The following is a 57,126-nucleotide window of genomic DNA, read 5'->3' on the forward strand; positions in this document are numbered from 1 at the left end:
AGTGACCAAAATGAATGACAAAATGAATTTTTTCCTGGACCCGAAACATCGCGCAGTGCAAAAATCATCGATTATGAATTATAAACAAGATCAGCAAGGACTTTACCTTGTAGCCAACAAGAAAGTCATCAACTGGATGGAAGTGCATACATACTGCCACCACTGTTTGTCGCCTTTGACATTCGATGACGAATTCGACGCAAGCTATTGTGCCAGCTGCAATGAATGGCGTGAGGAAGCTTGCAGCGATATCGATTGTGAATACTGTGAGAACCGACCGAAACGACCACTTGACCCCCGCCGATAAGCGGGGTTTTTTTACTTATCCATGGAAAAAATATTATGGTAGACTATAGCTAGAGCAAGGATTTGGAGGATGGATATGAAAAAGGAATTTGTAGTGATAGGGCTGGGAAGATTCGGAGGCAGCATCGTCCGCGAACTGATTGAACAGGATGCGGATGTAATGGCGATCGATAAGGATACCGAAAGAGTGGATGAGTTCGCAAGCATCGCGACGCAGGCAGTTGTGGCCGATACAACTGATGAATCTGTTCTGAAATCACTTGGCATACGCAATTTTGAGCATGTCATTGTTGCGATCGGTGAAAATATTCAAGCCAGTATTTTAACAACACTTATGCTGAAGGAAATCGGCGTCAAAAAAATAACCGTAAAAGCACAAAACGATTACCACGCGAAAGTGCTGGATAAGATAGGCGCCGATAAAGTGGTGCATCCGGAGCGGGATATGGGTATCCGTATTGCCCATAATATGCTTTCGAATAATGTGCTGGACTATCTGGAACTTTCAGATGAGCATTCGATCATGGAAGTGAAGGCCAATGAAAGATTGGCAGGCTTTACATTGATCGGACTGGATATCCGCGCAAATTACGGCATTAACATCGTGGCCATCAAACGGGGGAAAGATATCATCGTTTCTCCGCAGGCTGACATGGAGATCCAATTGCAGGATATTCTGATCATCATCGGATCGGATGCAGATATCAACCGTTTTGAGAAGAAGATGTTGAATTAGTATTTTTATATAAACGAGAAAAAAGGAGGTCCCGTAACGGGACCTCCTTTCAACTTTGTTTAAAAAGAAGTAAATATATTTAACCGATATTCCGCAAAACAGCTCCGCTTTCCTGGTGGCTCGTGCTGAGCTAACTCGGGCTCGTTCCACTTCGCCCGAGTGGATCTCAGCACTTCGCTCGAAACGGAGTTGGAAAGCCAACTCCGTTTCTGCTCACCTGGGAGTCTTCGCTGTTTTACTCCATATCTTAGAATCGCTTTCTAGAAATATACGGTCTAAATATTTTGTTTCGCTTAGAAAAAGGATACTCAGTTTCCACCAGACTAAAAATGGAGTAGCAGAAGGCGAAGTGCAAAGATGTGCTCCTGCATCGCTGCGCTGCTTCGACCAATGTCTTTCCTGCAGGAAGCAGTGACGGCGCTCACGCCGGAGCGAAGCGAGTCCTGAGACCCCGCAGGGAAGGTTTGACCGAACAGCATTCGGTCGAACCTTTGCGACGAAGCGTAGAACGCTGCAGGAGTACATGGTTTTCAAAGCGACCGAGGAGACTCAGGCAGCTCCCTGCGAAAAGCGTCCTGCTGTATCTGCATCGCTGCGCTAGCTTCGAGACATTAAAAGATATGCAACGGAATGATTGATGTAGTATATGTTTTTCGGCAACCAAAAAGGGGTCCCGTATCGGGCCCCCTTATTAATGTCTTCTTAGACTTCCATTATCACTGGAAGAATCATCGGACGGCGTTTTGTTTTTTCGTACAGGTATGGTCCAAGAACATCTGAAATATCATTTTTCAGTTCTGGCCAATCCGTATCTTTGCCGTGGATTTTCTTTTTCAGATGGCGGTTCAGCATTTGCTGGGCTTCGTAGATCATCGTTCCGGACTCGCGCATATACACGAAACCGCGGGAGATGATATCAGGGCCAGACACCATTTTATTGTTTTTCATATCCACGCTGACTACGACGATGACCAATCCTTCTTCAGAAAGGACACGGCGGTCGCGCAATACGATATTGCCGATGTCGCCAATTCCGCTGCCGTCGATGTAAACATCTCCGGATGGAATGCGGCCGGCAACCGAAGCTTCATCAGCGCCCAGCGCCAACACATCACCATTTTCCATGATGAACGTGTTTTTAGGTGGAACGTCGCAATCTATGGCAAGTTGCGCGTGCTGTTTCTGCATACGGTATTCACCATGGATCGGCATGAAGTATTTCGGTTTGATCAAACGGAGCATCAGCTTGTTCTCTTCCTGTGAACCGTGGCCGGATGTATGGATATTGTTCAGGGAACCATGGATGACATCGGCTCCTGCACGGAATAGCAAGTTGATGGTGCGGTTGACGCTGCTCGTATTCCCCGGAATTGGGGAAGAGGAGAAGACGACCGTATCATTCGGCTGAATCTGGATCTGGCGATGTGTACCATTGGCGATGCGTGACAACGCGGCCATTGGTTCACCTTGCGAGCCTGTGCAAAGAATCAAAGCTTCATTGGCGGGCAGGCGATTCAACGTTTGTGTATCGACAAAAGCATCTTCAGGAGCATTGATGTAGCCAAGCTCACGGCCGATTGTCATGGCATTTTCCATGCTTCGACCGAAAACAGCTATTTTACGGCCCTGCGCAACTGCTTCATCCGTTACTTGCTGAAGACGATAGATATTGGATGCGAAAGTGGCGAAAATAAGACGTCCGTCAACTTTACGCATGATATCTTTGATCGTATCTCCGACTTTGCGTTCGGACATGGTGAAGTTAGGGATTTCAGCATTTGTGCTGTCGGACAGCAGGCAAAGAACGCCTTCACTGCCGATTTGAGCCATTTTCAAAAGGTTAGCCGGTTCACCGACAGGAGTGAAATCGAATTTGAAATCTCCTGTATGGACGATATTGCCCGGTGGTGTTTTGACAACGATACCGAATGCATCCGGAATACTGTGAGTTACACTGAAGAAGCTCACGGAAGTTTTGCGGAATTTGATGACATCATCTTCGCCGACTTCGATAAGTTTTGTTTGGCGGAGCAGGCCATGCTCTTCCAATTTCTTGCGCAATAGACCAAGTGCCAGCTTGCCGGCATATACTGGGATATTGATTTTCTTTAATAGATAGGCAACACCGCCGATATGGTCTTCATGGCCGTGGGTGATGAAAAGGCCTTTGATCTTATCGGCATTTTTTACTAAATAAGTGTAATCCGGAATAACGTAATCGATTCCGAGCAAATCGTCTTCCGGGAATTTGATGCCGGCATCAATCAGGATGATTTCATCCTGGAATTGGACACCGTAAGTATTCTTTCCGATTTCGCCCAGTCCGCCGAGCGCGAAAACGGCTGTCTGATCATTTTTTACGAATTTCATGATCAGTCGATACTCTCAACTTCATAGTTTTGGCTGGCCTGTTCGTACTCAAGGTGGCTGCCTTCGAGCAATTGGACAAGCTCGATATTATAATTACGGTCTTTCAGATGAGTTCTCACTTCACGCTCGGATGAAGCTTCAACATAGAGGCTCTTAGTATTTTCGCGAACTGGCACCTCATGGCGGTTCTCTTGGTAATAAACTTTAAAAATCATAGTTTGCTCTCCTTTTTCCACGTTCAAAATAAATTCACTTTCTTTATATTATCATGTCATTGTTCTAAAATAAAGAATAGCCCTTCTTATTTTAGGAAGAAGGGCTATAATGGCTATGCAATTTTCTTTTTGTTCATGATACCGTTAAGCCTTCTGAGAAGTTTTCTTTTCAAACGTTTCAGCATGGCTGCTCACTCCTTATGTAAATAATACTGTATTTTCTGACAAAAGTAAAGAATTGAAATGGACGGCGTTCAACGCCAGGCAATGGATTGGAGACTGACATTATGGGAAAATTATTATTGTTGGATATTGATGGAACTTTGTTGAATTCTAAAAAGGAGCTGCCTGAATCTGCTTTTGAAGCATTGCAGAGCGCTCGGGCAAATGGCCATGATCTGGCAATCGCCACAGGCCGTGCACCATTCATGATCACCGATCTTTTGGAAAAGCTGGACATCCAAACGTTCATCACTTTTAATGGGCAATATGTAGTCCACAATGACGAGGTTGTACATACGGAGGCGCTGGATCCCGTTTTGCTTGAAAAAGTGGTCCATTTTGCAGAAGAAAGAGATCACCCGCTTGTTTTCATGAACAGCAAAAAGATGATTTCTTCCATTGATTATCATCCGGATATTGATGAAAGCTTGAAAAGCTTAAAATTTCCACACCCAGTGACTGAGCGGGATTTTCATCTTGACAATGAAATCTATCAATCGCTGGTATTTTGTACAAAAGAAGAAGAAGCGCAGTATCACGAGAATTTCAAGGATTTTCAATTCGTAAGATGGCATCGGGTCTCATGCGACATTCTGCCGAAGGGCGGATCGAAGGCAAGCGGCATCGAAAAACTGATTGCAGAGACCGGACATTCCATAGAAGATACCATCGCTTTCGGAGACGGCTTGAATGACCTTCAGATGATGAAGACGGCAGGCTTCAGTGTCGCGATGGACAACGGCCATCCTGAAACCAAGAAAGTTGCATCCTATATTACGGAACATGTGGATGACGATGGATTGGCAAAAGCATTCGTGCATCTTGGCTTAATATAATTTAAATATAAAAAGGCTGACGGATGAATTCCGCCAGCCTTTTTATTCTATTCTTCTATATCACGCGATATTGGCGTGGCATTTTCAATTTCCGCGAATGGATTGTCAGGATTGATATGATCAAAGAACATGACGCCGTTCAAATGATCCAGTTCATGCTGGAATGCTATGGCAGGCAGTCCTTTAAGGCGCAATTTGAATTCTTTGCCCTCAAGATCGAAAGCTTTGACGGTGATTCTCGCATACCGCGGAACATAGCCAGGTATCGAACGGTCAACCGATAAACAGCCTTCACCTGAAGCAAGATATGCTTTTTCGACGGAATGGCTGACGATTTTCGGATTGATTGCTATGATGCTCAAGTCTTCGCCTGAATCCTCATCAAAATGGATGGCAAAAATCCGTTTCGCCACATTGATCTGCGGCGCGGCGATGCCGACGCCGGGTCGAAGATCATATTTTTCGATCATTTCTTCGTTTTGGCTATTTACAACATATTCCATCAAATCTTCCGCCAGCTTTTTATCTTCAGCAGAAAGGGGAAGCTCAACGTCTTTCGCCCGTTCCCGAAGTGTCGGATGGCCTTCACGTATGATGTCTTTCATTAAAATCACTCTACTCAATCCTTTCAATCAACTTTCATATGCCTTTCAGTATAACGCAAGGCCGGCATTACGCGAAAGAAAAATTGCTTATATTGGCAGTTGTATTTTTTTGAGCATCATAATATAGTTAAATCATGTTATAAGGAGGGTTTCGATTGAAAAGATACATATTGGCAACAGGAATTTCAAGTGCGTTGCTTTTAAGCGCGTGTTCAGGTTCTTCGACAGAAGAGCAATTGGACTCGGTGCTGAAAGATACATTTGAAGCAGAGAGCGATTACCGCGATACTCAAAGTGAAATGGAAGAACTTGAAACTGCAGAACAGGAAAAGTTCGAATCCATCATGGCTTTGACGCAAGAGCAGCAAGAAGATGTTAAAGCGAATGCTGAAGAAGCCATTGCTTCAGTAGAGCAGCGCCTTGAACTGCTGGAAACTGAAAAAGCTTCAATGGATTCAGCTGAAGAAGCCTTCCAGGAAATCGATACTGTGATCGAAGAGACAGAAGACGAAGAATTGAAAAACGATTTGACTGCATTGAAAACAAAAATGCATGACCGTTTTGATGCTCATGAAAAATTTACAGCAGCATACGAAGAACTGGCGGCAGAACAAAAAGAACTTTATGAGATGCTTGTAAACGAAGAGACTGAATTACAGGTCCTTCAGGAAAAGACAGTGACAGTGAATGACAAGAACAAAGAAGTTCAAAATGCTGTTACAGAATTCAATGAACAAACTGAACAGTTCAATGAAATGAAAAATAGCCTGATTGAAAAAATGAATGCAGACAGCGAGTAAAGCGGCCTTAGGGTCGCTTTTTTCTGTGCTATAAAAGATGCTGAAGATTCGTCTGTTATATAGTACAGGTTGCTCCTTGTCAATGATACAGATTTTCTGTTTACGAATATTCTGCGTATTTTAGATGCTTGCTGTATAAAGGTTCGTCATGATTGACCGTCTAAATCAAGTAACGTATACTGAATAGGAATATGCGCTTGTATTACTAAAAATTGTTAAGAATTTTAATACAGATTAAAAGGAGAGTTGCTTTTATGGCTGCGAAAAAATCACAGCAGTTCGATCCAGTGAAAACACTGAGTGAAATCGAAGAGAAGTTTGAAATGTTCCAGATTTTGAATGAAGAAGGCGAAATCGTAAATGAAGAGGCAAATCCGAATCTCTCGGATGAAGATTTGCAGGAATTGATGAGAAGAATGGTTTATACCCGTATTCTTGATCAGCGCTCAATTTCACTTAACCGCCAGGGGCGCCTTGGATTCTATGCACCGACGGCAGGACAGGAAGCGTCACAGATCGCTTCTCATTTTGCATTGAAAAAAGACGATTTCATCTTGCCGGGATATCGTGATGTCCCTCAATTGATCTGGCACGGATGGCCGCTTGAACAGGCATTCCTTTTCTCCCGCGGACATTTCATGGGCAATCAGATGCCGGAAGGTTTGAATGTGCTTCCGCCTCAAATCATCATCGGAGCTCAATATATTCAAGCAACTGGAGTTGCTCTTGGTATCCAGAAACGCAAAAAAGAAGCGGTTGCAATCACATATACTGGAGAAGGCGGTTCTTCACAGGGAGATTTCTATGAAGGAATCAACTTTGCCGGATCTTTCCGCGCGCCTGCTATTTTTATTGTTCAAAATAACCAGTATGCAATCTCTACTCCGCGTGAAGTTCAGACTGCCGCTAAAACAGTAGCACAAAAAGCTGTAGCAGCAGGTATTCCTGGAATTTTCGTCGATGGAATGGATCCGCTTGCTGTTTATGCAGTGACTCACGATGCCCGTGAGCGCGCTATAAAAGGGGATGGACCGACATTGATCGAAACATTCTGCTACCGTTATGGCCCTCATACAATGGCAGGGGATGACCCGACACGCTACCGCACTTCGGATATTGACAGTGAGTGGGAAAAGAAAGATCCATTGGTTCGTTTCCGCAAATATCTTGAAGGCAAAGGCTTGTGGAGCGAAGAGAAAGAAAACGAAGTGATGGAGCAGGCAAAAGAAGAAATCAAAGCAGCGATTAAGAAAGCTGATGCAGCTCCGAAACAGAAAGTCACTGACTTGCTCGGTATCATGTATGAAGAAATGCCATTCAATGTTAAAGAGCAGATGGATATTTATAAAGCAAAGGAGTCGAAGTAAGCCATGGCACAGTTAACAATGATCCAAGCGATTACGGAAGCTCTGAAACTAGAGCTGAAAAATGATGAAAATGTCCTTGTTTTTGGTGAAGACGTCGGTAATAACGGCGGTGTATTCCGTGCGACTGAAGGTCTTCAGAAAGAATTTGGGGAAGATCGTGTTTTCGATACACCTTTAGCTGAATCAGGAATAGGTGGATTGGCGATCGGTTTGGCGTTGCAAGGGTATCGTCCTGTACCTGAAATCCAATTTTTCGGATTCGTTTTTGAAGTGATGGATTCAATCAGCGGCCAGATGGCGCGTATGCGCTACCGCAGCGGCGGCAGCCAGCATGCACCAATCACTATCCGTTCACCATTCGGCGGCGGCGTCCATACGCCTGAAATGCACGCTGATTCACTTGAAGGCCTGATGGCAGCGTCGCCAGGCTTGAAAGTGGTAATTCCATCCAATCCATATGATGCAAAAGGTTTGCTGTTATCTGCAATCCGCGATAACGATCCGGTTATTTTCCTTGAGCACATGAAATTGTATCGTTCATTCCGCATGGAAGTGCCTGAAGAAGAATATACGATTCCTTTAGGTAAAGCTGAAGTGAAGCGTGAAGGAAAAGACTTGACCATCATCGCTTATGGCGCAATGGTTCAGGAAAGCATGAAAGCTGCAGAAGAACTTGAAAAAGAAGAGTACTCTGTTGAAGTCATCGATTTGCGTACGGTACAGCCGCTTGATATCGAAACAATCATTGCGTCTGTCGAGAAAACTGGCCGTGCAATGGTGGTTCAGGAAGCTCAAAAACAAGCTGGAATTGCTGCAAACGTTGTTGCGGAAATCACAGATCGTGCAATATTGAGCCTGGATGCACCTGTATTGCGTGTAACAGCTCCAGATACTGTATTTGCATTCTCGCAAGCAGAGGAAGTTTGGCTTCCTAATGCGAAGGATATAGTAGAAACAGCGAAAAAAGTGCTTACTTTTTAAATAGATAGAGAAGAAAGGGTGAAACTGATGGCTTATGAATTTCGTTTGCCGGATATCGGAGAAGGTATCCACGAAGGTGAAATCGTAAAATGGTTCGTCAAAGCCGGCGATAAGATCGAAGAAGATGATGTACTGGTAGAAGTCCAAAACGATAAAGCAGTTGTTGAAATTCCATCACCGGTTTCCGGGACAGTTGAAGAAGTACTGGTGGAAGAAGGCACAGTGGCAGTAGTCGGTGACGTGCTTGTCCGCATTGATTCTCCGGATGAAGATGGCGGAGAAGCTGAAACTGATGCTGAAACCGAAAAAGAGGAACCAGCTCCTGAAGTGGAAGAAGAAACTGAAGAGCAAGTTCAGGCTGGTACTGCTGAATCCGGCCAGGATGTCGAGAAGGAACCTGCAAAAGAGCAGAAATCTGAAGGCGACACTGGTGCCGGCAAACAGCCGCAGGCAGATGAATCGGCGGAAACAGATCCGAATGCACGGATCATCGCCATGCCGTCTGTCCGCAAATTTGCGCGTGATAAAGATGTTGATATCAAGAAAGTCAAAGGTTCAGGAAATAATGGCCGCATCATGAAAGAAGATGTGGAAGCATTCCTGAACGGCGATCAAAAAGCTGATGAGCCTGCAAAAGAAGCAACGGCTGAAAAAGCGGCTGCATCACCTGAAGAATCAGCGCCTAAAGAAGAAACGGCTGCGGCAACGCCTGCAGTGCCTGAAGGCGAATTCGCGGAAACACGCGAGAAAATGTCTGGAATGCGCAAAGCGATTGCGAAAGCGATGGTTCATTCCAAACACACAGCTCCACATGTTGCTTTGATGGATGAAGTGGATGTGACAGAACTTGTTGCACACCGCAAAAAATTCAAGGACATCGCCGCTGAGAAAGAGATTAAATTGACTTACCTTCCATACGTAGTTAAAGCGCTGGTCAGCACATTGCGTGAATTCCCGGCACTTAATACGTCGTTTGATGATGAAACAAGCGAAGTGATCCAGAAGCATTATTATAATATCGGAATTGCGGCTGACACTGAAAAAGGTCTGCTGGTTCCAGTTATTAAAAATGCGGACCGTAAATCGGTATTCGCTATTTCCGATGAAATCAACACCCTTGCAACCAAAGCGCGCGAAGGTAAATTGACTTCAGCGGAAATGAAAGGCGCATCTTGCTCGATCACTAATATCGGTTCTGCAGGCGGGCAGTGGTTCACTCCGGTCATCAACCATCCGGAAGTGGCGATTCTTGGAATCGGCCGCATCGCTGAAAAGCCTGTAGTTAAAAATGGTGAAATTGTAGCCGCTCCTGTGTTAGCATTATCATTGAGCTTCGATCACCGTATGATCGACGGAGCGACAGCGCAGCATGCGTTGAATCACATCAAACGTTTGTTAAGTGAACCAGAATTACTATTAATGGAGGCGTAAAATTATGGTAGTAGGAGATTTTCCAATCGAAACAGATACGCTCGTCATCGGTTCAGGCCCTGGCGGATATGTAGCAGCAATCCGCGCAGCGCAGACTGGCCAAAAAGTTACAATCGTTGAAAAAGAATATATCGGAGGCGTTTGTCTGAACGTCGGATGTATCCCTTCGAAAGCGATGATTTCCGTAGGTCACCGTTTTGAAGAAGCACAGCATTCCGAAGACATGGGTGTTGTAGCTAAAGAAGTAGAGCTGAACTTTGAAAAAGCCCAGGCTTTCAAAGACGGTGTTGTTAAAAAATTGACTGGCGGCGTCGAGTCTTTATTGAAAGGCAATAAAGTCGAGATTGTCCGTGGTGAAGCTTATTTCGTCGATGAGAACACTGTAAAAGTGATGGATGACAAATCATCGCAAACTTATAAATTCAAGAATGCGATCATTGCTACAGGATCTCGTCCGGTAGAAATCCCATCTTTCAAATTCACAAAACGCGTTATCAATTCAACTGGCGCTTTGGCGCTTCAGGAACTTCCAGGAAAACTTGTCGTGATCGGCGGCGGTTATATCGGAACGGAACTTGGAACTGCTTTTGCGAATATGGGATCTGAAGTGACGATTCTTGAAGGTGCACCAGATATCCTTGCTGGATTTGAAAAACAGATGACAGCCATCGTCAAAAAAGGATTGAAGAAAAAAGGTGTTGAAGTCATCACGAAGGCTTCCGCTAAAGGCGTAGAAGAAACGGACTCAGGAGTCAGCGTTACTTATGAAGCAGGCGGAGAAGAGAAAACCGTTGATGCCGATTACGTATTGGTGACTGTTGGACGCCGTCCGAATACTGATGAAATGGGTCTTGAAGAATTGAACATCAAGATGAGCGAGCGCGGTCTTGTCGAAGTCGACAAACAATGCCGTACAAGCATCCCTAACATCTATGCAATCGGTGACGTGGTAGCTGGACTTCAATTGGCGCATAAAGCATCTTACGAAGGTAAAGTAGCTGCTGAAGCAATTGCAGGCGAGAAGTCTGAAGTTGATTATATGGCTATCCCGGCTGTCTGCTTTACAGATCCGGAACTTGCGAGCGTCGGTCTGTCTGAAGAACAGGCTAAAGAGGAAGGTTTCGAAGCTTCAGCTGCGAAATTCCCATTCGCTGCTAACGGCCGTGCTTTGTCGCTTAACGCAACTGACGGTTTTGTGAAATTGGTTTCACGTAAATCCGACGGTTTATTGCTTGGCGCTCAAATCGTTGGCGTTGGCGCTTCTGATATGATCGCTGAACTCGGATTAGCAATCGAAGCAGGAATGACTGTGGAAGATATCGCCATGACGATTCACGCTCACCCTACATTGGCTGAAATTTCAATGGAAGCAGCAGAAGTTGCCCTTGGAACGCCGATCCATATTATCAAATAAGAGTTCTTGCTATAATTTAGATACTCCTCAACCACAGTTTTGCTGCGGGATGAGGAGTATTTTTTTTGATTTGTTTTGATAAGAGTTGTAGAAATGTGGTAATATTATGTGCGAAAGGGCTAAGGTGATTCTACAGATGATACAGGCAAAATGGATATTGATGGCAGCAGGATTGGCTCTTTTGACCGCTTGTTCAAGCGGCGAAGATAACTCAGCTGCAACTGATGCAACTGATGCAACTAATGAAACTGAAGAAACAACTTCTGAAACGAAGGAAGAATCGGTGGAGGATTCCGCTGATGCAGACGTAGCTGAGGAAGAATTGAATGAAGAAGAGACGACTGAAGAGAACGCAGATGAAGAAGGGGAGACGGCGCAGGCTGAACCGCTTTATCGTGTAAATCCTGCCAACTCGTCAGTAGAGCCGATTTCGGATGCGAATCCGCAAGCGGTCTTGATTACGATTGATGATGCCCCGGACAAGCAAGGTGTAGCTATGGCTGAAACGTTAAAGGAATTGAATGTACCAGCAATCTTTTTTGTAAATGGCCACTTCATTGATACAGACGAAGAAGAAGAAAACTTGAAGAAAATTCATGATATGGGATTTGCCATTGGCAATCATACATATTCACATCCAAACTTGAAAACAATTCCTGAAGACCAGCAGCGTGAAGAAATAGTTTCGTTGAATGATCGTATTGAAGAGATTATCGGTGAACGTCCAGAATTCTTCCGTGCACCTCATGGCGTCAACACCGATTTCAGCAGAGCTTTGGTGGAAGAAGAAGGAATGGTGCTGATGAACTGGACATTCGGCTATGACTGGGAGCAGCAGTACATGGAAGCTGAAGCTTTAGCTGATATCATGGTGAACACGGAATACCTGCGTGACGGAGCGAACCTTCTGATGCATGACCGCGCCTGGACTGCCGAAGCATTGCCGGCAATTGTCCAAGGGCTGGGAGAAAAAGGCTATGAATTTATTGATCCAGCTGCAATTGAAGGCGTCGAATAACAAAAACCGGAAGCGCAAATTCTGCACTTCCGGTTTTTTTAATGGACAAGAAAGTATAACTTTTTAAGTATGATGATTCTTAGAAAAAAGTGTTTTCGTGTCCAGACTCCAGCGCCCAGCCACTCGAGTCGCTTTTCTTTACCTGATTGCGAGCTGTTCTTTAATGACGCGCAACATTTTTAAGGTATCGTCTTCGGGTCCCTGAACCGGCAATCCCGCTTCCACGTTCATGTGGATATATTCGATATTTTCCTGCGTGATGATTTCACCTGGAATGAAGATAGGGATGCCGGGTGGATACACCATGATGAACTCAGCTGAAATGCGTCCGACGGCATCGTCAATCGCTACAACTTCAGTAGTCGCATAAAAAGCGTCCCGCGGAGTCATCGCCAATCTCGGGATATCGGGAAGCAGAACAGTCGGCTCTATAATTGCAGCCTCATGATCAAAAGCTTCGCTCATCCGCTGCAGCGCGTTTACCAGCAAGTTCAATTCTTTTCGAGTATCTCCAATGGTAACCAGGCACAGTATATTGTAAAGGTCGGAAAGCTCAATTTCGATATTGGCGTTCTCCCGCAGCCATTCTTCAGCCTGATGGCCTGTGATGCCGAGATTTTTTACGCTGATCAGTAATTTCGTCGGATCCATGTCATAGGTGGCAGAAGTCTTGAGCAATTCTTTGCCTACACAATTCAAATGCGCGATTTTATTGATTCGTTTGCGGGCATCGTTCGCCAGGCGGATGGCCTGATCGATCAGGTCCGCTCCGTGGATGGCCAATTGCCTTCTGGCTGTATCCAGAGACGCCAGGATAGGATAGGAAGTTGAGGTTGTCGTCAGCATCGACAAGGTCGACTGGACACGTTTCGCTGAAACGAGACCTTCACGGACATTCAGCACAGAACTCTGGGTCATGGAACCACCCAATTTGTGGACGGAAGTGGCAGCCATATCAGCCCCTGCAGCCATTGCCGAAACAGGGAGGCCTTTATGGAAATGGATATGGACACCGTGCGCTTCATCGACCAGCACAGGAATATCCCGGCCATGTGCGATGTCGACAATGCGTTTCAAATCAGCCGCTATCCCAAAGTAGGTAGGGTTGATGACCAGAACGGCTTTGGCATCCGGGTATTCATTCAATGCTTTTTCTACAGCTTCTGCAGAGATGCCGTGTGAAATCCCGAGTTCGGGATCCACTTCAGGATGAATGAAAATCGGAACAGCGCCTGCAAAAACGATGGCCGACATAATGGATTTATGGACGTTGCGGGGAACGAGAATTTTATCGTTCGGACCGACCACACTCAGGATCATCGTCATGATGGCGCCGCTCGTTCCTTGGACCGAGAAGAAAGTTTGGTCAGCGCCAAAAGCCTGAGCCGCCAATTCCTGTGCTTTTTTAATGGCTCCTTTTGGTGAATGCAAGTCATCGAGCGGTGCAATATTGATCAAATCTATGGATAGAATATTATCGCCGACAAATTCGCGGAAAGCGGGATCGACGCCCTGGCCCTTTTTATGGCCGGGAATATGGAATTGTATCGGATGCCGATTGCGGTGCTTCAGTAAAGCATCGAATAATGGAGTTTCTAATTGTGACAATGGATTACCACCTCGCTTATAAAAATGAAAACAAAATGAATTATAGCATGTAGATGCAAGCTATTCTATAAAAATAAAAGGATTTTACATATCAATATCGAATACAGGATAAGCAGAAAGAAAGGAGTGGCACTATGCATTTTAAAACTCGCATAACTGAATTGCTGGGAATTCAAATACCCATTATACAAGGCGGCCTCGCTTATCTGGCCTATGCAGAGCTTGCTGCTGCAGTGTCCAATGCTGGGGGACTCGGACAAATTACAGCAATGAGCTTGTCTTCGCCCGATGAACTGAGAGATGAAATCCGCAAAGTGAGATCAATGACTGATAAACCTTTCGGAGTCAATTTCGCAATCGGAGAACACGGCCGCCAGTTTTCGCACATGCTGGAAGTGGCAATTGAAGAAAAAGTTCCCGTCGTTTCCATGACAGGAGGAAACCCGACTCCGATATTCGAACAGCTGGAAGGGACATCTATTCAAAAACTGGTTCTGGTGGCAGCGCGTAAACAGGCCATCAAGGCAGAAAAACTCGGTGCGGATGCTGTAATGGTTGTCGGTCATGAAGGCGGGGGCCATTTGGGCCGCGACGATATCGGCACGATGGTTTTGATTCCTCAGGTGGTTGATGCCGTATCGATTCCTGTCATTGCATCGGGAGGCATCGGTGATGGCCGTGGCTTGATGGCTGCGCTGGCGTTAGGCGCAGAAGGAGTGGAAATGGGAACCCGGTTCATTGCGACGAAAGAATGTGTTCATGCGTCTGAAGCTTATAAGGATGCGTTGGTCAACAGTACCGAAAACGATACGGTTATCATTAAGCGCAGTATCGGGGCGCCTGCGCGAACTCTTAAAAACAGCTGGACCGATAGGATCCTTGAAATCGAACATGAAACCCCTATGTACGATTCGCTGAAGGATTACGTCAGCGGTGAAGCGAATAAACGCTTTATATATGACGGACAAGTTGAGAGGGGGTTTGGCTGGGCAGGCCAGGTGACAGGGATGATCCAGGATGTGCCCACTGTTCAGGAATTATTTGATAGAATGGTGGAAGAAGCGGTGGGCATCTCCAGGAAATGGGGAAGCTTTGAGTAAGGAGGGAATAAATGATGGACTATTCATATCCTTTTTCAATGGATTGGAATACTGAAGAGATTGTGGATGTAGTTTCATTTTTTGAAGGAATCGAGATGGCTTATGAAAAAGGGATCAGCCGGGACGATATGATGGCCAGATACCGTAAATTCAAACAAGTGGTACCTGCAATTTCCGAAGAAAAAACTTATTTCAGGGAATTTGAAGAGGAAAGCGGCTATGCCAGTTTTCCTGTCGTCAAAGAATTGAAGGCATCGCCGACCGGTCCAAATATTAAAATGAAGAAATAAATGAAAACCGCAGCGGAAAAATTTCCGCTGCGGTTTTTTGCATCTACTGATTATTATTGCCGAGCATCGTGTTGTAAATCGGAAGCAATTCATCGAACGTCTTTTCAGCAAGCTGATCGAATTGCTCCTTGCTTAACCGATCGGCTTCTTCCCGTTCGAGGTGGCGGCCGATAACAAACTCGCCTTTTTTGACATCCCGCAGGCGCTCCAATAATTTCTTAAGCCCTTCCTCGCCCAGTTCGTCGACTGAAGAAGCTTCAGGTTTCATATGGTCGCCGGACAGCACCATGTCTCCAGGGAGATTATGGATCAGCTCTGAATCCAAAAGACGTTCAGCCATGCCGGCTTTCCCGTTCGCTTCGTAAATTACAGCAAGAATGATGAATACATGGCTCTCCCAAAGTCCGATTTGAAAATGCGGAACCGCCTTATATCCACGTTTATTCGGAGCAAAGGCCACCCAGCTGTCATTTGGCGGATTTACCGTACGGCGCATGTGTTTCGCTACGTGCGGATGGAATTCTTCACCGGTTTTACCCGAGAAATAAGCTGAATACTGTTCACCCAGTTCTTCGAATTTCGGCCGCACTTTTTCGGCCAAAGCCGCCATTCTGGCTTCCAGTCCGGGTGTTTCAAATACTTTGAAATGTTTCTCGTTCCAATAAGACATAAAATGATTTCCTCCTTACAAGATGCACATGAAATACATATTACAGGACTTCAATAAAAAATTATAGAAAGACGTTTTTGATTTGATGCATTCGGGTAATTGATTGATAACAACCTTAATTTTTCGGAATTATTGGAATCAAAAAGGGGAAGGGGTGCTAAAGATGAAACAGATGATCCAAATAATCCGTAAAGCAGACGTCGAAAAAGAATATATCCACGTATTGAAGCTTGAATTAGATTATGAGCTTGCTTCCCTCTTTGATGCAATGCAGCAAGAAGATAATCACGAAATAGAGAAAAGCAAAAAACGGCTTCAGGAAATACACGTGGAACTGGAGGCACTTCATGCGCTTTAATAACCTACATTTATAAAGGCACCTGCTGGAGTATGACAGCGGGTGCCTTTTGACGTTATACTAATGGAAACAGAGGAGGCTTTTTTATGGATTTGCACGCTATGGACAAATATATAAAATCAATGATCAAAGAAGCGGGACATAAAATCCGGAACTCTTTCCTGTCGGATATATCCATCGAATCGAAATCCGACGCGAATGACCTGGTTACAAATATTGATAAAGAAATAGAACAGTTTTTCATATCCAATATCAACCGGGATTTTCCTGAACACCGGATTTTCGGGGAGGAAGGTTTTGGGGATGACATTCGCGACCATCATGGAGTCATCTGGTTGCTCGATCCCATTGATGGAACGATGAATTTTGTGCATCAAAAACGCAACTTCGCAATTTCCCTGGGCATCTATGAAGAAGGCGTCGGAAAATTGGGATACATATATGATGTTGTGAATGACGATCTTTATCACGGGGTGCAGGATGGCGGCGCTTATTATAATGATGAACGCCTGAAAAACCTGAACGACACCAGTATAGAAGAATCCATCCTGGCAATGAATGCTACCTGGGCAGTTCCGAATCGCTATTTCGACCATAACGCAACGTTGAAGCTTATTCAGGACGTGCGCGGCATCCGTTCCTATGGTTCAGCTGCACTGGAATTGGCTTATCTCGCCAGCGGCAGAATAGATGCCTATATTTCCATGAGGCTGTCTCCATGGGATATAGCAGGTGGAATGGTGATTGCCAGGGAAGTGGGGGCGATTGCCACCAACTTTAAGGGCGAACCTGGTAACCTGTTGAAGCAGGACACATTTCTCGCGGCCAATCCTTCCATCCATTCACGGATACTGGAAAATTATATTCAAGCAAAATAAAAAGGATGCGTAAAAGCATCCTTTTTATTTTTGCCCGCAAACTGGAGTGTTGAAATTGCAGTTGTGAGATGGTATTTTTTTATCAAATAAGATAATTAAACGTTTATTACAGTAACCCTGCTTCGATCATCGAGCGTTTTTTCTTGAAGCCCATAACCATGACGACACCCAATAAGATTATTGCCAAAAAAATCATTGGAAAGCTGCGGAATGCTACAGCGAGACCGATTCCGACCATGGCCAATAATGCCGCTAATGAGTATAGAACGAAAATCCATTTAATGTTTTTCATTTATTTTCCTCCTGCTGATGGAACCTGAAATAAAATCTTAGGGTTTTTTCCCTATATGTGCTATACTAACACAGTTATAGACATGAAAAAAGAATATTGGAGTGAAATTATGACTAACTTACGAAATGATTTAAGAAACATTGCGATTATTGCCCACGTTGACCATGGTAAAACGACGCTTGTGGATCAGCTGCTGCAGCAATCAGGTATCTTCCGTTCTAACGAACACGTGGAAGAACGTGCAATGGACTCTAACGATATTGAAAGAGAACGCGGAATCACTATTCTGGCGAAAAATACTGCGATTCAATATAAAGAAGCTAAAATCAACATTTTGGATACACCTGGACACGCCGATTTCGGCGGAGAAGTGGAACGTATCATGAAAATGGTTGATGGAGTCCTTTTAGTTGTCGATGCTTATGAAGGCTGTATGCCACAAACACGCTTTGTATTGAAGAAAGCTTTGGAACAGAACTTGAAGCCTATCGTTGTAGTAAACAAAATTGACCGTGATTTCGCACGCCCTGAAGAAGTGGTTGACGAAGTCATCGAATTGTTCATCGAACTTGAAGCAAATGACGAACAACTGGAATTCCCGGTGGTTTTCGCATCAGGTATGAACGGTACTGCAAGTCTTTCATCAGATCCTGCAGATCAGGAAGAAAACATGCAGGTTATTTATGATGCAATCATGGAACATGTACCAGCGCCAGTCGATAACAGAGATGAGCCACTACAATTCCAGGTCGCCTTACTTGATTACAACGACTATGTCGGCCGTATCGGTATCGGCCGCGTATTCCGCGGAACAATTGAAGTCGGACAATCTGTTGCTTTAATGAAGCTCGACGGTTCAGTCAAGAATTTCAGGGTTACGAAAATCCATGGTTTCATGGGTCTTAAACGGATTGAAATTCAAAAAGCTGAAGCGGGCGACCTGATTGCCATTTCTGGTATGGAAGATATCAACGTCGGCGAAACTGTGTGTCCACAGGACCACCAGGAAGCTTTACCGATTCTGCGTATTGATGAACCTACCCTACAAATGACATTCCTGGTCAACAACAGTCCGTTTGCAGGTAAAGAAGGTAAATTCATTACTTCAAGAAAAATCCAGGAACGTTTGGATGCTCAATTGGAGACTGACGTTTCGTTGCGTGTAGAACCAACAGACTCTCCGGATGCATGGATTGTCTCTGGACGCGGAGAACTGCATTTGTCGATCCTTATCGAGAACATGCGCCGTGAAGGATTCGAACTTCAGGTTTCGAAACCTGAAGTAATTGTACGCATGGTTGATGGCGTACGCTGTGAGCCGGTTGAACGTGTACAAGTTGATGTACCGGAAGAATATACGGGTGCAATCATTGAATCACTTGGTGAACGTAAAGGCGAAATGCTGGATATGATCAACAATGGTAATGGACAAGTCCGTTTGGTATTTAACGTACCTGCTCGCGGGTTGATCGGTTATACAACAGAATTCCTTACGCAGACTCGCGGATACGGAATCATCAACCATACATTCGACAGCTATCAGCCAGTGGCTTCAGGCCGTGTAGGCGGACGCCGTCAGGGTGTATTGGTATCCATGGAGCGCGGTAAAGTTTCGACTTACGGCTTAATGGGGATCGAAGACCGCGGAACTGCATTTGTTGAAGTCGGTGCTGAGATCTACGAAGGCATGATCGTCGGCGAACATAACCGCGACAGCGATTTGACTGTAAACATCGTTAAGATCAAAGCTGCAACTAACATCCGTTCAGCGAATAAAGATCAGACAACGACTATGAAGAAAGCCCGCTTGTTGAGCCTTGAAGAAGCACTTGAGTACTTGAATGATGATGAGTACTGTGAAATCACGCCTCAAACAATCCGTTTGCGCAAGAAGATTCTTGATAAAAACGAACGTGAGCGTATGGCTAAGAAGAAAAAAGTTGCCATCGAAGAATAAAGTATGGAAGGATGTATAATCCGTGGATGAACGATCCTTTGTCTATGACAGTATGTATCCGGTAGCTCGAGTTCTTTATCAGAACCTGCCAATCGAAGTGGCAGGATATGCATTATTTGCAATTATCCTGTTGCTTTCAGCTTTGGTATATAAATTGGGTTTTGCTAAAAAGCTGCCGCTCGGAAAAAACATCGTAATAGGTCTTTTCCTTGCAGCTGGAGGTTTAGGGTTAACATTTCTTGCCTTTTTCCTGCCGGTTGTCGAGGGACTGGTCATTGCCGCGCTGATCCTGATTCTTTATAAAATCCGCTTATGGCGCGAAAAACGCGAAAACGCTGCATCTCATTGAGATGCAGCGTTTTTTCTTTCGAACGTTTTATACAGGATAGGAAGCAGCAGGGAATAGGCGAGGTGGCCGAAAATCCAATACGTGATCGCTTCCCAGTCGGTAAGGCCTGGCACCTTGTCGGTGATCGCCAACGATGATAATACGAAATAGAGTATATATGTCGGTGAGCAAAGGATCAGGCTGAGAACAGTCAATTGACCGAATGTGTAGGGACGGCGTTTCGCGAAGTAGACGTAAACGATGCCGATTACGACGGAAACCGCGGTATGAAATAAAAACTCTGTCATTTCAGACCATTCTATTTCACCGATAACAGGGATGAAATCCACATTCAATAGAAGCAAATACACATTTACGCCTGTTACAGCCTGTATCCATTTAAATAATAGACCCAGGATCAGCCCGCTCCAAAATCCGATCCAGACCCCTTTCAGGAACTTCATCAAAAGTCTTCCTCGATCTTGCGTGAGCTGCGGTAAAAGTGGAAATTACCGGTTGCCAGCCGTTCTTTGGTCCGCTGCTCGATCCGCTGGTGGCAATTATTGCACATATGGGTGTGGATGGGGCGGTTTCTGAGGCGCTTAGCCTCAAGCGTATCATCCACCAGTTCTTCGATGGTGTCACATATTACACATTTAACACGCATTTTGTTTCACTCCTATTCTACGCGGATGGCTGATACATTAGTGATCGGATTGCCAAGATTGCTTCCATCAGGCAACAGTACATGCACAGGGCCGTCCTCGCGGAGCGGCTTGCCTTCATGGCTGAATTTCAGCACCAGTTCTTTTGAAGCTTCGAGTGGGAAGCTGAAGTCGCCATCAGCCGTTTCAAAAACAACGGTTTCCGCAGTCTTATATGGTTCGGCATTTTCGATGAAAGGCTTGAAGAGGATGCCGAAAGTGCCGGTAAGCATCTCCTGCTTCTCTTGCTTTTTATACTTTTTCTCTGAATTCAAAGTAGGGGGCACTGTTGCGCCTTCCATAATTTCACGTGACCAATGTTCACCCATGCCACGTTTATATTCTTCCATTTCATCACGTTCGATGCGATCTTCAGTAAAATACTTCTCAAGGTCCAGTTTACGGTCGTCAAAAATCCACACTGTTGGATCCAGAGTCAGTTTAAATCCCACGTCGCCTTTGAATTGAATAATATATTCCATTAGTAAAACCCTCCATCTAGATAATCTCTCTTCTATCAGTATACCTGTCTTTGTCAAGTTCCTAAAGTGATTGCTTCCGGAGAAGAGGAGGCTTGCAATTTGGCTGTGTAAAAGATACACTTTAAACAGGTCGAATAGAAGAAATTTCAGTAAATGGGGGAGTCCTCATGGAACATACAGAAGAACAAACTTATCAGCATAAAGCGTTGGATCTCCTCAAAGCCGATGCGCTGAAAATAGAGCAATTGATAAAAGTCCAAATGGACAATCTGACTTTGCCGTCCTGCCCATTATATGAAGAAGTCCTTGATACGCAAATGTTCGGTCTATCGCGTGAAATCGATTTTGCAGTGAAGCTTGGCCTGATTGAAAAGGAAGACGGTAAAAACTTAATGGATACGCTGGAAAAGAAATTATCCATCCTTCATGAAGCGTATACGAATAAATAAAGCAAACTCAAACGATTTTTGTTTGAGTTTTTTTACTAAGAAAAATTATAAATGAGGTTTGAATATATGAAACAGTATATAAAGCGCTATGCCGCTAATTTTGATTACCCCCTTCTTTTCGTTTATCTCGCATTAACCCTCTTTGGCCTGGTCATGATATACAGTGCAAGCATGGCCTGGTCCGTCTACAGATATGGCTGGGAACCCAATCACTTCTTCAACCAGCAAATAGTGAACTTAGCCTTGGCGTTGCCGGCGTTTGTGCTTGGCGCTATTTTCCCTTATAAGCATTTCAGCAAGAAGTGGATGATGATGTCGATTCTTTTCGTCGTTTTCAGCGGCCTGATACTGGTGCACTTTATCGGATATGCCGGAGGCGGGGCGCAAAGCTGGATCTACATCGGTTTTGCCAGTATCCAGCCTTCTGAAATTGCGAAAGTGGGATTGATCTTCTATCTGTCTGGCGTTTTCTCGAATAAATACAAAAAAGGTACGATCAATCAACTGAACGAATCGATCATCCCTCCGGTAATCGTCTTGGCTTTCGCATTGTTCCTGGTGTTCAGGGAACCTGACATCGGGTCAATGGGGATCATCGCATTGGTGGGCTTGAGTGTCATGGCAGCCAGCGGGATCCGTTTCAGCATGTTCCTGAAACTTGCCGGGATCGTGGCAGCGGCAGCCGCTATTTTCATCGTTCCTTTCCTTATTTTTGCGCAGGATATGATTCTTACGGAGAAACGGCTTGGACGTCTTGAAGCCTTCCTGAATCCTTTCGTTGATGAATTGGGCTTTGGCATGCAGATTGTAAACGGCTATCTCGCAATCGGTTCTGGCGGAATCAGCGGTTTAGGACTGGGACAGTCCATTCAGAAGCTGGGCTATTTGCCGGAACCGCACACGGATTTCATTATGTCCATCGTAGCTGAAGAACTTGGAGTCCTGGGTGTGGTATTCGTAATCGGAGGACTTGGATTTATTGTGCTGAAGGGCCTGTCGATCGCCATGACCACGAAAGATCCTTTGGCGCGAATGCTGTCAGCGGGTATCGCCAGCATGATCGGCATACAGACTTTCGTCAATCTGGGCGGATTATCAGGGCTGATTCCACTGACAGGTGTTACCCTGCCATTTATAAGTTATGGCGGAACTTCCGTAATTTTGTTATCGTTAGCTATGGGAGTCTTAATGAATGTCTCCATGTTCCACAAATATGAAAAAACAAAAAAATAAAGGGTGTGCTGCATTGTGAAAAAGATCAATAAGATTTTGGTGGCAAACCGCGGAGAAATCGCTATCAGGGTTTTCCGCGCCTGTACAGAACTGAAAATTCCAACAGTTGCAATTTATTCACAAGAAGACAGCGGTTCATATCATCGTTATAAAGCAGACGAATCGTATTTGGTAGGAAAGGGTAAAAAGCCGATTGATGCATATCTGGATATAGAAGATATCATCCGTATCGCAAAAGACACGGATACTGATGCAATCCATCCGGGTTACGGCTTTTTATCCGAGAATGTTCATTTTGCACGCAGATGTGAAGAAGAAGGAATCCTGTTCATCGGACCTACTTCCGCGCACCTGGACATGTTCGGCGATAAAGTGAAAGCGCGTTCACAGGCGATTGCTGCCGGAATTCCTGTAATACCTGGAACTGACGGACCGGTGGAATCACTCCAGGAAGTGGAAGAATTCGCTAAGACAGCCGGTTTTCCTTTGATGATCAAAGCTTCTTTAGGCGGCGGTGGCCGCGGCATGCGGATTGTCCGCAATGAGGAAGAACTGGCATCATCTTATGAAAGAGCGAAATCGGAAGCGAAAGCTGCTTTTGGTTCTGATGAAATGTATGTAGAGAAATTTGTTGAGAAACCGAAGCATATCGAAGTCCAGATTCTGGGTGACCAATATGGCAATATCGTCCACCTCTATGAACGCGATTGCTCGATTCAGCGCCGCCATCAGAAAGTCGTGGAAATAGCGCCTTCAAATTCAATCAGCAATGACCTGCGCAATGAAATCTGTGATGCTGCAGTAAAGCTGATGAAAAATATTGATTACATAAATGCAGGGACAGTCGAATTCCTTGTATCGAATGATGAATTCTACTTTATAGAAGTAAATCCCCGTATCCAGGTAGAGCACACGATAACGGAAATGATTACTGGAATAGACATAGTCCATTCCCAAATCCATATCGCCAGAGGCCATGAACTTCACGGTGATGTGATTTCCATTCCTTCACAGGATAAAATTCCGTTATTCGGTTTTGCGATTCAATCCCGTGTGACTACTGAAGATCCTGTTAATGACTTTATGCCGGATGCGGGTAAACTGATGGTCTATCGTTCCGGTGGCGGATTCGGTGTCCGTCTCGACACAGGCAACGCTTTCCAAGGCGCAGTAATTTCACCGTATTATGATTCACTGCTTGTGAAATTATCCACTTGGGCGCTTACATTCAAGGAAGCGGCAGGCAAAATGGACCGGAATTTACAGGAGTTCCGTATCCGTGGAATAAAGACAAATATTCCTTTTTTGGAAAATGTAGTTAAACACCCTAGTTTCATCAAAGGGGATTTTGATACAAGCTTCATCGATTCTACACCTGAATTATTCCTGTTCCCGGTAAGGCAAGACCGCGGGACCAAACTGTTAAGCTATATCGGCAATGTCACCGTCAACGGTTTCCCGGGAATCGAAAAGAAAAAGAAACCGATTCACGCGGCGCCAAGAAAACCGGAAATCGATCTCAGCACAACATTGCCGCCAGGCACGAAGCAGATTTTCGAGGAAAGAGGAGCGGAAGGACTGGCTAAGTGGATCCATGAACAGGAAGATGTCCTCCTGACAGATACGACGTTCCGTGATGCGCACCAATCTCTTCTGGCCACGAGACTCCGTTCATATGACATGTTTGCTGTTGCAAAAGAAACGGCGCATTTGCAGAAAGACCTGTTTTCAATGGAGATGTGGGGAGGGGCGACTTTTGATGTTTCTTACCGATTCCTCAAAGAAGATCCTTGGCAGCGTTTGATCAAATTGCGGGAGCAGATGCCGAATGTACTGTTCCAGATGCTATTCCGAGGAGCGAATGCGGTAGGCTATAAAAACTACCCGGATAATGTCATCCGTGATTTCGTGCGTAAATCAGGTGAAGCAGGAATCGATGTATTCCGTATCTTTGACAGTCTCAACTGGATCAAAGGGATGGAAGTGGCTATCGATGAAGTGAGGCAGAGCGGCAAAATTGCTGAAGCGGCAATATGCTACACCGGCGATATTCTGGATCCAAGCCGTGATAAATATACTGTACAGTACTACAAAGATATGGCGAAAGAGCTCGAAGCGTCCGGCGCGCACATTTTAGCCATCAAAGATATGGCGGGCCTTCTCAAGCCAGAAGCTGCTTACCGTTTAGTTTCCGAGTTGAAGGATACGGTATCCATGCCGATCCATCTCCATACACATGACACGAGCGGAAACGGCATTTATATGTATTCGAAAGCCATCCAGGCTGGGGTCGATATCGTCGATACAGCACTTGGTTCCATGGCAGGGCTTACTTCACAGCCAAGCTCGAATTCATTGTATTACGCAATGAACGGCAGCGGCCGTGAAGTCCGGATGGATATTCAGGCACAAGAAAAACTTTCGCATTACTGGGAAGATGTCCGTAAATACTACAGTGATTTCGAAAGCGGCATGAACAGCCCGCATTCGGAAATCTACGTCCACGAAATGCCAGGCGGCCAATACAGCAACCTGCAGCAGCAGGCCAAAGCTGTCGGTCTGGGGATGCGCTGGGAAAATGTGAAGGAAATGTATTCCCGTGTCAATATGCTGTTCGGTGATGTGGTGAAAGTTACGCCTTCATCGAAAGTAGTGGGAGACATGGCGCTCTTTATGGTGCAGAATGATCTGGATGAAGAAACGGTCATCTCCAGAGGCGAAACGATCGATTTCCCGGAATCGGTCATCGAATTCTTCGAAGGATATATCGGTCAGCCACACGGCGGTTTCCCTGAAGAATTGCAGAAAGTGGTTCTGAAGGAGCGGAAGCCGATCACGGTTCGTCCAGGTGAACTTCTGGAACCTGCGGATTTTGATGACATCGGCAAAAAGCTCTTTGAGAAACTGGATCGTCCTGTAACCAGCCATGAAGTGCTTGCTTATGCTCTATATCCGAAAGTTTTTGATGAATATTCGTTGACGAATAAAACATTCGGTGATGTTTCCGTACTGGATACGCTGACGTTCTTGTATGGCATGAGGCTCGGAGAAGAAATCGAAGTTGAAATCCAAAAAGGGAAAACGCTGATCGTTAAATTGGTATCTATCGGCGAACCGCAAAAAGACGGTACCCGTTCCATTTATTTTGAATTGAACGGCCAGCCGCGTGAAGTGAGCATCAAAGATATGACGGTAGAAACTGACAGTGCCGCCAAACCGAAAGCGGACCCAACTCAGGAAAGCCATATCGCAGCTACGATGCCTGGCACTGTTTTGAAAGTTGTTGCAGAGAAAGGCGCCAAAGTAAAACGCGGCGACCATCTGCTTGTGACGGAAGCCATGAAAATGGAAACGACGGTGCAGGCTCCTTTCGACGGAACAATTACGGAAATCCATGTGAATGCCGCAGATGGTATTTCAACTGGAGACCTGCTGATAGAAATGGAAAGAAATTAAAAAAACGCGGGCGCATTTGCGTCCGCGTTTTTTATGATTTTGTATAACTCCGTGAAACCAGAAGTACCATATAACACAACAGCCCGAATAATAAACTGATGAAGAGGGAATGCAATAATGCAACAGCAAGATTTAACTTTGTCAGCACCACCAGCATGCCTGTCGTCGCCTGCATCATAACGATCGTGAAGGCGATGATCCAGCCCCAGTAAATTGCTCGCTGGTCTTTATAATGCTTGATGGCGTGCCACATGATGACACCTATCCAGATGATGATCAAACCGGCTGCAGCACGGTGTCCCATTTGAACCCATTCATACATATTGGAAGGGAGGGCAAATGAATCGTTGCGGCATAGCGGCCAGTCAGAACAGATCAGACTGGAGTTGGTATGTCGGACAAGCGCCCCTGTATAAATGACGATATAAGAATATAACGTAACACCGATCGTGTGGAATTTCAGTGTTCTGCCGATCTTCAGTTTCTCTGTATCGAATTTACGATCCACTTCAAAAACGAGAAGCGTCAGCAATAGGACAGATGCAAAAGAGATAAGGGAGATTCCGAAATGGAGAGCGAGTATAAAATCACCCTGGCCCCATAATACTTGCGCTGCACCGATCAAAGCTTGCAGAACAAGGAAGAAAACGGAAGTGACAGCTAAAAATTTGGTCTCACGCACGTGGCCGAATTTTCGCCAAGCCCAGACAGCCAGAATCAGGATCAGAATACTGACAGCTCCTGTAACCAATCTGTGGGAAAACTCAATCAGCACTTCCGCTGTTATGACCTCAGGGATCAGTTGGCCATTACAGCCGGGCCAGTGCCGTCCGCAGCCCATTCCGCTTTCAGTCTTGGTGACAAGAGCGCCTCCCAGCAGAATAAAAAGCATGCCGATTGAAGCTGCTACTGCGAACCATTTTATATATTTGTTTTGCTGCAAGAATGCCACCTACTTTTTCTATATGAAAATACATTTATCCGTCCATAACCTGCATACTCGATAATAGCGAAACTCTGCTTAAAACACAACGGAAAATCAGCAATACCGGAAACTTTCGATATTTGGACATATTAAGGCGAGCCTTCACAAACTGTTCAAAAACTATTATTTTTCATTATTAAAAATGGAGGTGCAGTGATGTATGATAGGGTGAGTGCAATTTGAGGCTAACTTCCCATATTCATAGCTTTTATCGTTAAATTTCAGTTATATGTAGAAAAACGGCTGGATTTTAGATATAGTTATGGTTAGCGGACTATGCTTACAACTTTGAAAGGAGGAGGTTGAATGTCGAACGGCCGGTCTATGTCTGCGGAAGCACATGATGCGCCGGAAACTACCACCTTTGTCCAGGATTTTTTGGCACTTATAAAAATCGGGATTGTTAATTCGAACCTGATTACAGTATTCACTGGACTGTGGCTTGCGTTTCAGTTCTCTGGCAGACATTTTTTGCAGCATTTGGACATCCTCGTCTACACCTTGGTCGGATCAGCTTTGATCATTGCAGGTTCTGCTGCCATGAATAATTACATTGATACAGATATCGATCCATTGATGGCGAGCAAAAAATCGCGGCCAACGGTAACTGGAAGATTCAAACCATCTGCTGTTTTGGCCCTCGCTGTTTCTTTCATTGTTCTAGGCGAAATCTTCTTGTTCTCCGCGTCTGTTTCGGCAGGGGTATTGGGAATTGCAGGAATTTTAGCTTATGTGGTCCTGTATTCCATGTGGTCCAAGAGAAGGCATGTCAGCAATACGATTGTCGGCAGCATCTCGGGTGCCATCCCGCCGCTTATCGGCTGGGCCGCAGTTGAACCCGCTTTGGGTGCAGGTGCCTGGGCATTGTTCCTTATTATGTTCATTTGGCAGCCGCCGCATTTTTATGCGCTGGCTATGAAACGGACAGAGGAGTACCGGGCTGCTAATATCCCGATGCTGCCGGTGGTGAAAGGTTTCCACCGGACGAAAAAATCCATGCTGGCATGGGTTGTATTCCTTTTTCCACTGCCATTCCTTTTGCCGGAACTGGGAACAGGCTTCTTCATCTTAGCGACGCTTTTGAATCTGGGCTGGCTCATTTTGGCTGTCCGCGGCTTTGGAGCGAAAGATGATTTGAAATGGGCGAAGAATATGTTTATCTATTCATTGAATTACATGACGATTCTTTTCGTTTCAATGATCATATTCGCTGTTTTCGTCTGATTTTCAATACTTAAAAACTTTTAAATGAGAGAGGGGTAAGAAAAGCTATGATGAAAGGACTTACTAACTGGCGTCTTTTCGCTTTGATGACAGCATTGCTCGTCGTTCTTTCGGGCTGTGGGCGTGAAGAGATTTCAACTTTAATCCCTGCTGGTAAAGTGGCACAGGATCAATTCAATCTCCTGCAGCTGTCTACTGCTGTTATGACTTTTGTAATTATTGTCGTAACCATCATCTTCATATTGGCTATCGTTAAGTTCCGCCGTTCTAAACTCGGAGACGACATGATTCCTGAACAAGTGGAAGGCAGCGCGAAACTCGAGTTTATCTGGACTGCAGTGCCGATCGTGCTATTGCTCATCCTTGCTGTTCCAACTGTTTATTCTACTTTTGATTTGGCTGATGTAACGGCTATGGATTCTGTAGACGAAGAAGGAAATAAAACCAATCTTACTGTCAACGTTACAGCTAAGCTTTACTGGTGGGAATTTGAATATCCTGAACAGGGCATTGTGACTGCACAGGAATTAGTTGTTCCAACTGATGAACGCGTTTATTTCAACTTAATCTCTGCAGATATCAAGCACTCCTTCTGGATTCCTTCAATTGGCGGAAAACTTGATGTAAACCCTGAGAACGTCAACAAATTCTATCTTGAGTTCGATAATGAATCTGAAACTCTGGATGATGGCGTTTACTATGGTAAATGTGCTGAACTTTGCGGACCTTCCCACGCTTTGATGGATTTTAAAGTGAAATCTGTTGATCGTGAAGAATTCGATCAATGGGTTGCTGCAATGCAGGAAGAACCTGAACCTGCATCTGAAACTCTGGCAACGGAAGGTGAAGAAATCTTCGCTAACAGCTGTATCAGCTGCCACGCTGTTTCTGGAGCTGGTTCTACAGGAATGACAGGACCGAACCTTGCGACTTTCGGTGACCGTAACCGCATCGCCGGCTTTTTGGAACACAACGAAGAAAATTTGAAAAAATGGATTGTTGATCCACAGGATTACAAACCAGGAAACTTGATGCCTGACGGTAAAACTAACAATGGCGGAGAACCATTCTCCGAACAGGAATTGGATGCGCTTGCTGCGTACCTGATGAGCCTGTCTGTTGAAGAATAAACGCGTCAGAGTGTAAAAAAGGAGGTATACAGTGTGAGTTCTTTAGCACAAAAAAAGGGTGTCGGCGCAGTTATATGGGATTATCTTACAACAGTAGACCATAAGAAAATTGCGATCCTCTATTTGATCTCAGGCGGCTTTTTCTTCCTTGTAGGTGGAGCGGAAGCGATGCTGATCCGGGTCCAACTGATGAAAGCTGGAAATGATTTCCTGAGTGCCGGACTATATAACCAAATTTTGACAATGCACGGTACTACCATGATTTTCCTGGCTGCAATGCCAATACTGCTGGCGTTTATGAACGCCGTAATGCCACTTCAGATTGGTGCACGCGACGTCGCGTTTCCATTCTTGAACTCATTGGGCTTCTGGCTGTTCTTCTTCGGAGGGATTTTCCTGAATTTGTCCTGGTTCATGGGCGGCGCACCTGACGCGGGCTGGACAAACTATGCTTCATTGGCTCTGGCTTCTGAAGGGCAGGGAATTGATTTCTATTCACTTGGCTTGACCATTTCTGGTTTCGGTACATTGATCGCTGGGATTAACTTCCTTGTAACGATTATCAATATGCGTGCACCAGGTATGACGTATATGAGAATGCCATTGTTCACTTGGACGACATTTGTCGCTTCCGCTTTGATTCTTTTGGCTTTCCCTCCATTGACTATCGGATTATTCTTCATGATATTTGACCGTTTGTTCGGCGCCAATTTCTTTGCTGTCGAAATGGGCGGCAACACGATTATCTGGGAGCACCTGTTCTGGATATTCGGCCACCCGGAAGTTTATATACTTATTTTGCCGGCATTCGGTATTTTCTCTGAAATCTTTGCGATTTTCTCGAGAAAACGACTTTTCGGTTACACAGCATTAGTATTTGCAACAATCTTAATCGGTTTCTACGGATTCATGGTATGGGCCCACCACATGTTCACTGTCGGCCTTGGACCAACTGCCAACGCGGTTTTCGCTCTGGCAACAATGATTATCGCGGTTCCTACGGGGATTAAGATCTTCAATTGGCTGCTGACAATCTGGGGAGGAAGCATCAAATTCACCGTACCGATGATATATGCGATTGCTTTCATTCCGTCATTCACTGCCGGTGGGGTTACCGGAGTTATGCAAGCCATAGCCCCGCTTGACTATCAATTGCACGATTCTTACTTTATCGTTGCCCACTTCCATTATGTAATCGTTGGTGGGGTAGTATTGGCGATTCTCGCGGGTACGCATTTGTATTGGCCTAAGATGTTCGGAACCATGTTAAGTGAAAAACTTGGCTTTGTAACGTTCTGGTTCTTCCTCATCGGTTTTCACCTGACATTCTTTGTCCAGCATTTCCTCGGGCTGCTTGGAATGCCACGCCGTGTTTATACGTTCGGTGCTGATCAGGGGTGGGATCTGTTCAACGCAATCAGCTCAGCTGGGGCTGTATTGATGGCGATCGGTATTATCGTCCTGCTGGTAAATGTAGTAATTACCACTGTTAAAAATGTCCGTGTCGGCAACGACCCTTGGGAAGACGGGCGTACACTTGAATGGGCAATTCCTTCACCGCCGCCATTCTATAACTTTGCTCAAACTCCATTGGTACGTGGTCTCGATACGTACTGGATCGAAAAAATGGAAGGCAATAAAGAAGGCATGGTCTACGCCGAGCCGCTTGGCGATGTCCACATGCCGAATGGGTCGATTATTCCGTTGATCATGTCATTCGGGCTGTTCGTTGCATCATTTGGCGCCCTTTACTTCCAGGACGAAACAAAACCATGGGCCTTGGCAGTATTGATTATCGGTCTTGCAATCACTTTCGGTTCGATGCTCTTCCGATCGTTGAAAGACGATCTAGGATTCCACATCACGAAAGAAGAACTGATTGAAGACGCTAAGAAAGGAGGCAACACCGATGGACCTAAATAAGAGATACACCGCTCAATCCTGGCCGGATCATCCCGAGACGGCAACAATGGAAGGGAAAAATAAGTTTGTCGGCTTCTGGTTGCTTCTGGCTGCTGAAACTGTAACATTCGCTACTCTTTTCGCCACTTACCTGGCTTTGAAAGATAGAGGGCCAAGTGGAATGGAATATACAGCAGCTGGCTTATTCGAACTTCCTCTGGTGTTTGCGATGACAATGATTCTTTTGACTTCGTCCTTGACGAGTGTCTACGCAATGCACCATATGAAAAACCATAACTTTAAAGCAATGCAGGCGTGGCTGGGCATAACTGTTTTGCTGGGACTTACATTCCTAGGATTTGAGTTTTATGAGTTTTATCACTATGTTAATGATGGTTTCGGCTTTACACAAAGTGCTTTCAGTTCCTCATTCTTTGTTCTTGTCGGAACTCATGGTGCCCACGTGATATTCGGTCTTAGCTGGTTTATCGCGTTAATGCTCCGCAACGCAAAACGCGGATTGAATATGTATAACGCTCCTAAGTTTTATCTTGCATCACTATATTGGCATTTCATCGACGTAGTATGGGTATTCATCTTTACTGCAGTCTATTTGATGGGAGTGGTCGGTTAATATGGCACACGATACTACTGAAAAAATCAGATCACATGCAGAGCACGAATTCCTGAAGAAAAAAAGATCAACTGAGATGCGCCATCAATTGACGTCGTTTGCAATCATGATTTTCCTGACGCTGATTGCATTCACGGCGGTCGCTGCTGGATTCTCTACTTACTTGATTGTTCCGATTATCCTCTTATTGGCTGCGGTTCAGGTCGTTCTTCAGCTTTATCATTTCATGCACTTGAACAATAAAGGCCATGGAACAGTTGCGTTCTTTATGTTCTGTGGAATGTTTGTCGCTTTTATCACGGTTTTGACTCTTGTTACAATTGTTTGGTGGTAAATTAAACAAAAATCCTCTTCACTTAATGTGAAGGGGATTTTTTCTGTCCGAAATGAATCTTCATGATGGTTCAGCTTAGAAATATGATGAAGCGTTCTGGAAATGTCATGATTCGTTCATTGATATGCAGGTGCTTCCGCTATATAATGAGGGTACTTGAGGAAAAGGAGGTATGTTAGGCATGCCAATCAGTATTTTTGGATTTCAGGCTTTATGGAGTCCGTATTACTTAGGAGCCCTAGTCTTGATCACTCTCTTATATTTTTTAATCACTACCAAGTGGAGAGGTAAATTTAAGGACAGTGAACCTTTAAAGCAAAAAGAAGCGCTGCTGTTCGTTTCCGGAATGGCCTTGTTATATATTATTAAAGGGTCGCCTGTCGACCTATTGGGACATATTACATTTACGATGCATATGGTGCAGATGGCGTTCCTCTTGTTGTTGGCGCCCCCGCTGATTATTATGGGGATTCCTTCATGGCTTTGGAGATGGTTCATCGACCTTCCTGTCATCAGACCCTTGTTCATGTTCTTCACTAAACCGATGCTTGCGCTGATTCTGTTCGGATTGTTTTTCTCAGTCTATCATTTGCCGCTTGTATTCGATTTCGTAAAACAGGATATGCTGCTTCACGCTGTTGTCAGCAGTTTATTGTTCGTTTTCGCGATCTTCTACTGGTGGCCGGTAGTCAATAATCTGGAAGGGGTGCATAAATTCCACGGTTTGAAAAAACTCGGATTCCTTTTGGGACTGAGTGTCCTGATGACGCCAGCATGTGCACTGATCATTTTCAGCAGTTCACCGTTCTATGCGACATATACAGATGCGGATGCCTGGCTTCAGGCAATGGCACTTTGTGTGCCGGTCGGAACTTTATCACAATTGAATCTCTCCGGTCCCGAGTTGTTTACGTCCATGAGTTTGATTGAAGATCAGCGTACCGGTGGAATCACGATGAAAGTGCTTCAGGAATTAGTATTTACTGTATTCATTTGGCTGGTATTCTATGAATGGCTGCGCAATGAAAATGACAATGCAGATGAAATTACTGCGAAAGTGTTGCAGGATCGAAAAGAGATGGCTTATCACCGACATAATGGGTAAAGCATAAAAGGGGATTAAAAGAGATGGATTTACCGCTATTGCCAACTATCAGTACATTTTTTATCGTATTAAGCGCTATTTTTGTAGCGATCGGCTGGAATCTAATCCGGCAGCGCAAGATCGAAGCCCATAAAAAGGTGATGCTTGCAGCAGGGGCTTCAGCTCTGACTTTCTTCATCATTTATGCGTCGCGTACGATCTTTATTGGAAACACTGCATTCGGCGGACCGGAAGAGTATAAAATCTTCTATACGATTTTTCTTGTCTTCCATATCACCCTGGCGACAACAGGCGGGATCATGGGATTGATCACTATTTGGTGGGGCTTGAAGAACCGTTTGGATAAACACCGCAAAATCGGTCCTTATACCAGTGTCATCTGGTTCTTTACAGCAATTACGGGTGTGATGGTTTATCTGCTATTATATGTAATCTATAAAGGCGGACCGACAACTTCAGTGATCAAAGCGATTCTTGGCGGAGAATAAGTAAAGGAGAACCTCAAGGGGTTCTCCTTTTGCAGTATATTGAAAAAAGATAACTATAAGCAATTGACAGATATTGCGCAAAACAGCTTCGCTTTCCTGGGGGCTTGTACTGAGCTAACTCGTGCTCGGTACCCTTCGCCCGAGTGGATCTCAGCACTTCGCGCGAAACGGAGTTGGAAAGCCAACTCCGTTTCTAATCTCCTGGGAGTCTCGCTGGTTTGCTCCATATCTCAGTATGGCTTTCTATAGAAGTGGTCTAGAAAAGGAGAACCTCAAGGGGTTCTCCTTTTTGTATTGAATGATTTATTAGTTATATCTTAAAGTCGATTTTGATGATCCCGGCTTCACGTGCTGATGTGAAAAGGATGACGATCAGTGGGCCGATAAAGAATCCAAGGAAGCCGATCAGCTGCAATCCGATGAACATCGCGATTAACGTCGCAAGCGGTGACAAGCCGATATGGGAACCCATGACTTTCGGTTCGACGGTTCTGCGGATGATCAGCAGGACAAGCGCCAGAACAGCCAATTGCGTGCCTTGTACGACGTCGCCAGTGATGAACTCATAGATGAACCAAGGTGTCAGGACGATGATTGAACCAAGGATCGGAATGAAATCGATGACCCAAATTATAAGGGACATGACAATGGCAACTTCAGGAGCAATGAACAGCAATGCCACCAGCGATACAAGGAAGATGATGACGCTGACGAGAAATTGGGCTTTCAGGAAGCCGAAGATGACATTGTTCAACCGGGCAGCCATAAAGCGGACTTTCTCTGCTGTAGTGTCTTTCAATCTGCTGAAAAGAATGCGTTTCAAATCGTCCAGGTCCAACATGAAAAGGAACAAAGCGATAAGGAAAACGATAAAGCTTACCAGGAAAGAAGGGATGCCTGTCAGGAGGTTAGTGACAGTATCATAATTGACGATTGTTAATAGCCAATCCCTGATGCCTTCCAAAAAAAGTGCCAGTTCTGTTTCGAATGAATTGACGACTTCAACTGGCAATTCTTCAGAAGAACGCAGGAAGAAATCCTGCATTTCCTCCCATATGGAGGAGAGGCTATTGATGTATACCGGCATATTTTGGGAAACCATGATCAGTCTGCCGATCAGGTACGTCACTGTCCAATAGAGAAAGGATGAGACGAGCAGCAGAAACACGATGAATGCAGTGATTACAGCTGATTTCCGCTGCCATTTTAAACGCTTCTGTAAAAATACGACGAATGGCTCAAGAAAAATAGCCGTCAGCAGAGCCAATATTAACGGTATGGCAATTGGAATTATGTATATTGAAATTAATATTAATAACGAAATAATAAGTATTATTGTCAAAATCTTTTTATTCCACCACTTTGCCACGATAAACCTCCCAAAAACATTATATTATGATTATATCAATACCCATTTGTAAAGAAAACTTTTTAAAAAAAACCGCAGTTCAATGTTGAACTGCGGTTTTTTTTCAAGTGTCGATTCTGGCCATTAAATGGACCTGAACACTTTTTTACACTTGGATTTCAAATGCTTTTAATTCGGATTTAATTGTCGCCAGAATATCGGCGCAAGTTTTCAGCAGATGCTCTGGGAAGTGCTCATCTTCACCATATTCAACGCCGAATGGATAATAGTATTTACCGATTACCGGCTTCATAACTTTTACGGTTGCGTCGCCTGCATCAATATCGCCATCTACCGCATAAGCGAATACGCGCAGATAATAGCGGCCTTCACGGACATCGAATTTACGGTCGAACGTAACCCGCTCGTAATCCCATTGTCCTTCTTTAGTCATACCGTGTTTGCCCATAATATGCTGGAGCAAATTGAAGTCTACCAGAATGTCCTCAAGTCCTGTATTTTCAAAATACATAGGATCTCCTCCTCTATCTCAAAACTGACTCAATGCTCCTTTAATAATAGATGAAATTTGCGCTTGTTGCAATGGCTAGATTGTGTCAGTATAGAGGCGGCTGTTATAATTGATGAAAATAGCTTGGGAGGGTGGAAGACGATTGAAGAATTTATTGCGTATCATGATATTTCTGTCAATCATCCTCATTACATTTTTTTACTTTGATTCGTCGATAAATGAGAATGACATTCTGGAAGCTCCTCGAAAAGTGGACCCGCTGCCTGCGCAGGAGATCATAGAAAATCCTTTGGCGGTTGAACGACCTGATGAAGGGATATCCGTTTATATCGGGAAACCTTCGGAGGAGTGGATTGATGATTACGGTCAGCCTTCACGGATTGAACCTTCAGCATTCGGTTATGAATGGTGGATTTATAATCAGTCGTATTCCAATTATAAAATGGTAGGGGTCAAAGACCAGAAAGTCGTGCAGGTCTATACTGCCGGCACAGCAACCGATGCGGCTCCTTACAGCATCGGGCAGAGTATAGAAGATCTGTACCGGTTTACGATCATTGAAGACGAAGTGACGGTGAAATACGGAACGAATATCTATACATTCAGTTTGGACGCTGAAGACCGCGAAACCAGATTACTGGTCAGTTTCGATGATATCTATGCACAGCTTTATATTGATCAAGAAGATGGAATGCTTGAAGCGGTCAGGTTCATGAACGCCGAAACACTTATCCGACATCAGCCATATGACATGATGTATGTAGGAAATCTGCTGGTTCCGATCAATCCTTCTTCAGCCTTGCAGGCGTCCATCGACAAAGCGAACGCTAAACAGGTAGTCGATCTGACGAATGTATACCGCCTGCATCATCAGCAAAAACCGTTGGCTGTCAACGCAGCGGTAAGCATGCTGGCTGAGCGGCATAGCCGCAATGTGGCCCGCCAGGATTTCTCGTCGGAGGATATTGAAGTGGAAGGCTTGGAAGACAGACTGAAAAATTCCCGTATCATATATGACGAAGCGGCTGAAAATACCGCTTCGCAATATTATGACGCCGCTGAAGCGGTCCATGGCTGGATAAATTCGGAAGACCACCGGGATACTTTGTATTCGAGCCGGTTCAATCAAATCGGGGTCGGTGTATTCGGAAAATATTACACACAGAGCTTCTTGCGACAGGAACCGACCAAAGCTGAAAAACAATAAAACCATTCAAGTTTTTGGAACGATGAAAAAGGAACCGGTGGAGGTGGCGATATGCTTTCCGCCGGTTTCGTATATATTGCCTTCGATGACCATCGTATGACGGCCTTGGCGTATGATATTAGCCTCTGCAGTGATGGTTTCTTCTGTCGCGACAGTCAGGTAATGGATGGCCAGATTCGTTGTCACGGCCCCGTAGCCTTCGGGGCATTTACTGTTGGCCAGAGTGCCCATTGCAGTGTCGAGAAGAACAGCCAGAATTCCGCCGTGGGGAATGTCGATATTATTATGGATGAATGGCGTATTGGGGATGCTGACAGTCCAGCTGTCATTCTTCCGTTCTCTTTCCATGCCGAGCGCAGCGCTTAAATAGGTAGTAAAGCCGCCGGCCTGCTTCTTTTCCAGATTATCGAGAAACTGTGAGAGGATTTGAATATCCTCCTGAGAGCCGTTGTCCACGGTTCTTTTAAATTGCGCCATTAAATCCTTCATGATGACAACCCTTTCTTAATGTATTAAAATATTTGTATGTTTGATATAATTGAACCGTAGAGGAGGTAATACTTGTGATCATGACCTACGAATGGGTTCAAATTGCTGACTCTGCTGAAGAGTTAAGTAGAATGATACTACAATCAGAGCAGGCTGAGCAATATCGACAAGCTTACCGTGCTGTTTACGATAATAAAGAGCTGGCGGCTGAAATAACCGCTTTTGCCCGTTTAAAAGATTTATATGAAGAGGTGCAGCGTTTCGGGAAATATCATCCTGATTATAAGGATGTCATGAAGCGCATCCGGGTCGATAAACGGAAATTGGACCTCAATGAGAAAGTCGCCGAATTGCGGCTGGCTGAAAATGAGTTGCAGGATCTGATTGATCAGGTGAGCTTCATTATCGGCCGTTCCGTTTCGGAGGCGGTCAAAATCCCTTCGAGCAACCCTTTCTTTTCATCAGATTCCTCATGTGGAGGAAGCTGTGGAACGGGCGGCGGATGTTCCTGTTCAGCTTAAGAAAAGCCGGTGGAGAAAAAAGCATTGCTTTTTTCTCCACCGGCTTTTTGTGTGCGCCAATATTATTCGGTTTCTTTCAATGCTTTCACTGCCACATCGGGACGGTCAGTGATGATGCCTTTTGCACCGGCATCAATCAGCGAACGGATGATTTCCGGATCGTCGATTGTCCAGTAGTGGACGGGCACATTCAGGTTTTCTAGAAACGCGATGAAGCGAGGCGACACCAGATTGAATCCGTTTGAACGGATTGGAATCTGGAACATATCCGCACGCGGCTTATAAAGATGGCCGAATTGGCTGTTGAATGCCGCGAAGGCTTTTCTCACTTCATTTTCTCCTGCTCCGATGGCCACCCGGTTTTGGGCATAGAGATTGAACCGGTCGATTTGTTCGTCGAAGAAGCTGGTGACGCCAACACGTTCTTCCACGCCCGCAGATTCGATCAGGCGCCAAAGTTTGGAAGGCAACAGACTGCCTTCGTATGTTTCCGGCGAATCCTTCATATCGATATTGATATACATATCAGGGAATTCATCCAATAATTCGCGCAAGGTGATGATTTTTTCATCTCCGCCACGGTAGGAATTATTGCCTTCAAGATCTTCGAAATGGTAGCCAAGATCAAGTGTGCGAAGTTCATCGAGTGTCAGATCTGCTACTTTGCCAGCGCCGTCCGTAGTCCGGTCGACGAACTCATCATGAAATACGATCAGTTCCTCATCGCTGGTAAGGCGTATATCTATTTCGAAACCGTCTATACCGTACGACGCAGCTTTTTTAAATGCGGCCATTGAATTCTCAGGCGCAAGAGCGGAACCCCCGCGATGTGCGAGAATCATCGGACGGTCATATTCCAGTGCATCTTTTTTAGGGCGTGGCTGTGCAGTAACCAAAGCTTTTGAACCTGCCCAGGCCGCTGCTCCGACTGCAACCGCAGCTATGCCTATTTTCGTTTTTTTACCCATGGCTATGTAATACCCCCTCGTATAGTGACGCTAAATCCATTATATCCAATAATGAAAAGCAATGTCAGTTAATATGCTGTATCGGCCCAAACTTCCCTGAATGGCGGTTGCGGCTTTTTTCTTTCCTATGGTATTCTAGAAGCTAAGAAAAGAGGGATGGCTATGCATGATCGCCAGGGACTGATTGTCTATGTGCATCATTTGAAACAGGCAAAATCATTGCGCAAGTTTGGACATGTTCATTTCATTTCACGGAAATTGAAATATGTCGTTCTATATATGGATCAGGATGTCATTGAAACTACAAAAGCGAAACTGTTGAAGTTGCCGTATGTCAAGCAAGTGCTTGAATCCCAACGGCCATTCATCAAGACTGAATACGAAAATGCGAAACCCGATAAAGCTAAGGAATACGATTATAAAATCGGCCTTTGATCATTGCATCGGCGGGATATAATGGTTCAGGCGCAAGACGGATATCAGATGGCTGAAGTAAAACTTGCGGTCTGCATAGACGGTGGAATGCTTAACATCCATGAAAATCGGCAACCCGCCAAGTTCTTTGACAGCTTCCTCGAATAATTCAAGCCGTTTCGAGTTTTCAGGAATTCCTTCACGGCAAATGTAAATGGGCATGAAATTACCCTGTTCTGCTGGTTTGAATGCAGCTGCCACTGATAGAACGGTTTTTCCGTACATGTCTTTTGAGACGAATGCAAAACCGTGCATAAAACGGCTGCGGTTGGTCATCATCAATTCACGGAGTTCGTAAATATCTCCGTAACCTTCTCCAAGCTCGATAAAACGCTGGATCATTTTAACACGTCCTTTCCAGTACCCATTCTACCATCTATAAGGTGGATTGCATCAATAATTTCATCAAAACTGGGAGGCAGAAACATGCGCGTAGTTGCAGGCAAGGCAAAAGGGCTGCCTTTAAAGGCGGTACCGGGAAATTCCACCAGGCCGACGACGGATAAAGTAAAAGAGTCGGTTTTCAATATGATCGGCCCATTCTTCGATGGCGGCAATGCACTTGATCTTTTTGCAGGAAGCGGTGGGCTTGGCATTGAAGCCTTAAGCCGCGGGATAGATAAAACCGTTTTTATTGATAAGGACAGCAAAGCCATCGAAACAATCCGGGCAAATCTGGAAAAAACCCGTCTTAACGGACAAGCGGAAGTTTACCGCAACGACGCGAAGCGGGCGATCAAAATCCTGAAGAAAAATGATTTCAAGGCCAGGCTGCTGTTCCTGGATCCACCGTACCATATCACGGAGGCGTATGACTTGATGGATTATGCAGCTGAAAATGGAATCCTCACGACGGACACGATAGTAGTCTGCGAGCACGAAAAAGGGGTCCAGCTGGCTGATCGCACTAAATATTTCGAACGGTTTAAAAATGAAAATTACGGCGGTATCGCCATTTCAATTTATCGCTATACAGGGGAAGAGGGAGAAATCATTGAGTAAGGTTGCCGTAGTACCGGGAAGTTTTGATCCAATTACGATGGGGCATTTGGATATCATCAAGAGAGCTTCAAAGATTTTTGATGAAGTGAAAGTCGTTGTCATGAATAATTCTTCAAAAAATCCACTGTTCAATGTGGAAGAGCGCATTGCGCTAATTGCGGAAGTGACCAGTCCGATTCCGAATGCAACAGTGGATTCGTTTGGCGGCTTGCTGATTGATTACGCGGTGGAAGTCAAAGCGAATGCGATCATCAGGGGACTGCGGGCAGTATCGGATTTCGAATACGAAATGCAGATCACTTCGATGAACCGTTTCCTGAATGAAGACATAGAAACATTATTTATGGTTTCAAATAATCAATATTCGTTCCTCAGTTCGAGCATCGTTAAAGAAGTGGCGAAATACAACGGCAATATTTCCGGTCTGGTGCCGGAAGCTGTTGAAAAAGCCTTGAAGAAAAAATTCGATTAAGTCACGATTCCGTGGCTTTTTTGTTATTCTTTTTTGAATAGAGAGGGTAATCTCATGAAAAATAAACGTATGATCCTTTATCTGATATTAATGGCGGTGGTTGTCTTTATTTCCTTTTACCGCATGGACAGTTATATTACACGTCCGGGCAGCGCGTACGAACTGTCGCCGCTCGTGGAAGTCCAAAATGGCGATGAGGACGACGAAGGAAGCTTCAGTCTGATGACCGTGTCGATGCTGAATGCAACTCCGGCGCTTTATGTGTATGCCATGTTCCAGGACGGCTATAAGGTGCTGCAGCCTGATCAGGTCCGCAGTCCGCACGAAACGGAAGAAGAGTATAATGTACGCCAATTGAAATTGATGTCGGATTCACAGGTCAATGCCTTAAAAGCGGCGTTTGAAACCGCCGATATGCCGTACGAAGTGGAAACTGCGGGAGTGTTTGTCCTGAATGTTCTGGAAGGCGGAGCTGCGGATGACATTCTGAAGGCCGGCGACCGGGTGCTGTCCATAGACGGCAATGAATTTGACAATCAGCAGGACTTCATCGATTACCTGGCTGAAAAGCAGGTCGGGGATGCTGTGGAACTTGTAATAGAACGAAATGAGCGGGAACTGGTTGAGACGGTTACATTGGAACCTCTTCCGACTGATGATGAGCGGGCGGGCCTCGGAATTTCCTTTGTGGAAGATAAAACGATTACGACTGATCCGGAAGTTTCGATCGATTCCGAAGAAATCGGAGGGCCTTCCGCCGGTTTGATGTTCACTTTGGAAATCATCAACCAGCTGATGGAAGAAGATATCACCAAAGGCTACGACGTAGCTGGCACTGGTACGATGGAAAGTGAAGGCGAAGTTGGGCGCATCGGTGGAATTGATCAAAAAGTGATGGCGGCTGACAGTGATGATATGGAAATATTCTTTGCGCCGGATGACGAAGTGTCTGCTGACAACGAAAGCAATTATGACGTGGCAGTGGAAACTGCAGAAAAAATCGGCACGGATATGGAAATCGTGCCGGTTAAAACGCTGCAGGATGCGCTCGACTATTTAGAACAGCTTCAACCGAAATAAATCGGCGGTGTTGTAAATTCTTTTTTCAGATGACTGCTTCCAAGGCCAAGCTGATATAGGCTGCTGGCATGAATATCGAGTTTGCCCATACTGTTGTCCGCCAAGTCGGCGGCGCGGCTGATGATGGGCAGCTTGATATTCTTTTTTTGTGCGTTGAGATACTGGCGGCCGTTTTGCGTCATTCCCAATAAGCGCAAATAGGACGGCTGCCTGAAAGATTTCAGCATCTCCCACGTAAAGCCCGTGAAAATATGCGTCAGCATCCGCTGAATCCGGGTCCGGGTGAACCGTTTCGACTTGATCCTGCCAATAAATCCTTCAAAATCCTGTTCTTTACTGGCGGCTTCATAAATGAGATTCTCAATGCCTTCAGTCACCTCAGCATATCGGCGGAGATTTTCAGGCTTTTCTCTAAGGATAGTAAATCGGAGCATCGGATAAAAAGTTTCCCAGCTGCCGAAACGGCCGTATTCATTTGCGAAGCTTTGAAGTGCTTCGATTGAATAAGCAGGCAGGTAAGCGGAAAGCTCTTCAAGCGAGCCGCCTTCAAAAAAGGCTTTCCGGATTCCTGTCGCACTGGCGATGGATAATCCTTCCTGGATTGGATCATGGTAATTTGCGCCGATCCGCTGGATGGTCAACGGCTGTATTGAAGAAGAGATCCGTTCAGCAGCTTCCATGTAATGATAGCCCAGAATATTATTCGGTTTCGTCAGGTCGGCAAAGCCTTCCTGTCCGTCGGTCACAGCCTGATAAGCTTCATTCATCGCTTTCGGATAGCTGATGCCTGACTGGACGGCTTCATGAATCTTTTGCTGATACTCCTGGTTTTTCCGGTTCAGCAATTGACGGGATTTAAGGAAAGGTTCGATGGCACCTTGTTCGCTGCCGAAGCAAAATGCTCCACAGCCGATGGCATCGAGCAGGGTGATGGCACCTCTTGCGAAATCAGATGCTTGTGCAGTCGCATAAACATATGGCAGTTCAATGACCAAATCGACGCCATTCGCAAGTGCCATCTCTGTCCGTTTCCATTTATCGGCGAAGGCCGGTTCGCCGCGCTGCAGAAACTGGCCGCTCATGACTGCAATCAGGATATCGGCTCCTGAACTCTCTCTGGCACTTCTGGCATGATGCAGATGGCCGTTATGGAATGGGTTATATTCAACAATGATGCCTGCAGCTTTCATTCGTCCAACTCCTTTGGTAAACTTAAGTCTAAGTATAACGATGCCTGGAATAGTGTGACAAGATTTTTTCTTGACATCTTTTTCTGCTCATTATATAATCAACTTTGTTGTCTTGAGGTGATTACTTATGAAAATAGCGATTCAACAGCTTCAAAAGCATCGCAAAGACGGGATGAAGATCGACCAGATGGTCAATCTCGAAGAAGTGAAAAAACGCAATAGCGATATTCGTGATATTTCACCCATCCACGTCACAGGACATTGCACAATTGGTTCGCAACAACTCACGTGCCAGCTTCAGCTCAAAGGCATGCTAATCCTGCCTTGCGCACGAACTTGGGAAGATGTCGAATTTCCTGTAGATATTGAATCGGTTGAAATTTTCACCTGGTCGGAACATGGCCTGGGTGATACAGATGATAATGTTCACGCGGTCACAACGGAAACGATAGATTTCCAGCCGGTCCTCGAAGAACTTATCCTTCTTGAAATTCCGATGCAGGTCTTTAAGGAAGACGCCGATCAAGCCGTTATCAAAGGCGGCGAAGAATGGTCATATTCGACAGACGAAGAAGTTCAGGCGGAGAAAGAAGAAGCACAACCAAAACCGGATCCAAGACTTGCTGATTTAGCAAAGTATTTCGATCAGTCAGATGAATAGAATCACTGTAAGGAGGTGTCACCAATGGCTGTACCGTTCAGAAGAACGTCCAAAACCGTTAAAAGAAAACGCCGTACGCATTTCAAATTGTCCGTGCCGGGCATGGTAACTTGCCCAAGCTGTGGCGAATCGAAATTGGCTCACCACGTCTGCAAAGCATGTGGATCATACAAAGGGAAAGAAGTTGTAGCAAGCAAATAAAACAGTATTTGCTGCTAAAAGGCTATTGAGAGGCCATGGCTCTCGATAGCCTTTTTCTCTGTACATAAAATGATATGAATAACTATAAAACAGATATTCCGCAAAACAGCTGCGAAGGTATTAGCCGTGTCTTCAACGGCTAATACCTTTGCGACGAAGTGCGGAGCACTGCAGGAGCACGTAAATTTAATTTGTGGTTGCTCGGGCTGAACCAATTAAAAACGGTGCTCCTGCATCGCTTCGCTAGCTTCGTCGCAAAGCGCTGGCCGAAATACTTTGGCCGCACTTGGCTGCTTGCGCTGAGCTAACTCGTGCTCGTTACACTTCGCCCGAGTGGATCTCAGCACTTCGCTTGGTCGCCTGGGAGTCTTCGCTGCTTTGCTCCATATCTTTAGAGATTTTTCTCAGCGCCGGCGCGCCTATGTACTGAGCGGAGCAATAAGACGAGTGGTCTTCTCGGCTTATTGCGGGAGCTTTGTCCTAAGCGCCGAAGCGGTATATATTATTTCTAAAGTAAAGCGTATATAAATACATACCCACACTCACGAGGTGAATTGGAATGGCCTATAAAATCGAAACAACCGATGGGATTATGACATTTACAATCGACCGGCCTGAAATCCGCAATGCGGTCAACGCGGAAGTGATGGAAGGTCTGGAGGAACTGATTGAACGCGCCTCAACAGAGCTGCCGCGCCTGGTCATCATAACAGCTGCAGGCGAAAAAGCATTCTGCTCCGGAGGCGATCTGTCCGTATTCCATGCTTTGGAGACGGAAGAACAAGCCTACCCGATGCTTAAACGGATGGGAGACGTGCTGTACAAAATTAAAACATTGCCAGTGCCTGTCGCGGCCCTCGTCAACGGAACAGCAGTCGGAGGCGGCTGTGAAATAGCAACCGCCTGTGACTACCGGCTTGTCCGCAGCCATGTGAAAGCTGGCTTCATCCAAGGCACTTTAGCCATCACCAGCGGCTGGGGAGGGGGAACCTACCTGTTCGAAGCGCTTCAGCATGACCATGCTTTAAAGATGCTCAGTGAAGCCCGCCTATACACGGCGGAAGAACTGCTCGAAAACGGCTGGGCAACCGCCATTATCCGTGAAGATGGAGATATCGAAGAATTCATCTCCTCATTTCGCAATGTCCTTCCAGAAGTGCACCGCGCATATAAGGAAATGGCAGTCAGAAACTGGCTCGCTACAAACCTGAAGGAACGTGTGGAAGCTGAAATTCGGCGATGTGCACAATTATGGGCTAACACAGCCCATCATGAAGCCGTCGCGAGATTCCTCGGAAAATCCAGAAAGTAAAGACCAGCAAACCTGTTGCTCATTGAGTGGCAGGTTTTATTTGTTTAATTTTAACAGTGCAAAATCGCTCCATCACCGCTGTAAAAGGATATCAGATGCCCGTATATTCAGAAATTTTTTCAGCCAATAGTTGAAATCGCTTACAAACATCATATATGCTATATAAGGGAGAAAACATAGGGGGTATTTCAAATATGAAAAAAATCCTGATTGCGAACCGGGGAGAAATTGCACGACGCATTATTCGTACATGCGAACGCCTCGGTATCGAAACGATTGCTATCCATTCTGAGGCAGATGGGGATCTGCCTTATGTTAGTGAAGCAACGGAAGCTGTGCTGATCGGTCCGAATCCGGTTGTGCAGTCATATTTACAAGCAGAAAAAATTATTGAAACGGCTAAAGAACATAATGCGGATGCCATTCATCCAGGTTATGGGTTATTGTCCGAAAACGCTGGATTTGCGCGCAAGGTGCAGGAGGCCGGGTTGATCTTCATCGGACCGGACAGCAGCATCATTGACATGATGGGGGATAAAATCGAATCCCGCCGTGCGATGATCAAAGCTGGAGTGCCTGTTGTACCGGGAACGGAAGAAGGCGTGGCTTCACTTGAGGAAGCGATTGCAGAAGCCGGTAAAATCGGTTATCCGCTGATGTTGAAAGCCAGCGGAGGCGGAGGCGGTATTGGAATGGTGCGCTGTGAAAGTGAGCAAGCGCTCAGTCAGCAGTTCGATTCCGTCAAGAACCGCGCTAAAGCCTATTTTGGCAACGATGTCGTGTATCTGGAGAAATTCATTTCGGATGCCCGTCATATCGAAGTTCAGATATTCGGTGATTCCCATGGCAATATCGTTCATTTATTTGAGCGCAATTGTTCCGTTCAGCGCCGCAACCAGAAAGTGATTGAAGAATCACCGTCACCTCATCTTCCGCAGGATGTGCGCGAACGCTTGTGTGATGCCGCAATCCGCGCGGGTGAAGCGGTAGGTTACAGTAACGCGGGTACGGTGGAATTCATCGTCGATCAATCGAATGAGTTTTATTTCCTTGAAATGAATACCCGTTTGCAGGTGGAGCATCCGGTTACTGAAGAAGTGACAGGGCTTGATCTTGTTGAATGGCAGATTGATGTGGCAAGAGGCGGCAAGCTGCCGGCGCAGGATGAGATAACGACAAAAGGCCATGCAATCGAATACCGGATTTACGCGGAAGATCCAAAAACGTTCTTTCCGTCACCCGGCAAGCTCGAAAGAATCGAATGGGGTGAAGGTGCCCGCATCGAAACCGGCTATGAGCAAGGAAACGCCGTCACTCCGTTTTACGATCCTATGATTTCAAAAGTGATCATCACTGGGACGGACCGGATGGACGCATTATCAAAATCACAGAAATTTTTCAATCATGCTACAATTGATGGGGTAAAAACGAACATTCCGTTATTTAAGGAATTCATCGAATCACAGGAATTCATCTCAGGGGAATACGCGACAGCTGTATTGCCGCAATGGATGGAAAAATCGAAGGAGGAAAAAACAGTATGAAAGAATTGAAAGCGACAATGGCAGGTACCGTATTGAATGTATTAGTAGGAGAAGGCGATGCAGTAACAGCGGGGCAGGCAATCCTGACAATCGAATCCATGAAAATGGAAATTCCGGTTGAAGCTGAATTTGCAGGAAGCGTTGAGAAAGTGAATGTTGAAGTTGGCGGATTCGTCAACGAAGGCGACACTTTGGTGACTTTAGGGGAATAAAGCGATCGACAAGTTGAACTAATAATCTTATAAAAAACGATATTTCGCAAAACAGCTCGCTTGCCGGGGGCTCGAGCTGAGCTAACTCGGTCTCGTTTCACTTCGCCCGAGTGGATCTCAGCACTTCGCTTGGTCCCCAAGGCGTCTTCGCTGTTTTGCTGCATATCTTAGAGACTCTCTCAACAAAAGCCACTTTCTCAGCGCCGGCGCGGCACAGGACTTGCCGGAGCGATAAGACGAGTGGTCTTCTCGGCTTATTGCGGGAGGCAAGGTCGCCAAACGAAGATGGCGAAGCTTTGCGACGAGCAGTGCGCAGGAGCATAATCTTTGCCCTGTCCAGAGCGCCGAAGCGTTATATCTATGCTGATTATTTAATTCAACTTATATACAAGCAAAGGGGGCAGGCAGAATGACTAAAACAACTGAAACAACGGGGTATAATGAACGACTTGAAGAAAAGCTGGCAAAAATATTTGCCGGCGGCGCACCGAAATACCATGAAAAAATGAAAGAAAGCAATAAACTTTTCGTGCGTGACCGCTTAAAATTGCTTTTCGATGATGAAAACTACGCTGAGGATGGACGCTTTGCAAATGTGGAAGCTGAAGGCCTACCGGCTGATGGCGTCGTAACAGCAATCGGTAAAGTCAATGGCCAGACGGTCTGCGTCATGGCTAACGACTCAACGGTAAAAGCGGGCTCATGGGGTTCCCGCACAGTAGAGAAAATCATCCGCATCCAGGAAACCGCTGAAAAAATGCAGGTTCCGATGCTGTATCTGGTCGACTCTGCTGGTGCCCGCATCACTGACCAATTGGATATGTTCCCAAACCGCAGAGGGGCAGGTAAAATTTTCCATAACCAAGTAAGAATGTCCGGCATGGTGCCGCAGGTCTGCTTATTGTTCGGACCTTCAGCTGCAGGCGGAGCCTACATACCGGCCTTCTGTGACATCGTTATCATGGTCGAAGGAAACGCTTCGATGTATCTCGGTTCTCCGCGCATGGCTGAAAAAGTCATCGGAGAAAAAGTGACGCTCGAAGAGATGGGCGGAGCACGCATGCATTGTACAGTCAGCGGAGTTGGCGATGTCCTGGTTTCTTCTGAAGAAGAAGCGATTTCTGAAGCCCGCCGTTATTTGACGAATTTCCCGGCGAATTTCGCCATCAAACCTGAAAAGATCGAAGCGAAAGCGGCAAAAGCGGGACGCACGCTGGAAGCGATTATTCCTGAAAATCAAAATGCGCCATTTGATATGTATGAATTGATCGATCAATTGATCGATGAAGGTTCATTCTTCGATATCAAAAAGCTTTTTGCACCGGAATTGATTACGGGCCTTGCCCGCATTGACGGACAGGTTGTCGGTATTCTCGCTAACCAGCCGAAAGTGAAAGGCGGCGTTTTATTCGGTGATTCAGCGGATAAAGGAGCAAAATTCATCAACCTTTGTGACGCTTTCTCGATCCCTCTTTTATTCCTTGCCGACGTACCTGGCTTCATGATCGGAACGAAAGTGGAGCGTGCGGGAATCATCCGCCACGGCGCGAAATTCATCGCTGCGATGAGTTCAGCTACTGTGCCGAAAATTTCCGTTATCGTCCGCAAGGCATATGGGGCAGGACTTTATGCAATGGCTGGCCCGGCATTCGAACCGGATGTCTGCATCGCTTTGCCTACAGCACAGATTGCCGTAATGGGACCTGAAGCTGCGGTCAACGCGGTTTATTCGAATAAAATCGAAGCGATCGAAGATCCGAAAGAACGCTTGAAGTATGTCCAGGAAAAACATCGGGAATACAAAGAAGAAATCGATATCTATCGTTTGGCTTCCGAACTCATCGTCGATGAAATCGTAGCGCCTTCCGATCTTCGCCTTGTGTTATCGCAAAGGTTGTCAATCTATGAAACAAAAGATTTACCGATGCCTTATCGAAAACACGCAATCACTCCTGTATAATGAAATGTAAGAAAGTGAAGTCTGCCTTATAGGCAGGCTTCTTTTTAAAAAGAACAGATCGCGCGAGTGGGAGGGATATCATGAATTTTGCTGTTATTGGGGCGGGAGCAGTGGGGATGCTGACGGCTTCGCTGTTGAAAGAAGCTGGTTGCGGTGTCCAATTGATCACCCGGAGACCGGAGCAGGCAAAACAGATCAACGCAAAAGGGATTGATCTTGATGGGAAAATCCAGTTTATCGATGCCTATACGGAATGGGACCGCATACCTGCCAATGCTTTCATATTGGTAGCAGTAAAATACGGCCATTTACCTGAAGTCATCAAGAAACTCAAAAGCAATTGCCTGGATAATCCGGTAGTTTTCATGCAAAACGGCATGATGCATCTCGATTCGATTCCAAACTTGCCGCAAAAGAACATAGCTGCCGGCATCGTAGAGCACGGTGCATTAAAAGTGAATGAAACAAGAGTGAAACACACTGGCAAAGGCCTGTTTAAATTCGCATTACTCAGTGGGGATGAAAAACGTTTCCTTCCTTTACTCAATATCAACGGAGTTAAGGCAGAGTGGCATCCTGACGCGGATAAGATGCTTTTTCGCAAAGTGCTGCTGAATACGATGATCAATCCGCTGACTGCGCTCCTTTCCATTAAAAACGGGGAACTCTTGAGCAATCCCCACGCCTATGAACTGCTGAAGAATATCTATACGGAATTGTATGCTGCGTTTCCGGAGATTGAATCGCTCCTACCTTTCGAACAGGTTACCGCGTTATGTGCTTCGACAGCAGAAAACACTTCATCAATGCTTGCCGACAAACTGGCCGGACGACCATTGGAACTGGATACCATCCTGCTGTATACGATCAGGCGGTCGCCATATACATTGCCTATTTTGCAGACATTCTATCATTTATTGAAGGCGGCTGAAAAAGAGTGATGAACTTGATACATAATATAGGCGCAATTTTCATTTTTGCCCCTTTTCTTGCATTTATATTGCTGATCCTCCTCACGCGTAAAAAGCTGAAACGGCGAGCGATCGGTTTATCAGCTGATGTGACGACATTTTTGCTGTTCATATCTGTCCCCGTTTCAATGAAAGCATTATGGGATGTTGATATATCTTTCGCTGTTTATGTGACAGCAATCATTATCGCAATTATTTTACTTATAATTGAATGGAAAAAGTCGAAGGAAATTGAAGTGCTCAAGTATGCCAGGAAAACCTGGCGCCTTTATTTTCTTCTGCTGTCGATGAGTTACATTCTTATATGGTTGACAGGTTTGGCATTGACGCTCATCAGTTTCATCTGATGCAGCTGTCGATGTCTTTTTATGTTGCATAAGCTGATTTTTTTAAAAGTGGTGCATGGTCTGATATAGTAGGTGTTATGTAATGGAAAAGGGGATTCGCAAGATGAAATTAGCAGAGCAATTCGTACCACCTTCAAGCAAACTTATGAATGATTACATAAATGGCGATGAAAATCTGCGCCGTTATTTTTCTTATAACCCGGATTTCAGTTCTTTTGACAGCAGACTGCAAAAACTGCAAAAGCATAACGTGGATCGCCAGCGCTTGAGTGCTGTTATACGGAATTATATGGAGCCTTATGGAATTTCGGGCAAAGCGGAAGAGCATCTGCAGGATTTTGAGGACGGGGCTTCTGTAGTGGTGACCGGCCAGCAGGCAGGCCTTCTGACAGGTCCTCTTTATACGATCCACAAAGCCATTTCGGCTATCGTATTGGCGAAGCAGGCAAAAGAGGAATTGAATACGAAAGTCGTGCCTGTTTTTTGGATAGCGGGAGAAGACCATGATCTGGCAGAAATCAGCCATCTTTACAGGGAGATCAATGGTCGGGTTGAGAAATTGAATTTCCCGCATGTTGAGTATGGGAAGAAAACGGCTTCTACGGCTATTTTAAATAAAGCAAGAATCACAGACTTCCTGAACGAATATTTCAGAAGCCTGCCTGAAACTGCTTATTCCAGAGAGCTGCAGCAAATGATTTTCGGCTTCCTGGAAACGACAGAAACGTACACTGAATTCTTCTCCGCTCTGCTGAATCACTTCTTTAATGAGGAAGGGCTTCTCATGATCGATGCAGCCTATCCGGAAATGAGGAAGTTCGAGTCGGAATTCTTTAAACGCCTGATCGAACTTTCTCCTGCCATTGCAAAAGAAGTCTATACGGCAGAACAAGAACTTGTGGCGCAGGGATACAATCCCCCACTTTCTGCCGAAGAAGATGCGGCGCATCTTTTCATCACTGTCAAAGGGGAGCGTATTCTCCTTAAACGGGAAGGCGAAACGTTTACCGGCAATGACGGAAAAGTTCGCTTCAGCGTAGATGATTTGCTGAATATAGCGGAGCAGTCCCCTGAAATGCTCAGCAACAATGTGGTGACGCGGCCGTTGATGCAGGAAATGGTTTTTCCTGTACTCGCTTTTGTCGGAGGTCCTGGGGAAATCGCTTATTGGAGCTTATTTAAAAAGGCTTTTGAAATTCTTGGGATGGAAATGCCGGTCATCATGCCGCGTCTGGGAATGACATTGGTCAACCGCAAAGTGCAGCTCTTGCTTGAGAAATATGGGTTGAATTTTGAAGACGTGGCTGTCAAACAGAAAACAAAGCAATTAAAAGCTGATTTGCTAGATGCTGTAAGGGAAAAAGAAGCGGAGAAACTGATTGAGGATTTGGAAGCCAAGATCCAGATGGATTATGATTCGATCCAACAAAGGATGACGGAAGTCAGCCGAGGATTGGCTCCACTCGTTGAAAAAAACCTTCAGTTCCATTTGAAGCAACTCGACTTCCTTAAACATAAACTGGAAGATGAAGTGATTCTGCAAAATAGTGTTCAGTTTGGCCATTATGATTTTCTGGAAAATGAATTATTGCCGAATGGCTCATTGCAGGAAAGAATTTATAATCCTGTTTCCTATATGAACGAGTACGGAATGGACCTCGTCAATCAACTTTTGGCGCTTGATTTGAAATATGACAAAAATCACAAGATAATCTATTTTTAATTCTTAAAAGTCTGCCATGGCAGGCTTTTTTTCGCTTCAAGAAGTTTATATGAGATATTAATCTGTAACATTCATGAAATATTTCAAAAACAAGTGGTGGGAAGTGGGGGATTGTGGTACATTAATTACAATAAGTGGGGTGAAGGGCATGTTCATGGGCGAATATCAACATAGCGTTGATTCAAAGGGACGATTAATCGTGCCCGCTAAATTTCGTGAACTCCTTGGTGAGAATTTTGTCATCACCAGAGGCCTGGATCAATGCTTATTCGGTTACACAATGGATGAATGGCAGAAGATTGAAGAGAAACTGAAAGAACTTCCTGTCACGAAAAAAGACGCACGTGCATTTACCCGATTCTTTTTCTCGGGAGCCACAGAAGTGGAACTCGATAAACAGGGGCGCGTCAACATCCCTTCAACTTTGGTATCTTACGCAAAATTGGAAAAGGAATGCATCATTCTGGGTGTCTCCAATCGTTTCGAAATTTGGGCAAAAGACTCTTGGGAAGAATATTTCGCAGAATCTGAAGACTCGTTTAACGACATCGCAGAAAACCTGGTGGATTTCGACTTTTAAATCAGAAACGGAGGGAATGGATTGTTCAACCACACCACGGTTTTACTCCATGAGACTGTCGATGGACTGAACATTCGTCCTGACGGCATATATGTGGATTGCACCCTTGGAGGTGCGGGACACAGTGAGTATTTGGTCCAACAGCTTTCTGACGAAGGCCATCTGTTCTGTTTTGACCAGGACGTGACGGCAATCGAACATGCAAAAGAAAAGCTGAAAGATTATGTACATAGAATCACTTTTATACACGCGAACTTCAAGGACATAAAATCAGAACTTGAAGAGCGGGGGATCGAAAAAGTCGATGGCATCCTTTATGACCTCGGTGTTTCATCTCCGCAATTGGATACACCGGAACGCGGATTCAGCTACCACAACGATGCGCCGCTTGATATGCGGATGGATCAAAGCGCCTCACTTACTGCCTATGAAGTAGTGAATGAATGGGCTTTTGAGGATCTGGTGCGTATTTTCTACCGCTACGGGGAAGAGAAGTTCTCCAAACAAATCGCCCGGAAAATCGAAGCTGCCAGAAACAAGGCGCCGATCGAAACCACCGGCCAATTGGTGGAATGCATAAAAGACGGTATTCCGGCGTTTGCCAGAAGAACAGGCGGACATCCGGCGAAACGTGTATTCCAGGCAATACGGATTGCAGTGAATGATGAACTTGGCGCAGCTGAAACATCTTTGCAGGATGCCATCACTTTATTGGCGCCGAAAGGCCGTATCAGTGTCATCACATTCCATTCACTGGAAGATCGATTATGCAAGACGATTTTCAAGGAAGCATCCTCACTTCCTGAACTGCCGCCCAATTTTCCCGTAATTCCATCAGGCCAGGAACCTGTACTGAAGCTGATCACCAGAAAACCAATCCTTGCATCAGAAGAGGAATTGGCGCATAACAACCGATCACGCTCAGCAAAATTAAGAATCGCAGAAAAAATCAGAGAATAAGGACGTGTTTTTATGGCGTTGAATGCAAGAAAAGAGACCTATATCCAACAGCCGGCCGTTCCTCACATTCCGAGTCACCAGCCGGTCAGAAAAAAAGGCCTTATCACAAAAGGTGAAAAAGTACTGTATCTGACTTTCCTGGCTGTATTCGTTATGTGCGCATTGCTGGTTCTACAAAATCAAGCCACTATCCAGGCGACCACCCATGAAATTCAAACAATTGAAAATGATATTAGTGAAATTCAGAAACAAAATACGGACTTGACAGTGCAAGTAAGTGAACTTTCTACATATGAGCGCATTTGGGCAAAAGCGAAAGAGCTTGGTCTAAAATTGGATGAGCAAAATGTAAAGGTAGTGCCTGGGCAATGAAGAAGAAGTTTCGATTTCAATGGGGAGCCTTTCTGCTGTTTTTAGTTTTCGCAGGGCTCTTTTTCCTTTTATTGGCAAGAATTGTCACTATTCAGGCGACTGGCCAGGTCGAAGGTCAGGAGTTGGCGGCTAAAGCGGCAGCCAAATATAGCCAGGAAGAAGTGCTTACGGCGGAGCGGGGCAAAATACTCGACCGCAGCGGAGAAATTATTGCAGAAGACACGCTTTCTTATAAACTAGTTGCTGTAGTAGATGAAAAGGCTACTCAAAAGGCGAGTGATCCGCGTCATGTGACAGATATCAATCTGACTGCTGATATCCTGTCGAAATATATAGGAACACCAAGAGAGAAGATTTATGAGACATTGAAACAAGGGCAGGATGAAGGGCGTTACCAGGTTGAATTCGGTTCAGCCGGACGCGAAATCAGCCATACCCAAATGCTCGAGATGAAAGAAGAGGAGCTGCCGGGCGTCCTGTTTATCCAAAATCTTAAACGATTATATCCGAACGGGGTTTTCGCTTCCCATTTAATCGGTTTTGCAATGAAAGAAGAACTGGAAAATGGGGATATGGTGACAAAAGGGAAAATGGGGCTTGAACTGATTTACGATGACATCTTAACCGGTGAAAACGGCAAAGTGGAGTTTGACACTGACAAATGGGGCTTTTTGCTACCAAACAGTGAATCGGCTGTCACGCCGGCAGTTGATGGAGCCGATATCAAGCTGACACTGGATAAGACATTGGAGAACTTTTTGGAAGATGCCATGTCTTCAGTTCAGGAAGAGTATGATCCAAAAAGGATGATCGCTTTGATCGCGAATCCTAAAACGGGTGAAATACTGGCGATGTCACAACGCCCTTCATTCAATCCGAATACACGCGAAGGCCTATCCGAGAACTGGCTTAACGAAAGTATCCAACTGACCATCGAACCGGGTTCACCGATGAAGATGTTCACATTGGCTGCAGCGGTTGAAGAAGGGAAATGGAATCCGAATGCCACTTACCAGTCGGGATCCTATCAATTCGGCAACACGATCATAGGAGATCATAACGGAAGAAAAGGCTGGGGCACCATCAGTTATCTGGAAGGTTTCCAGCGCTCTTCGAACGTATCTATGGCTTATCTGCTCGAACGCATCGGACCTGATACGTTCATGAATTACATCGACGCTTTCGGTTTCGGCAAAAAGACGGGCATCGATCTCCCGGGAGAAGCGGCAGGAAAAATCCTTGATGAACGGGAAATCAATAAACTAACTTTGACATTCGGTCAGGGATCCACTGTTACACCTATCCAAATGATTCAGGCAACTACAGCTTTTGCCAACGATGGCGTAATGATGAAACCATATATTATAGACGAAATAAAAAATCGGGACACTGGCGAAGTTACATTAAAAGGTAAGCCTGAAGAGGCAGGACAGCCGATTTCAGCTGAAACGGCCAAGATTGTCCGTGATGTAATGGCTTCGACTGTAACTGCTGAAGAAGGTTCCGGTAAACGTTTTGCTCTGCAGGATTACACAGTTGCAGGTAAAACCGGTACTGCTCAGATACCAGGCGATGATGGCCGATATATGACCGGAAAAGATAATTATCTTTTCTCGTTTGTGGGCATGGCGCCTGCTGAAGATCCTGAACTGGTCATGTATGTCGGGGTACAACAACCGAATATGGATGTGACTGAACATGGCTCAAAACCTGTTGCAGATATTTTCACTTCAGTGATGGAGAACGGTTTGAAGTATTTAAACATCGAACCGGAAGATATTGAAGAAACGCCTGTTGTCGAAATCGGCGATTATGCCGGTAAAACATCTGATGAAGTTGCGGCGGAATTGGGTTCACGAAACATTAAAGTAGCCACCACTGGAAGTGCTGGAGAAGTCAGTGCCCAGTACCCTGAAAAAGGGGAAATGCTGCTGGCCGGCGGGACGGTCATCCTGCAAACTGAAGGAGAGACTGTTTTACCGGACTTCAAAGGCTGGTCTAAACGGGAATTGCTTGCTTTTCAGGCTCTCAGCGGATTATCATTGGAAATTGTGGGACAGGGTTATGCAGTGAATCAGAGCTTGTCGGCAGGAGTGAAAATTGCCGAAGGTGAACCTGTAGTGGTCCGTCTTCAGACTCCTGAAGATTCCTATAAAGTCCAAATGACTGATGGGCCTGAGGGCATCCCTGAAGAAGAAAATACTGAAGAAATAATTACAGAAGATACATCTGAATAGGAAGATGTTTAAAGGAGAAAACTAATGGACGTTTACTTATTACTCGGATTTGGAATTGCTTTATTGTTAACTGCCGGATTGATGCCTGTTTTCATCCCGTTGCTTCAACGGATGAAATTCGGGCAGAGCATCCGCGAAGAAGGCCCGGAATCGCATATGAAAAAAACAGGGACGCCGACCATGGGGGGACTTGTATTTCTCATAGCCATCATTTTGACGGCATTTGGGGTAGCCTTTTTCACAGATTTATTGACAGTGGAACTGATGATTCTTTTATTGGTGCTGTTCGGTTATGGGCTCATCGGGTTTCTCGATGACTTTATCAAAGTTGTGCTGAAGCGCAATCTTGGTTTGACATCTTTGCAAAAGCTTATCGCTCAGATTGTCATAGCTGTTGTTTCATTCCTGTTATTGGGCATGATAGAATTCGATACAGGATTAGTTATTCCATTTACTGACATTTCCATTGAGCTGTCAGGTTTGTATGTATTGTTCATCATCTTCTGGCTGGTCGGTTTCTCGAATGCCGTCAACCTGACAGATGGCTTGGATGGTTTGGTGGCTGGAACAGCTTCAATCGCCTTTGCCGCTTTTGGAGTCTTGGCTATCAGACAGGACGAAAACGCGATTGCTCTATTCACCTTCATCACAGCCGGAGCATTAATCGGCTTCCTTATCTTCAATAAATACCCTGCAAAAGTATTTATGGGTGATACAGGATCCCTTGCCCTGGGCGGTGCACTGGCAATGGTATCGATTCTCCTGAAACAGGAATTGCTGCTATTGCTGATCGGTCTTGTGTTTGTAATTGAAACGGCTTCAGTCATACTGCAGGTCGGCAGCTTCAAATTAAGA

At 45.3% G+C, this 57,126-nt stretch carries 61 protein-coding genes (1 of these 61 only partly in view); 45 read left to right on the plus strand and 16 right to left on the minus strand.

Going from position 1 to position 57,126, the window contains the following annotated elements:
* Both CXF70_RS06150 and CXF70_RS06155 read left to right on the plus strand, forming a co-directional pair.
* On the plus strand, nucleotides 1–307 hold a 307-nt coding region (locus CXF70_RS06150), incomplete at its 5' end, for a hypothetical protein (protein ID WP_369916924.1).
* Between the two features lie 75 nt (nucleotides 308–382).
* A complete protein-coding gene (locus CXF70_RS06155; protein WP_084244875.1) occupies nucleotides 383–1,042 on the plus strand; it encodes a potassium channel family protein in 660 nt (219 codons plus the stop codon).
* A gap of 702 nt (nucleotides 1,043–1,744) precedes the next feature.
* On the opposite strand, the gene rnjA is transcribed toward CXF70_RS06155, so the two are convergent.
* Together rnjA and CXF70_RS06165 are read right to left on the minus strand one after the other, a co-directional pair.
* Entirely contained in the window at nucleotides 1,745–3,412 is a 1,668-nt protein-coding gene (rnjA, locus tag CXF70_RS06160; protein ID WP_101801954.1) for a ribonuclease J1, read from the minus strand.
* A 2-nt stretch (nucleotides 3,413–3,414) separates the two neighbouring features.
* On the minus strand, nucleotides 3,415–3,627 hold the full coding sequence (locus CXF70_RS06165) for a DNA-dependent RNA polymerase subunit epsilon (protein WP_084244879.1): 213 nt from the start codon (nucleotides 3,625–3,627) through the stop codon (nucleotides 3,415–3,417).
* 287 nt (nucleotides 3,628–3,914) lie between these two features.
* Between CXF70_RS06165 and CXF70_RS06170 the strand changes: the two genes are divergently transcribed.
* Nucleotides 3,915–4,685, plus strand: a complete 771-nt coding sequence (locus CXF70_RS06170; RefSeq protein ID WP_101801955.1) for a Cof-type HAD-IIB family hydrolase — start codon at nucleotides 3,915–3,917, stop codon at nucleotides 4,683–4,685.
* 47 nt (nucleotides 4,686–4,732) lie between these two features.
* Here the strand turns inward: CXF70_RS06170 and def are convergent, their stop codons facing one another.
* The gene (def, locus tag CXF70_RS06175; protein ID WP_084244883.1) at nucleotides 4,733–5,299 is read right to left on the minus strand and encodes a peptide deformylase; all 567 of its coding nucleotides are present in this window, start codon (nucleotides 5,297–5,299) and stop codon (nucleotides 4,733–4,735) included.
* A gap of 146 nt (nucleotides 5,300–5,445) precedes the next feature.
* On the opposite strand from def, the gene CXF70_RS06180 reads away from it, so the two are divergent.
* The 6 genes from CXF70_RS06180 to CXF70_RS06205 all read left to right on the plus strand — a co-directional run bounded on the left by CXF70_RS06180 (nucleotide 5,446) and on the right by CXF70_RS06205 (nucleotide 12,301).
* A complete protein-coding gene (locus CXF70_RS06180) occupies nucleotides 5,446–6,090 on the plus strand; it encodes a YkyA family protein (protein WP_101801956.1) in 645 nt (214 codons plus the stop codon).
* Nucleotides 6,091–6,344: 254 nt separating this feature from the next.
* A complete protein-coding gene (gene pdhA, locus CXF70_RS06185) occupies nucleotides 6,345–7,457 on the plus strand; it encodes a pyruvate dehydrogenase (acetyl-transferring) E1 component subunit alpha (protein ID WP_101801957.1) in 1,113 nt (370 codons plus the stop codon).
* A 3-nt stretch (nucleotides 7,458–7,460) separates the two neighbouring features.
* Entirely contained in the window at nucleotides 7,461–8,438 is a 978-nt protein-coding gene (locus CXF70_RS06190) for an alpha-ketoacid dehydrogenase subunit beta (protein WP_084244889.1), read from the plus strand.
* Nucleotides 8,439–8,465: 27 nt separating this feature from the next.
* Nucleotides 8,466–9,869, plus strand: coding sequence for a dihydrolipoamide acetyltransferase family protein (locus CXF70_RS06195; protein WP_101802010.1), 1,404 nt, complete (start codon nucleotides 8,466–8,468; stop codon nucleotides 9,867–9,869).
* A gap of 4 nt (nucleotides 9,870–9,873) precedes the next feature.
* Nucleotides 9,874–11,283: a dihydrolipoyl dehydrogenase gene (gene lpdA, locus CXF70_RS06200; protein ID WP_084244893.1), complete on the plus strand. Its 1,410-nt coding sequence runs from the start codon at nucleotides 9,874–9,876 to the stop codon at nucleotides 11,281–11,283.
* A gap of 136 nt (nucleotides 11,284–11,419) precedes the next feature.
* Entirely contained in the window at nucleotides 11,420–12,301 is an 882-nt protein-coding gene (locus tag CXF70_RS06205) for a polysaccharide deacetylase family protein (RefSeq protein ID WP_101801958.1), read from the plus strand.
* A 138-nt stretch (nucleotides 12,302–12,439) separates the two neighbouring features.
* Here CXF70_RS06205 and CXF70_RS06210 read toward each other — a convergent pair whose 3' ends face one another.
* The gene (locus CXF70_RS06210; protein ID WP_101801959.1) at nucleotides 12,440–13,909 is read right to left on the minus strand and encodes an aminotransferase class I/II-fold pyridoxal phosphate-dependent enzyme; all 1,470 of its coding nucleotides are present in this window, start codon (nucleotides 13,907–13,909) and stop codon (nucleotides 12,440–12,442) included.
* Nucleotides 13,910–14,043: 134 nt separating this feature from the next.
* Here CXF70_RS06210 and CXF70_RS06215 point away from each other — a divergent pair, with 134 nt between their 5' ends.
* Complete coding sequence (locus CXF70_RS06215) at nucleotides 14,044–15,009, plus strand: NAD(P)H-dependent flavin oxidoreductase (RefSeq protein ID WP_101801960.1); 966 nt, start codon at nucleotides 14,044–14,046, stop codon at nucleotides 15,007–15,009.
* Nucleotides 15,010–15,023: 14 nt separating this feature from the next.
* Nucleotides 15,024–15,299, plus strand: a complete 276-nt coding sequence (locus CXF70_RS06220; RefSeq protein ID WP_084246782.1) for a UPF0223 family protein — start codon at nucleotides 15,024–15,026, stop codon at nucleotides 15,297–15,299.
* A 43-nt stretch (nucleotides 15,300–15,342) separates the two neighbouring features.
* Here CXF70_RS06220 and CXF70_RS06225 read toward each other — a convergent pair whose 3' ends face one another.
* Nucleotides 15,343–15,969: a YktB family protein gene (locus CXF70_RS06225; RefSeq protein WP_101801961.1), complete on the minus strand. Its 627-nt coding sequence runs from the start codon at nucleotides 15,967–15,969 to the stop codon at nucleotides 15,343–15,345.
* Between the two features lie 163 nt (nucleotides 15,970–16,132).
* Between CXF70_RS06225 and CXF70_RS06230 the strand changes: the two genes are divergently transcribed.
* Entirely contained in the window at nucleotides 16,133–16,327 is a 195-nt protein-coding gene (locus tag CXF70_RS06230; protein ID WP_101801962.1) for a hypothetical protein, read from the plus strand.
* A gap of 86 nt (nucleotides 16,328–16,413) precedes the next feature.
* Nucleotides 16,414–17,205, plus strand: coding sequence for an inositol monophosphatase family protein (locus tag CXF70_RS06235; RefSeq protein WP_101801963.1), 792 nt, complete (start codon nucleotides 16,414–16,416; stop codon nucleotides 17,203–17,205).
* Between the two features lie 106 nt (nucleotides 17,206–17,311).
* Here the strand turns inward: CXF70_RS06235 and CXF70_RS06240 are convergent, their stop codons facing one another.
* A complete protein-coding gene (locus CXF70_RS06240) occupies nucleotides 17,312–17,497 on the minus strand; it encodes a YlaF family protein (protein WP_084244907.1) in 186 nt (61 codons plus the stop codon).
* Nucleotides 17,498–17,606: 109 nt separating this feature from the next.
* Between CXF70_RS06240 and typA the strand changes: the two genes are divergently transcribed.
* Together typA and CXF70_RS06250 are read left to right on the plus strand one after the other, a co-directional pair.
* On the plus strand, nucleotides 17,607–19,454 hold the full coding sequence (gene typA, locus CXF70_RS06245; protein WP_084244909.1) for a translational GTPase TypA: 1,848 nt from the start codon (nucleotides 17,607–17,609) through the stop codon (nucleotides 19,452–19,454).
* A 22-nt stretch (nucleotides 19,455–19,476) separates the two neighbouring features.
* A complete protein-coding gene (locus CXF70_RS06250; protein ID WP_084244911.1) occupies nucleotides 19,477–19,803 on the plus strand; it encodes a YlaH-like family protein in 327 nt (108 codons plus the stop codon).
* Here CXF70_RS06250 and CXF70_RS06255 read toward each other — a convergent pair.
* The 3 genes from CXF70_RS06255 to CXF70_RS06265 are packed head-to-tail and all read right to left on the minus strand — an operon-like array spanning nucleotide 19,797 to nucleotide 20,968.
* Complete coding sequence (locus CXF70_RS06255; protein WP_101801964.1) at nucleotides 19,797–20,246, minus strand: hypothetical protein; 450 nt, start codon at nucleotides 20,244–20,246, stop codon at nucleotides 19,797–19,799. The two genes, CXF70_RS06250 and CXF70_RS06255, sit on opposite strands and share 7 nt — an antisense overlap.
* Nucleotides 20,246–20,449: a YlaI family protein gene (locus tag CXF70_RS06260; protein WP_084244915.1), complete on the minus strand. Its 204-nt coding sequence runs from the start codon at nucleotides 20,447–20,449 to the stop codon at nucleotides 20,246–20,248. The genes CXF70_RS06255 and CXF70_RS06260 overlap by 1 nt, the downstream gene beginning before the upstream one ends.
* A gap of 12 nt (nucleotides 20,450–20,461) precedes the next feature.
* Entirely contained in the window at nucleotides 20,462–20,968 is a 507-nt protein-coding gene (locus CXF70_RS06265; RefSeq protein WP_084244917.1) for a molybdopterin-binding protein, read from the minus strand.
* A gap of 167 nt (nucleotides 20,969–21,135) precedes the next feature.
* Between CXF70_RS06265 and CXF70_RS06270 the strand changes: the two genes are divergently transcribed.
* The 3 genes from CXF70_RS06270 to pyc all read left to right on the plus strand — a co-directional run bounded on the left by CXF70_RS06270 (nucleotide 21,136) and on the right by pyc (nucleotide 26,106).
* Nucleotides 21,136–21,417, plus strand: coding sequence for an Fpa/YlaN family protein (locus CXF70_RS06270; RefSeq protein ID WP_084244919.1), 282 nt, complete (start codon nucleotides 21,136–21,138; stop codon nucleotides 21,415–21,417).
* A gap of 66 nt (nucleotides 21,418–21,483) precedes the next feature.
* A complete protein-coding gene (locus CXF70_RS06275) occupies nucleotides 21,484–22,650 on the plus strand; it encodes an FtsW/RodA/SpoVE family cell cycle protein (RefSeq protein ID WP_101801965.1) in 1,167 nt (388 codons plus the stop codon).
* Between the two features lie 15 nt (nucleotides 22,651–22,665).
* A complete protein-coding gene (pyc, locus tag CXF70_RS06280) occupies nucleotides 22,666–26,106 on the plus strand; it encodes a pyruvate carboxylase (protein WP_101801966.1) in 3,441 nt (1,146 codons plus the stop codon).
* Between the two features lie 31 nt (nucleotides 26,107–26,137).
* On the opposite strand, the gene CXF70_RS06285 is transcribed toward pyc, so the two are convergent.
* Nucleotides 26,138–27,049 carry a COX15/CtaA family protein gene (locus CXF70_RS06285; RefSeq protein WP_101801967.1) on the minus strand — a complete coding sequence of 304 codons (912 nt, stop codon included), beginning with the start codon at nucleotides 27,047–27,049 and terminating at the stop codon, nucleotides 26,138–26,140.
* Nucleotides 27,050–27,397: 348 nt separating this feature from the next.
* On the opposite strand from CXF70_RS06285, the gene cyoE reads away from it, so the two are divergent.
* From cyoE to CXF70_RS06320, 7 genes are all read left to right on the plus strand, one after another.
* Nucleotides 27,398–28,315 carry a heme o synthase gene (cyoE, locus tag CXF70_RS06290; RefSeq protein WP_101801968.1) on the plus strand — a complete coding sequence of 306 codons (918 nt, stop codon included), beginning with the start codon at nucleotides 27,398–27,400 and terminating at the stop codon, nucleotides 28,313–28,315.
* 47 nt (nucleotides 28,316–28,362) lie between these two features.
* Nucleotides 28,363–29,445 carry a cytochrome c oxidase subunit II gene (gene coxB, locus CXF70_RS06295; RefSeq protein ID WP_101801969.1) on the plus strand — a complete coding sequence of 361 codons (1,083 nt, stop codon included), beginning with the start codon at nucleotides 28,363–28,365 and terminating at the stop codon, nucleotides 29,443–29,445.
* A 33-nt stretch (nucleotides 29,446–29,478) separates the two neighbouring features.
* A complete protein-coding gene (locus CXF70_RS06300; protein ID WP_101801970.1) occupies nucleotides 29,479–31,368 on the plus strand; it encodes a cytochrome c oxidase subunit I in 1,890 nt (629 codons plus the stop codon).
* Nucleotides 31,355–31,981 (plus strand): cytochrome (ubi)quinol oxidase subunit III, encoded by a 627-nt coding sequence (locus CXF70_RS06305; protein WP_101801971.1) that lies wholly within the window; start codon nucleotides 31,355–31,357, stop codon nucleotides 31,979–31,981. Before CXF70_RS06300 ends, CXF70_RS06305 begins: the two co-directional genes overlap by 14 nt.
* 1 nt (nucleotide 31,982) lies before the next feature.
* Nucleotides 31,983–32,315: a cytochrome c oxidase subunit IVB gene (gene ctaF / locus CXF70_RS06310; protein WP_101801972.1), complete on the plus strand. Its 333-nt coding sequence runs from the start codon at nucleotides 31,983–31,985 to the stop codon at nucleotides 32,313–32,315.
* 181 nt (nucleotides 32,316–32,496) lie between these two features.
* Nucleotides 32,497–33,420 (plus strand): cytochrome c oxidase assembly factor CtaG, encoded by a 924-nt coding sequence (gene ctaG / locus CXF70_RS06315; protein WP_101801973.1) that lies wholly within the window; start codon nucleotides 32,497–32,499, stop codon nucleotides 33,418–33,420.
* Between the two features lie 23 nt (nucleotides 33,421–33,443).
* Nucleotides 33,444–33,908: a DUF420 domain-containing protein gene (locus tag CXF70_RS06320; protein ID WP_084244937.1), complete on the plus strand. Its 465-nt coding sequence runs from the start codon at nucleotides 33,444–33,446 to the stop codon at nucleotides 33,906–33,908.
* A 310-nt stretch (nucleotides 33,909–34,218) separates the two neighbouring features.
* Here CXF70_RS06320 and ytvI read toward each other — a convergent pair whose 3' ends face one another.
* Together ytvI and CXF70_RS06330 are read right to left on the minus strand one after the other, a co-directional pair.
* Entirely contained in the window at nucleotides 34,219–35,277 is a 1,059-nt protein-coding gene (gene ytvI, locus CXF70_RS06325) for a sporulation integral membrane protein YtvI (protein WP_084244939.1), read from the minus strand.
* A gap of 145 nt (nucleotides 35,278–35,422) precedes the next feature.
* Nucleotides 35,423–35,788, minus strand: a complete 366-nt coding sequence (locus tag CXF70_RS06330; protein WP_084244941.1) for a YugN family protein — start codon at nucleotides 35,786–35,788, stop codon at nucleotides 35,423–35,425.
* Between the two features lie 142 nt (nucleotides 35,789–35,930).
* Between CXF70_RS06330 and CXF70_RS06335 the strand changes: the two genes are divergently transcribed.
* Entirely contained in the window at nucleotides 35,931–36,995 is a 1,065-nt protein-coding gene (locus CXF70_RS06335) for a CAP domain-containing protein (RefSeq protein ID WP_101801974.1), read from the plus strand.
* Between the two features lie 6 nt (nucleotides 36,996–37,001).
* Here the strand turns inward: CXF70_RS06335 and CXF70_RS06340 are convergent, their stop codons facing one another.
* Nucleotides 37,002–37,484, minus strand: a complete 483-nt coding sequence (locus CXF70_RS06340) for a PaaI family thioesterase (protein ID WP_101801975.1) — start codon at nucleotides 37,482–37,484, stop codon at nucleotides 37,002–37,004.
* A gap of 74 nt (nucleotides 37,485–37,558) precedes the next feature.
* Here CXF70_RS06340 and CXF70_RS06345 point away from each other — a divergent pair, with 74 nt between their 5' ends.
* Entirely contained in the window at nucleotides 37,559–38,005 is a 447-nt protein-coding gene (locus CXF70_RS06345) for a YlbF/YmcA family competence regulator (RefSeq protein WP_084244947.1), read from the plus strand.
* A 62-nt stretch (nucleotides 38,006–38,067) separates the two neighbouring features.
* Here the strand turns inward: CXF70_RS06345 and CXF70_RS06350 are convergent, their stop codons facing one another.
* Complete coding sequence (locus CXF70_RS06350) at nucleotides 38,068–38,973, minus strand: glycerophosphodiester phosphodiesterase family protein (protein ID WP_101801976.1); 906 nt, start codon at nucleotides 38,971–38,973, stop codon at nucleotides 38,068–38,070.
* A gap of 162 nt (nucleotides 38,974–39,135) precedes the next feature.
* Between CXF70_RS06350 and CXF70_RS06355 the strand changes: the two genes are divergently transcribed.
* A complete protein-coding gene (locus CXF70_RS06355) occupies nucleotides 39,136–39,408 on the plus strand; it encodes a YlbG family protein (RefSeq protein WP_084244951.1) in 273 nt (90 codons plus the stop codon).
* Here CXF70_RS06355 and CXF70_RS06360 read toward each other — a convergent pair whose 3' ends face one another.
* Nucleotides 39,409–39,789, minus strand: a complete 381-nt coding sequence (locus CXF70_RS06360; protein WP_101801977.1) for a DUF7147 family protein — start codon at nucleotides 39,787–39,789, stop codon at nucleotides 39,409–39,411.
* A gap of 84 nt (nucleotides 39,790–39,873) precedes the next feature.
* Here CXF70_RS06360 and rsmD point away from each other — a divergent pair, with 84 nt between their 5' ends.
* The 3 genes from rsmD to CXF70_RS06375 are packed head-to-tail and all read left to right on the plus strand — an operon-like array spanning nucleotide 39,874 to nucleotide 42,001.
* Nucleotides 39,874–40,449, plus strand: a complete 576-nt coding sequence (rsmD, locus tag CXF70_RS06365; RefSeq protein ID WP_101801978.1) for a 16S rRNA (guanine(966)-N(2))-methyltransferase RsmD — start codon at nucleotides 39,874–39,876, stop codon at nucleotides 40,447–40,449.
* Complete coding sequence (coaD, locus tag CXF70_RS06370) at nucleotides 40,442–40,921, plus strand: pantetheine-phosphate adenylyltransferase (RefSeq protein WP_101801979.1); 480 nt, start codon at nucleotides 40,442–40,444, stop codon at nucleotides 40,919–40,921. Before rsmD ends, coaD begins: the two co-directional genes overlap by 8 nt.
* Nucleotides 40,922–40,975: 54 nt before the next feature.
* The gene (locus CXF70_RS06375; RefSeq protein ID WP_101801980.1) at nucleotides 40,976–42,001 is read left to right on the plus strand and encodes a SepM family pheromone-processing serine protease; all 1,026 of its coding nucleotides are present in this window, start codon (nucleotides 40,976–40,978) and stop codon (nucleotides 41,999–42,001) included.
* Here CXF70_RS06375 and CXF70_RS06380 read toward each other — a convergent pair.
* On the minus strand, nucleotides 41,989–43,191 hold the full coding sequence (locus CXF70_RS06380) for a nucleotidyltransferase (RefSeq protein ID WP_101801981.1): 1,203 nt from the start codon (nucleotides 43,189–43,191) through the stop codon (nucleotides 41,989–41,991). The two genes, CXF70_RS06375 and CXF70_RS06380, sit on opposite strands and share 13 nt — an antisense overlap.
* A 127-nt stretch (nucleotides 43,192–43,318) precedes the next feature.
* Between CXF70_RS06380 and CXF70_RS06385 the strand changes: the two genes are divergently transcribed.
* The 14 genes from CXF70_RS06385 to mraY all read left to right on the plus strand — a co-directional run.
* On the plus strand, nucleotides 43,319–43,852 hold the full coding sequence (locus CXF70_RS06385) for a YceD family protein (protein WP_084244963.1): 534 nt from the start codon (nucleotides 43,319–43,321) through the stop codon (nucleotides 43,850–43,852).
* 24 nt (nucleotides 43,853–43,876) lie between these two features.
* Nucleotides 43,877–44,053, plus strand: coding sequence for a 50S ribosomal protein L32 (gene rpmF, locus CXF70_RS06390; protein WP_033541041.1), 177 nt, complete (start codon nucleotides 43,877–43,879; stop codon nucleotides 44,051–44,053).
* 559 nt (nucleotides 44,054–44,612) lie between these two features.
* Entirely contained in the window at nucleotides 44,613–45,365 is a 753-nt protein-coding gene (locus CXF70_RS06395) for an enoyl-CoA hydratase/isomerase family protein (protein WP_101801982.1), read from the plus strand.
* A 194-nt stretch (nucleotides 45,366–45,559) separates the two neighbouring features.
* On the plus strand, nucleotides 45,560–46,909 hold the full coding sequence (locus CXF70_RS06400; protein ID WP_101801983.1) for an acetyl-CoA carboxylase biotin carboxylase subunit: 1,350 nt from the start codon (nucleotides 45,560–45,562) through the stop codon (nucleotides 46,907–46,909).
* On the plus strand, nucleotides 46,906–47,121 hold the full coding sequence (locus CXF70_RS06405) for an acyl-CoA carboxylase biotin carboxyl carrier protein subunit (protein WP_084244969.1): 216 nt from the start codon (nucleotides 46,906–46,908) through the stop codon (nucleotides 47,119–47,121). Before CXF70_RS06400 ends, CXF70_RS06405 begins: the two co-directional genes overlap by 4 nt.
* 409 nt (nucleotides 47,122–47,530) lie before the next feature.
* On the plus strand, nucleotides 47,531–49,081 hold the full coding sequence (locus CXF70_RS06410) for an acyl-CoA carboxylase subunit beta (protein ID WP_101801984.1): 1,551 nt from the start codon (nucleotides 47,531–47,533) through the stop codon (nucleotides 49,079–49,081).
* An 80-nt stretch (nucleotides 49,082–49,161) separates the two neighbouring features.
* Entirely contained in the window at nucleotides 49,162–50,022 is an 861-nt protein-coding gene (locus tag CXF70_RS06415) for a 2-dehydropantoate 2-reductase (RefSeq protein ID WP_101801985.1), read from the plus strand.
* A 5-nt stretch (nucleotides 50,023–50,027) separates the two neighbouring features.
* Nucleotides 50,028–50,399 carry a DUF3397 family protein gene (locus CXF70_RS06420; RefSeq protein WP_369916925.1) on the plus strand — a complete coding sequence of 124 codons (372 nt, stop codon included), beginning with the start codon at nucleotides 50,028–50,030 and terminating at the stop codon, nucleotides 50,397–50,399.
* Nucleotides 50,400–50,502: 103 nt separating this feature from the next.
* Nucleotides 50,503–52,122, plus strand: a complete 1,620-nt coding sequence (gene bshC, locus CXF70_RS06425) for a bacillithiol biosynthesis cysteine-adding enzyme BshC (protein ID WP_101801987.1) — start codon at nucleotides 50,503–50,505, stop codon at nucleotides 52,120–52,122.
* Between the two features lie 148 nt (nucleotides 52,123–52,270).
* Complete coding sequence (mraZ, locus tag CXF70_RS06430; protein WP_084244979.1) at nucleotides 52,271–52,702, plus strand: division/cell wall cluster transcriptional repressor MraZ; 432 nt, start codon at nucleotides 52,271–52,273, stop codon at nucleotides 52,700–52,702.
* Between the two features lie 21 nt (nucleotides 52,703–52,723).
* Entirely contained in the window at nucleotides 52,724–53,662 is a 939-nt protein-coding gene (gene rsmH / locus CXF70_RS06435; protein WP_101801988.1) for a 16S rRNA (cytosine(1402)-N(4))-methyltransferase RsmH, read from the plus strand.
* 12 nt (nucleotides 53,663–53,674) lie between these two features.
* Entirely contained in the window at nucleotides 53,675–54,034 is a 360-nt protein-coding gene (gene ftsL, locus CXF70_RS06440) for a cell division protein FtsL (protein WP_084244983.1), read from the plus strand.
* Nucleotides 54,031–56,271 carry a penicillin-binding transpeptidase domain-containing protein gene (locus tag CXF70_RS06445; RefSeq protein WP_101801989.1) on the plus strand — a complete coding sequence of 747 codons (2,241 nt, stop codon included), beginning with the start codon at nucleotides 54,031–54,033 and terminating at the stop codon, nucleotides 56,269–56,271. The genes ftsL and CXF70_RS06445 overlap by 4 nt, the downstream gene beginning before the upstream one ends.
* Nucleotides 56,272–56,295: 24 nt before the next feature.
* On the plus strand, nucleotides 56,296–57,126 hold the 5' portion of the coding sequence (mraY, locus tag CXF70_RS06450) for a phospho-N-acetylmuramoyl-pentapeptide-transferase (RefSeq protein WP_084244988.1). It continues 138 nt past the right edge of the window; 831 of the gene's 969 nt are visible here — the first part of the coding sequence; its start codon is at nucleotides 56,296–56,298; its stop codon lies off the right edge, out of view.

Source organism: Planomicrobium sp. MB-3u-38, from assembly GCF_002836425.1.
Classification (GTDB): Bacteria; Bacillota; Bacilli; order Bacillales_A; family Planococcaceae; genus Planococcus; species Planococcus okeanokoites.

Excerpts from the sequence above, each read along its gene's own strand:
- CXF70_RS06155 (WP_084244875.1), top strand. The coding sequence starts at position 383 with ATGAAAAAGGAATTTGTAGTGATAGGGCTGGGAAGATTCGGAGGCAGC.
- rnjA (WP_101801954.1), bottom strand. The coding sequence starts at position 3,412 with ATGAAATTCGTAAAAAATGATCAGACAGCCGTTTTCGCGCTCGGCGGA.
- CXF70_RS06165 (WP_084244879.1), bottom strand. The coding sequence starts at position 3,627 with ATGATTTTTAAAGTTTATTACCAAGAGAACCGCCATGAGGTGCCAGTT.
- CXF70_RS06170 (WP_101801955.1), top strand. The coding sequence starts at position 3,915 with ATGGGAAAATTATTATTGTTGGATATTGATGGAACTTTGTTGAATTCT.
- pdhA (WP_101801957.1), top strand. The coding sequence starts at position 6,345 with ATGGCTGCGAAAAAATCACAGCAGTTCGATCCAGTGAAAACACTGAGT.
- CXF70_RS06190 (WP_084244889.1), top strand. The coding sequence starts at position 7,461 with ATGGCACAGTTAACAATGATCCAAGCGATTACGGAAGCTCTGAAACTA.
- CXF70_RS06195 (WP_101802010.1), top strand. The coding sequence starts at position 8,466 with ATGGCTTATGAATTTCGTTTGCCGGATATCGGAGAAGGTATCCACGAA.
- lpdA (WP_084244893.1), top strand. The coding sequence starts at position 9,874 with ATGGTAGTAGGAGATTTTCCAATCGAAACAGATACGCTCGTCATCGGT.
- CXF70_RS06205 (WP_101801958.1), top strand. The coding sequence starts at position 11,420 with ATGATACAGGCAAAATGGATATTGATGGCAGCAGGATTGGCTCTTTTG.
- CXF70_RS06215 (WP_101801960.1), top strand. The coding sequence starts at position 14,044 with ATGCATTTTAAAACTCGCATAACTGAATTGCTGGGAATTCAAATACCC.
- CXF70_RS06220 (WP_084246782.1), top strand. The coding sequence starts at position 15,024 with ATGGACTATTCATATCCTTTTTCAATGGATTGGAATACTGAAGAGATT.
- CXF70_RS06225 (WP_101801961.1), bottom strand. The coding sequence starts at position 15,969 with ATGTCTTATTGGAACGAGAAACATTTCAAAGTATTTGAAACACCCGGA.
- CXF70_RS06230 (WP_101801962.1), top strand. The coding sequence starts at position 16,133 with ATGAAACAGATGATCCAAATAATCCGTAAAGCAGACGTCGAAAAAGAA.
- CXF70_RS06235 (WP_101801963.1), top strand. The coding sequence starts at position 16,414 with ATGGATTTGCACGCTATGGACAAATATATAAAATCAATGATCAAAGAA.
- CXF70_RS06240 (WP_084244907.1), bottom strand. The coding sequence starts at position 17,497 with ATGAAAAACATTAAATGGATTTTCGTTCTATACTCATTAGCGGCATTA.
- typA (WP_084244909.1), top strand. The coding sequence starts at position 17,607 with ATGACTAACTTACGAAATGATTTAAGAAACATTGCGATTATTGCCCAC.
- CXF70_RS06255 (WP_101801964.1), bottom strand. The coding sequence starts at position 20,246 with ATGAAGTTCCTGAAAGGGGTCTGGATCGGATTTTGGAGCGGGCTGATC.
- CXF70_RS06260 (WP_084244915.1), bottom strand. The coding sequence starts at position 20,449 with ATGCGTGTTAAATGTGTAATATGTGACACCATCGAAGAACTGGTGGAT.
- CXF70_RS06265 (WP_084244917.1), bottom strand. The coding sequence starts at position 20,968 with ATGGAATATATTATTCAATTCAAAGGCGACGTGGGATTTAAACTGACT.
- CXF70_RS06270 (WP_084244919.1), top strand. The coding sequence starts at position 21,136 with ATGGAACATACAGAAGAACAAACTTATCAGCATAAAGCGTTGGATCTC.
- CXF70_RS06275 (WP_101801965.1), top strand. The coding sequence starts at position 21,484 with ATGAAACAGTATATAAAGCGCTATGCCGCTAATTTTGATTACCCCCTT.
- cyoE (WP_101801968.1), top strand. The coding sequence starts at position 27,398 with ATGTCGAACGGCCGGTCTATGTCTGCGGAAGCACATGATGCGCCGGAA.
- coxB (WP_101801969.1), top strand. The coding sequence starts at position 28,363 with ATGATGAAAGGACTTACTAACTGGCGTCTTTTCGCTTTGATGACAGCA.
- CXF70_RS06305 (WP_101801971.1), top strand. The coding sequence starts at position 31,355 with ATGGACCTAAATAAGAGATACACCGCTCAATCCTGGCCGGATCATCCC.
- ctaF (WP_101801972.1), top strand. The coding sequence starts at position 31,983 with ATGGCACACGATACTACTGAAAAAATCAGATCACATGCAGAGCACGAA.
- ctaG (WP_101801973.1), top strand. The coding sequence starts at position 32,497 with ATGCCAATCAGTATTTTTGGATTTCAGGCTTTATGGAGTCCGTATTAC.
- CXF70_RS06320 (WP_084244937.1), top strand. The coding sequence starts at position 33,444 with ATGGATTTACCGCTATTGCCAACTATCAGTACATTTTTTATCGTATTA.
- CXF70_RS06330 (WP_084244941.1), bottom strand. The coding sequence starts at position 35,788 with ATGTATTTTGAAAATACAGGACTTGAGGACATTCTGGTAGACTTCAAT.
- CXF70_RS06340 (WP_101801975.1), bottom strand. The coding sequence starts at position 37,484 with ATGAAGGATTTAATGGCGCAATTTAAAAGAACCGTGGACAACGGCTCT.
- CXF70_RS06350 (WP_101801976.1), bottom strand. The coding sequence starts at position 38,973 with ATGGGTAAAAAAACGAAAATAGGCATAGCTGCGGTTGCAGTCGGAGCA.
- CXF70_RS06355 (WP_084244951.1), top strand. The coding sequence starts at position 39,136 with ATGCATGATCGCCAGGGACTGATTGTCTATGTGCATCATTTGAAACAG.
- CXF70_RS06360 (WP_101801977.1), bottom strand. The coding sequence starts at position 39,789 with ATGATCCAGCGTTTTATCGAGCTTGGAGAAGGTTACGGAGATATTTAC.
- rsmD (WP_101801978.1), top strand. The coding sequence starts at position 39,874 with ATGCGCGTAGTTGCAGGCAAGGCAAAAGGGCTGCCTTTAAAGGCGGTA.
- CXF70_RS06375 (WP_101801980.1), top strand. The coding sequence starts at position 40,976 with ATGAAAAATAAACGTATGATCCTTTATCTGATATTAATGGCGGTGGTT.
- CXF70_RS06380 (WP_101801981.1), bottom strand. The coding sequence starts at position 43,191 with ATGAAAGCTGCAGGCATCATTGTTGAATATAACCCATTCCATAACGGC.
- CXF70_RS06385 (WP_084244963.1), top strand. The coding sequence starts at position 43,319 with ATGAAAATAGCGATTCAACAGCTTCAAAAGCATCGCAAAGACGGGATG.
- rpmF (WP_033541041.1), top strand. The coding sequence starts at position 43,877 with ATGGCTGTACCGTTCAGAAGAACGTCCAAAACCGTTAAAAGAAAACGC.
- CXF70_RS06395 (WP_101801982.1), top strand. The coding sequence starts at position 44,613 with ATGGCCTATAAAATCGAAACAACCGATGGGATTATGACATTTACAATC.
- CXF70_RS06400 (WP_101801983.1), top strand. The coding sequence starts at position 45,560 with ATGAAAAAAATCCTGATTGCGAACCGGGGAGAAATTGCACGACGCATT.
- CXF70_RS06405 (WP_084244969.1), top strand. The coding sequence starts at position 46,906 with ATGAAAGAATTGAAAGCGACAATGGCAGGTACCGTATTGAATGTATTA.
- CXF70_RS06410 (WP_101801984.1), top strand. The coding sequence starts at position 47,531 with ATGACTAAAACAACTGAAACAACGGGGTATAATGAACGACTTGAAGAA.
- CXF70_RS06415 (WP_101801985.1), top strand. The coding sequence starts at position 49,162 with ATGAATTTTGCTGTTATTGGGGCGGGAGCAGTGGGGATGCTGACGGCT.
- bshC (WP_101801987.1), top strand. The coding sequence starts at position 50,503 with ATGAAATTAGCAGAGCAATTCGTACCACCTTCAAGCAAACTTATGAAT.
- mraZ (WP_084244979.1), top strand. The coding sequence starts at position 52,271 with ATGTTCATGGGCGAATATCAACATAGCGTTGATTCAAAGGGACGATTA.
- ftsL (WP_084244983.1), top strand. The coding sequence starts at position 53,675 with ATGGCGTTGAATGCAAGAAAAGAGACCTATATCCAACAGCCGGCCGTT.
- CXF70_RS06445 (WP_101801989.1), top strand. The coding sequence starts at position 54,031 with ATGAAGAAGAAGTTTCGATTTCAATGGGGAGCCTTTCTGCTGTTTTTA.